Below are 55,462 nucleotides of genomic sequence, written 5' to 3' on the forward strand. Positions count from 1 at the left end.
CAGGTGCGCGCCTTCCTCGACCGGATCGAGACCGACGAGATCCTGCCGATCGTGCCGCCGGTGCCGGGCACCGACCTGAACGACTACAAGGCGCTGATCATCGACCGGTTCTCCAACCCCGAAGTGGCGGACACGGTGCGCCGGCTCTGCCTCGACGGGTCGAACCGGCAGCCGAAATTCATCATCCCCTCGATCCGCGACTGCCTCGCGGCGGGGCGCGATGCGACGGGGCTGATCCTGCTGTCCGCGCTGTGGTGCCGCTACTGCTACGGCACCTCGGAGACCGGCGCGGTGATCGAGCCGAACGATCCCAGCTGGGACGCGCTCGTCGCGCGGTCGAAGGCCGCGAAGGACGATCCGGCGCAGTGGCTGGCGATGCGCGAGGTCTATGGCGATCTCGGCGACGACCCGGCGGTCGCGGCGCGCTTCGCCGCGATCCTGCGCGCGGTCTGGGCCGAGGGCAGCGTCGCGGTCATCGACCGTTATCTTTCCGGTAAGCTCTGAGGCCACGGCCGGGCGCATCGCGTTCAATCGCGATGCTGGCCCGGCCGCCGCCGTCTTCCTGCCCCGCTCTGCCCGTCGCCCGCTGCGAGGACTGTGTCCGTGCAGCGCCGGGGGGCAGGGATGGCACGGATCACCTATCGCGGGCAGATCGGCGGCGGCGTCTACGCGGCCGGGATCACCCAGATCGAGACCTTCGTGACCGCCACGGGCGTCACGCTTCTGACCGACAACGGCGAAAACGGCGGCTTTGACAGCTATCGGCTGGCGAGCGGCGCCAAGGCGTCGGCGCTCGATTCGCAAAAGCTGCCCTCCACCGGCAACACGCTCGTCCCCTCGGTGTTCGGCGTCGCCCGGATCGGCGACGAGGCCCGCCTGATCAGCCCCGGCGGCGACGGGTTCGACCTGCAGAACCTTGCCGCCGACGGCACGATCCGGCGCTGGGGCGAGGCGGCGGGACCGGGCCGGGCCACGGCCTTCGCCTCGGACTGCGAGATCGGCGGGCGCACGGTCTTCGTGGCCGAGGGCGACACGATCCGCAGCCTGCGCGTCAACGCCGACTTCACCTTCACCCAGGTCGGCGCGGCGGTCCGCGCCCCGCAATACGACGGGCAGACCACGGCGATGACCGTGGCCGCGGTCGGCGGCCAGAGGTTCCTGATCAGTGCCTCGGGCTTTGGCGACGGCCTCACCGCCTGGCGCATCGACCCGGTGACCGGCGCGCTGTCGGCCAAGGGCGCGGTCGGCATCGACGAGGGACTGGGGATCGATGCGCCCGCCGCGCTCGAGGCGGTGACGGTCGGCGGGCGCAGCTATGTCGTCGTGGCGGCGACGGGCAGCGGCTCGCTCAGCGTGCTCGCGCTCGGCTCGGATGGCAGCCTGACGCCGGTCGACCACGTGATCGACACGCTGGACACCCGGTTCGGCCAGGTGGTGGCGATGGATGTCGTCTCGGTCGCCGGGCGCGCCTTCGTTCTGGCCGGGGGCGGCGACAGCGGGCTCACGCTGCTCGAGCTGCTGCCGGACGGCCAGCTGGTCTGGCGCGAGACGATCGTCGACACCGCCGGCATGACGCTCGACCATGTCTCGGCGATCCGCGCGATCGCGGTCGGGTCCGAGCTGCAGATCTTCGTGGCCTCGTCGACCGAGCCGGGGCTGGCGCAGTTCGGCCTGTCGCTGACCGGGCTTGGCGGCACGATCCAGGCGACCGCGCTTGGCGGCGCCCTCGCCGGTGCCGGTCTCGACGACCTGCTGATCGGCGGCGCCGGGGCCGACCAGATCCTGGGCAACGGCGGCGACGACATCCTGGTCGACGGCGCGGGCAGCGACACGATGCGCGGCGGCTCCGGGGCCGATCTCTTCGTGCTGTCGGCCGACGGCAGCCGCGACGTGATCCTGGATTTCGAGGTCGGGACCGACCGGCTCGACCTGTCGCACTGGTCGATGCTGCGCTCGGCGGCGGCGCTCGGGGTCCAGTCGACCGCGTGGGGGGCGATCGTCACCTGGCGCGACGAGCGGCTTGACGTCTACAGCGCCGACGGCCGGAGCCTTTCGGCGGCGCAGCTGTTCCCGGCCGGGCTCGAGCAGCCGGACCGCCCGCTGCTGGTCATCGGCCTGCCCGACATCCCGCGCGCCACGCAAGGGGCCGACAGGATCGTGCTCAGCTCGCCGGGCCTGTGGCTGGACGGCCTTGGCGGCAACGACACGCTGACCGGCAGCGTCGGGTCCGACACGATCCTCGGCGGCGCCGGGCACGACCTGATCGACGGCGGCGACTGGGCCGACTGGCTCGAGGGCGGCACCGGCAACGACACGATCCGCGGCGGCGCCGGCAACGACCGCGTCTGGGGCGACCTCGGGCGCGACCGGGTGATGCTGGGGCTTGGCAACGACCGCTACGAGGATCGCGACGGCACCGACGTCACCAGCGCCGACATCGTCTGGGGCTTCGCCGGCAACGACACCATCCTGTGCGCCGCCGGCAACGACACGATCTATGGCGAGGACGGCGAGGACAGCCTCGAGGGCGGCATCGGCAACGACCAGATCTGGGGTGGCAACGGCTTCGACACGATCCTGGGCGGCGACGGCAACGACACCGTCGGCGGCGGCAACGGGCGCGACCTGATCTTCCTCGGGGCGGGCAACGACCTGTGCTACGACTCGCCCCAGGACGATCCGAAGGGCAACGACAGCATCTACGGCGGCGATGGCAACGACACGATCCTGGCGCGCGGCGGCGCCGACCGGATCTGGGGCGAGGCCGGCAACGACAGCCTCGAGGGCGGGGCGGGCGCGGACACGATCTGGGGCGGCGACGGCGACGACGTGATCCGGGCCGGCGACGGCGACGACATCGTCTACGGCGGCACGGGCCGCGACCGCGCCCTGCTTGGCGCCGGCAACGACTGGTACGAGGACGAGGCGGGCGAGGGCGCGACGGCGGCGGACATCGTCTGGGGCTTCGACGGCAACGACACGATCCGCACCGGCGGCGGCGCCGACACGCTGTACGGCGAGACCGGCAACGACCTGCTGGACGGCGGCACCGGCGACGACCTGCTCTACGGTGGCGCGGGCGCCGACCGGCTGATCGGCGGCACCGGCAACGACGTCATGGTCGGCGGCGTCGGCGGCGACAACTTCGTGTTCCATTTCGCCGACGGTGCCGACCGGATCCTCGATTTCGATTCCGCGGTCGACAAGCTGGTGTTCGAGGGCTTCGCGACCCCGCCGGCGATCCTGTTCACCACCGTCGGCGACGACCTGCGGCTGGACTACGGCAGCGGCACGATCCTGCTCGATGACGTCCGCTCGGGCGAGATGACCGGCGACGTCTTCGTCTTTGCCTGATCAGCCAAGCGACAGGCGGTCGCGCGCGCGGTTCAGCAGCAGCAGCCCCAGCAGCAGCGGGCCCGCGCCGCAGATCACCGGCCACAGCACCGCGTGGTCGCGCGCGTGGTAGAACGGGTACAGGCCCAGCCGCAGCTCGGCCACCGGCTGCACCACCGGGTTCAGCCGGATCCAGTCGTCCCAGGGGCGGGGCACGTGCTCTGGCAGGAACAGGATCGTCGAGACCAGGAACAGCGGCCGGGTCGCGATGCCCCAGATCCGTTCCCAGACCGGCACCAGGTGGAACAGCGCGCAGTTCATCGCCCCGAAGCCAAGCCCGAGGAAGGCGGTCAGCGCATAGGCGAGCGCGAGGTGGCGCAGCCCGGGGTCGGCCGCCGCCCGCACCGTCAGGCCCAGCCCGCCCAGCACCAGCACCGCGACCACCAGGTGGGTGAGCGCGGCCAGCAGGAACCGCGCCGCCAGCAGGTCGATCGGGCGCACTGCGGGAAAGGCCATCAGCGGGCGCGAAAATCTGAGCGACTGCGCGCAACGCCCCGATATGTCGAGAAAGATCGAGAACGGCAGGTAGCCCGACGCGTAGAACAGCGCAAAGCTCGAGCCCAGCGGCGGCGCGTGCAGCGCCAGCGAGAAGCACAGCGCCAGCAGCAGGATCGCCCCCAGCGGCTCGGCCAGCGCCCAGAGATAGCCGCCGGGCGAACGCCCGAAGGTCGACCCGATCTCGCGCAGCATCAGTGCCGGGATCGCCCGGCGCCGGCGGCCCGACGGGGCGCTGGCGGTGGCCATGGGGGCCTTATGCATTCGTTCACCATTCTGGCGGCTAGCTGGTCGCATCACCGGCAGTCTCCTGCCGCGACCTTTCCGAAGCGCTAACGGCGCCCTGCCGCGAGGAGGCGACGCTGACCACCCCGCCAGACCACCCCACCACCGCCCCCGCCGCCGAGGTCGACCCCGATCCGGCGGTGATGCGCTCGCTGCTGCGCCGGCTGACCGATGGCCCGGGCCAGCCGCCCCCACCGAGCCCCCAACCGAGCCCCCAACCGGGCCCCGCGCTCAGCCCCGCACCAAGCCCCGCACCAAGCCCCGCACCAAGCGCGGCGCCGGTGCCCAAACCGCCCGCCGTTCCGGTCGCGCAGGCCGGGCCGCCAGCACGGCTGCCGGCACAGGGCGACGGCGCGCGCAAGCTGCGTCGCGGGCCGGGGCAGGGCAGTGGCCAGGGCGGCGGTCACGACGGCGGTCAGGGCGGTCGTCCGGGTGGGGGACCGGGGCAGGGTCCCGGACCGAACCGCGGCCCCGGGAAGTCCGGGCAGGGCCGCCCCAAGGCGCCGATGCTGCCGCGCCGCGCGCCCGGGATCGATGTGTCGCCGCTGCCGCCGCCGCTGGAACCCGGCTCGGCCGCGCGCCGGCGTGGCCGGTTGCGGGGGGCGCTCGGCTTCTGCGCGGTCGTGCTGCTGCCGCTCGCGGTGATCGCCGCCTACCTGTGGCTGGTGGTCGCCGACCAATATGCCTCGACCGCCTCGTTCTCGGTCCAGCGCGAGGAACCGGCGCCGGCGATGGGGATGCTCGCGGGGCTGGCGGGGCTGACGCAGGGCAGCTCATCGGACACCGACATCCTCTACGACTTCCTGGAGAGCCAGGAGCTGGCCGCCCGGATCGATCGCCGGTTCGACCTCGCCGCGATCTATCCGCGGGCACCGGCGCCCGCCTGGCCGGACCCGGTGTTCACCCTTGCCCCCGACGCCCGGATCGAGGAGCGCCACGCGCTCTGGCTGCGGATGCTGAGCATCGATTACGACCAGCAGGAGGGGGTGATCGCGCTGACACTGCGGGCCGGGGACCCGGCGACGGCGCAGCGCCTGGCCCAGGCGGTGATCGAGGAATGCACAAGCATGATCAACGCCTTGTCCGGCACGGCGCGCGCGGACGCCATGGCGAGCGCGCGCAGCGAGCTGGCCCTGGCCGAGGCGCGGCTGCGCAAGGCGCGCCAGGATCTGACCGGCTTCCGCCTGCGCCACCAGATCGTCGATCCCTCGGACGACGTCTCGAGCCAGATGGGCGTGATCGACACCCTGAACGAGGAGCTTGCCGCCCTGCAGGTCGAGATCGAGATGCTGCGCCGGACCACCCGGCCCGATGATCCGCGCATCGCCATGCGGCAAGAGAAACTGTCCGTGCTGCAGGAGCGGATCGCGTCCGAGCGCACCCGTCTGGGCGTCGGCGCGGACGGCTATCCGGCGGTCGTCGCCGCCTACGAGGGCCTGGAGGTCGATCGCGAATTCGCCGAGCAGGGCTGGCTGGCGGCGCGCAGCGCGCTGGACGCCGCCCGGCTCGCCGCCGATCGCCAGAGCCGATACCTCGCGACCCACGTGCCGCCAAGCCTCGCCGAGACCGCGCAGTACCCGCAGCGCTGGCGCATCCTCGCGGTCGCGGGCTTCCTGCTGGCCCTGGGCTGGTCGGTGGCGCGGCTCGTGTCCTGGTCGGTGCGCGAGGGCGCGGGGTGATCACGCTCGAGGGGGTCAGCCGCAGCCTGCGGCGCGGTGGCAGCACGCTGGTGGTGGCCGACCGGATCTGGGCCGCCTTCCCGCCCGGCCGGTCGGTCGCGCTGCTGGGGCGCAACGGCGCCGGCAAGTCGACGCTGCTGCGCATGATCGCCGGGCTCACCCCGCCCGATGCCGGCCGCGTGCGCCGGCGCGGCAGCGTGTCCTGGCCCGTCGGATTCGCGGGCGGGTTCCACCCGGACCTGACCGGCGCCGCGAACCTGGCGCTGGTGGCGCGGCTCTACGGCGTCGATCCCGCGCAGCTTGTCGATTTCGTCACCCGGCAGGCCGACCTCGGCCCCGCGCTGTCGCAGCCCTTCCGGCTCTATTCCTCCGGGATGCGCGCGCGGCTCGCCTTCTCGGCCTCGATGGCGATCCGCTTCGACACCTATCTCGTGGACGAGATCACGGCCGTCGGCGACCAGGCGTTCCGGGCCCGCAGCGAGGCGTTGCTGGCCGACCGGCTGGGCCGGTCGGGGGCGATCGTCGTGTCGCACTCGCTGCCGCTGCTGCGCCGGGTCTGCGACTGCGGCGCCGTGCTCGAGGCCGGGCGGCTGACGCTGCACGACGATCTCGAGGCCGCGATCGCGCACCATCTCGCCGATCTGCGGGAACCGTCGCCGAATCCGGCCGACGGTAGGGGCACGTTAACCGCGTCGCCGCGATGATCGCGACACGACGGCGGCGACCGGCCGCCGAGAAGGAGGATACATGCTGCGCGACCCCATTCTCGTGGTCGGGGCGGGCCTGTCGGGCGCCGTCATCGCCCGCGAGCTTGCCCTGGCCGGCCACCCCGTCACCGTGTTCGAGGCGCGCGACCACGTCGCCGGCAACTGCCACACCCGCCGCGATCCCGACACCGGCGTGATGGTCCATGTCCATGGGCCGCACATCTTCCACACCGACGACAGCGCGGTCTGGGACTATGTGACCGGCTTCGCGCGGTTCCGCCCGTTCCGCAACCAGGTGAAGACCACCGTGCGCGGGCAGGTCTACTCGATGCCGATCAACCTGCACACGATCAACCAGTTCTTCGGCCTCGCCCTGCGCCCGGACGAGGCGCGCGCCTTCGTCGCGGCGCAGGCGATCCGCGGCCCGGGCGTGCCCGAAAGCTTCCGCGACCAGGCGCTGGCCCTGGTCGGACCCGCGCTCTACGAGGCTTTCCTCGAGGGCTATACCCTCAAGCAGTGGGGCCGCTCGCCGGCAGAGCTTCCCGCCTCGGTGCTCAAGCGCCTGCCGCTGCGGTTCTCCTATGATGACAACTACTTCTTCCACCGCCACCAGGGCATGCCGGAAGCGGGCTACACCGCCATGGTCGAGGCGATCCTCGACCATCCCAACATCGCGGTGCACCTGCGCCGGCCCTATCAGCGCGGGGACGAGGCGGACTTCGCGCATTGCTTCCATTCGGGCCCGCTCGACCTGTTCTTCGGCGCCGACCTCGGCCGGCTGCCCTATCGCACGCTCGATTTCGAACATCAGGTCGTCGAGGGCGACTGGCAGGGCTGCGCGGTGATGAACTATGCCGATGCGGACGTGCCCTGGACCCGGATCACCCAGCACGGCCATTTCGCGCCGTGGGAAAGCCGGGCGCGCGGCATCATCTCGCGCGAGTACAGCCGCGCGGCGGGCGAGGGCGACACGCTCTACTACCCGGTGCGCCTGGTGGCCGAGACCGCGCTGCTGGCCGCCTATCAGGCCCGGGCGGCGCAGCTCGACCGGATGACCTTCGTCGGCCGGCTGGGCACCTACCGCTATCTCGACATGGACGTGACGATCCGCGAGGCGCTGGACACGGCCCGCGGCTTCCTCGCCAGCGGCGCGGCCGCCGAGCCGCTGCGGGCGGCCGGATGATGCAGCTGCATGCCGTTGTCGTGACCCACAACCGCCGCGAGCAGCTGCAAAGCACGCTGACGGCGCTGCTGCAGGAACCGGTCGACGTGGTCCATGTCGTCGACAACGGTTCCTGCGACGGCACGGCCGAGATGCTGGCGCAGATCCCCGATGCCCGGCTGCGGCGCCATGGCCAGGCGGAGAATCTCGGCGGTGCCGGCGGCTTTGCCTGCGGCATGGCCGCGGCGGTCGCCGCGGGGGCGGACTGGCTGGTGCTGATGGACGACGACGGCCGGCCCGAGCCGGGGGCGATCGCCCGGTTCCGCGCGCTGGCACCGGCGGGGCCGGACGCGGTGGCGGCGGCGGTCAGGCTGCCCGACGGCCGGATCTGCGAGATGAACCGCCCCGGGCTCAACCCCTTTGCCCGGCCCGGCCTGTTCCTGCTGATGGCCCTGGGCGGGCTCGGGCGGTTCCGGCTGCCAGATCCCGCCTATGACGCCCCGGCGCCGCGGCCTGCCGATGCCGCGTCCTTCGTCGGGCTGTTCCTGAGTGCCGCGGCGGTGCGCCGGGTCGGGCTGCCCGATGCCGGGCTCTTCATCTACGGCGACGACGTCCTCTATTGCCTGCGGCTGCGGGCGCAGGGGCTGACGCTGTGGTTCGACCCGCGGCTGCGCTTCATCCACGATTGCCGGACGCTCGAGGGGCGGCACCGCATCTTCCGCCCGGTCTGGAAGACCTATTACCACCACCGCAACCTGATCCTGGTGCTGCGGGCGGCGGCCGGTGCGCCGCTGGCGGCACTGGTGGTCCCGCTCGCGCTTCTGGTCTGGACGGCGCGGGTGCGCTTCTATCCGCGCCCCGAACGGCGCCGGTATCTCGGGCTGCTGTGGCGCGCGGCGCTCGACGGGATCCGGCTGCGCACCGACCGGACCCTGGCCGAGGTGCAGCGTCAGGCCGGCCCGTTCCCGGCGGAGGGCGCCGCGGCCGCCGCCCCGGCCGGGCGCGCGGATGGCGCGCCGGAACGGCGGGCGGCATGAGGGTCTGCCTGTTCATCGGCCACCACAAGGTGGGCTCGACCGCGCTGCAGGCCTTCCTGTCGCGCAACGCGGGCGCGCTGGCGCGGGCCGGCATCCTCTACCCTCCGGTCGAGAGCGAGGGGATGGCGATCCTGCTGCGCCAGCTCGCGGATCCCGAGGCGCCCGCCCAGACCAGCTTCAACGCGCGCGAGCCGCACAACGCGCTGGTCTTCCGCATGAAGCACGAGGCGCTCGGCGCCGGGGTGCCGCCCTGGCACCCCGGCCTGCCCTCGGTGCACCAGATGCTGCTGTCAATCGCGAACCAAGTCCGGTTCCTGCAGCCGCGGGCCATCATCCTGTGCGCCGAAAGCTTCTCGACGCTCGCGGACCGCCCGGCACTGATCGACCGTCTCGCGCAGCTGTTCGCAAGCGCCGATGTCAGCCTGCACTGCACCCTGCGCCGGCCAGACCGGCATCTCGCCTCGTGGCACGCGCAGCGGCTGCGCTTCGGCGAGGCACCGGAGCCCCTGAGCGGCGCCGGGCTCGACGATTATCTCGACACGATCCACGTCGACTACGCCCGGGTGATCGAGGCGTGGCGCGCGGCCTTCCCGCGCGCACGGCTGTCGCTGCGCCGCTATGACGAGGTGCTGGCGGCCGGCGGCTCGATCGAGGATTTCCGGCTGGAAAGCGGGCTGGACTTCCCCGACGGGCTCGAGGCCCCCGAGCGGTTGAACCCCTCGCTGCACCCGGCGCTGATCGCGATCGGCCGGCGGATCACGCTGCAGTCGGCGCCCGGGCAGGCGATCCCGGTGATCGAGGCCCTGATCGAGGCGTCCTCGGGCCTGGGCGATCCGGCGCCGCGCGAGGTCGAGCTACTGGGGCCTGCGAACCGCGCCCGGCTCGCGGCCCGGTTCGCGCCGATCGCCGCCCGGCTCGATGCCGTCGCGGGGCGCCGGCTGTTCCCCGATCTCGACGGGCTGGCGCAGCTGCGGCCGGTCGACGAGGCGCAGGCCCAGGAGGCGCTGCTGCCGCGGGTGCTGGCGCGCCTGCCCAGGGATGTCGCGCGCCTCGTCCGCCGCGCGACCACCGAGGATCAACCCGCATGACCATGCCTCCGTCACCGCCGCCCGAAATCCTGCAAAACGTCATCCTGCCCGAGCCCGGGCTCTGCACCGAGCCCGAGCTTTACTATCATGCCGAGGGCGTGGTCTCGCTGGATCTCGAGCGGGGCGAGCTGCGGCTGGAGCGGGGCGCCCAGCTGCGGTTCGACAGCTATTTCAACATGCTGTCGATCGCGAAATGGCACTGGAACGGCCCGGTCGAGGCGCTGGCGCTGCGGCTGCGGGCGCAGGGCCATTTCGAGCTGCGGGTGCTGCAGGCCAGCCCGGGACAATCCTGGATGCTGCTTGCCTCGCAGGTGCTGCGCCTGGCGCGCGAGGGCGAGGTTACGGTGGCGCTGGCGCCCGACACGACCGTTCCGGGCAGCGTCCTGTGGTTCGAGCTGCGCGCGCTGGGCCCCAGCCGGCTTGCCGGCGCGGCCTATCAAGCCGCGGCCGTGCCGGGGCCGCGGCCGCGGCTGGCGATCTGCATCACCACCTACCGGCGCGAGGCCGCGGCGCGGGCGACCGCCGCGCGGCTCGAGGCGCACCTCGCCGCCAGCGGCGCCGGCGGGCGGATGCGGGTCTTCGTGATCGACAATGGCGGCACGCTGACGCTGCCGCCGTTGCAGCATGTCGAGCGGCTTGCCAACCCCAACCTCGGCGGGGCCGGCGGCTTCGCGCGCGGTCTGGCCGAGGCGCGGGCGCGGGGCTTCAGCCATTGCCTGTTCATGGATGACGATGCCGCCATCCCGCTCGAGGCGCTGCACCGGGCCGAGGGGCTGCTGGCGCGGGCGCGGGACCCGCGCCGGGCGGTTGCGGCCGCGATGATCTCGACGCGGCATCGCTGGGCGCTGTGGGAGGCGGGGGCGCGGTTCGACCTGCGCTGTCGCCCCGAGCAGGGCGGGCGCGACCTGCGCCGCCGCGACGAGGTCCTCGCGCTCGAGCTTGCGACCTCGGGCCCGGTCCCGCCGGACTTCTACGCGGGGTTCTGGTTCTTCGCCTTCCCGATCGCCGGGCTTCGGGCCGAGCCGTTCCCGTTCTTCGTGCGCGGCGACGATGTCAGCTTCTCGCTGGCCAACGATTTCGCGCCGGTGCGGATGAATGGCATCGTCGCCTTCCAGGACGATTTCGTCGAGAAGGAAAGCCCGACGACCCGCTACCTCGACCTGCGCAGCCATCTGGTGCATCACCTCTCGCTGCCCGGGCTGGCGCGGGGGCGGCTGGCGCTGGCGATGATGCCGCTGGGCTTCGTCATGGCCTCGATCGCGCGCTTCCACTACGACAGCGCCGCGGCCGAGCTGACGGCCTGGGCCGACGTGCTCGAGGGGCCGCGGATCTTCGCGGACGCGCCCGGGGCCGAGGCGCGGCGGCGCGCGCTTGCTGCCGACACGATCGACGAGCGGCGCGGGCTGCCGCCGCCGGTGGCGCCGCGCCGGCTGTTGCTGCGCTTCCGGCTGTTCCGGGCGCTGTTGCGGCTGACGCTGAACGGCCACGGGCTGCCGTTGCGGCGGCTTTGGGCCGGGCGGGCGGCGATCCACGCGGAAGAGCGGGCAAGCCGCGACCGGGTGCTGGGCTGCGACCGCTACAGCGTCACCTTCCGCGCGGATGGCAGCCGCTATGTCGTGCAACGCAGCGACCGGCGGGCGGCGTCGCTGCTGTGGCGGGCCTGCGCGCTCGCGCTGCGGCAGCTGCGCGGGCATGACGCGCTGACCCAGAGCTATCGCGCCGCCTATCCCCAGCTGACGCGCCCCGAATTCTGGGCGCGCCATTTCGATCCGGCGGTGGCCGACCCGCCCGCCGAGCCCGGATCAGGTCCGGGCGCGCGGGCGGATGCGGCCTGAGCCGCGCCCGCGGGGCTAGACCACCGGGCGCATCGGATCCGGGCGCATCAGATCGCGCCCAACAGCACAAGGACCAGCAGCACGACCACCACGAGCCCGACGCCGCCCGAGGGACCGTAGCCCCAGCTGCGGGAATGGCCCCACGTCGGCAGGACGCCGATCAGGATCAGGATCAGGATGATAAGCAGTATGGTGCCAAGCGTCATGGCGTCCTCCCATTGCCGCGACGCCCCGGGCCGGGGCGTCGCCTGTCGGGAGCAAGCCGCGAGCCCGGCCGGCGGTTCCCTGACCCCGACACGCCGGTCGCCGCAGGGCAAAGCCCCCGGCGCGCGGCGACAGCCGCGACAGGGGGGTGCGACCGGGGGCCGCGGGCGGGCGTGGTCAGGTCGGCAGTGGTCAGTGGTCGGCCATACCATGGTCAGCCGGGCGGTGATCGACCGGGGGGCAGTCGATCGGGGCGCAGTCAGTCAGGGCACGGTCGATCAGGCCGTCGTCAGCCTCGCGGTGAGCGTACTGGCGACGGCCGGGCCGGCGGTAGTCAGCCCTGCGGGCGCTCGGCCCAGCCCGCGAAGATCTTCTCGAGCGCGACGACCGCGTAGTAGAGCACGATGCCCAGGAAGGCGAGCGCGATCAGGACCGCGAACATCAGGGGATAGTCGCCGTTGGTCTCGCCCGACTTGAACAGCGCGCCCAGGCCGCGACCGTGGGGCGAGACGATCTCGACCAGGTTGGTGCCGATGAAGGCGAGCGTGACCGAGACCTTCAGCGCCCCGAAGAACTCGGGCAGTGTCTTGGGCAGCGCGATCTTGCGGAAGATCGTGAAGCGCGACGCGCCGAGCGAGCGCAGGATGTCGCGGTATTCCGGTTCGAGCGTCGAGAGCCCGATGCCGACCGAGACCGCGATCGGGAAGAACGAGATCAGGAAGGCCATCAGCACGGTGTTGAAGTCGTGCCGGCCGATGAACAGCAGCGACAGCACCGGCACCAGCGTGGCCTTGGGTACCGCGTTGAACCCCACCAGCAGCGGATAGAGCGCGTCGCGCATCAGCTTGGAAAAGCCCATGATCATGCCCAGGAACAGCCCGAACACCACCGCGAGCGCCAGCCCCGCCACCGTGCGCCACAGCGTCTGCCAGCCCATGACCAGAAACAGGTTCCAGAACCGCGCATAGGCCGCCGGCAGGTCCGAGGGCGAGGCCATGACATAGTTCGGCCAGCCGTTCGCCCAGACCAGCAGTTCCCAAAGCGCGAGGAAGATGACGATGGCGGCCAGCGGCACGCCGACCTTCTGCAGACGGTCCATCAATGCGCCCCCCCGTCGCGGCCCTGCGCGATCCGGATCTGGTCGCGCAGGATGTGCAGCATCTCGGCCACCTCGGGCGTGTAGAGGATGTCGAGCGTGCGATCGGCCGGCAGATCGACCTTCATCACGTATTGCGTCGTCGCCGGCCGGCCCGACAGCACGATCACCTGGTCGCCCAGGAACACGCTTTCGCGCAGGTCGTGGGTGATCAGCACGCAGGTGAAGGGCTCCTTGGCGCGCAGCTCGCGCATGGTCTGCCACAGGTCCTCGCGGGTGAAGTTGTCGAGTGCGCCGAAGGGTTCGTCCATGATCAGCACGTCGGGCTTGTGCACGATCGCGCGGCACAGCGAGGCGCGCTGGCGCATGCCGCCCGAAAGCTCCGACGGGCGCTTGCCCTCGAACCCCGCAAGGCCCACCATCGCCAGAAGCTCGCGCGCGCGGGCCTCCTTCTGCGCCTTCGGCATCGAGGGCGCGACGATCTCCAGCGGCAGGATCACGTTTTCCAGGATCGTGCGCCATTCCAGCATGACCGGGTTCTGGAACGCCATGCCCACGGTCTTGCGCGGGCTTCTGACCAGCTCGCCGTGCAGCCAGACCTCGCCGCGGTCGGGCTTCATCAGCCCCGCGACCAGCTTCGTCAGCGTCGACTTCCCGCAGCCCGAGGGGCCGACGACGGCGCAGAATTCGCCCTCGGGCACCGCGACATTGAGGTCGTTCAACACCGGCAGCGGGCCGGCCTTGGTCTTGTAGGCGTGGGTCACGCCCTTGATGTCGATGAGATTTGTCACGCCGTCCCCGCGCGGTTGATCCCCCGGGGGCCATCGGTCCCCGGGGTGCAGCCCTCACTGTGCAGTCGTCACGCTGCGGCCGTCATTCCAGCATCATGCCGTCGGTGGGCAGGTAGTCGGCGGTGAAATAGGTCGCCGCCTCGGGCGTGGTCTTGAACGCGTAGACCGTGCCCGTCTGCGCGATCGCCTTGTCCATGCGCGCCGCGTCGATGCCGCCCATGCCGTGCTCCTTCACCCAAGGGGTCAGCACGTTGTCGTCGATCGCCATCTGCAGCCGCTCGGTCTCGAGCGCCTTGTCCGCGGCAGGGTTGCGCTTGAGCAGCGCGTCGACTGCGGTGCCCGGATCGGCGACGGCATCCTTCCAGCCCATCGCCACCGCCTTGAGGAAGCCGGTGATCTCCTCGGGATGCGCGGCGGCGTAGTCGGCATTGGCGATGATCGCATTGCCATAGAGCGCGACGCCGTGGTCGGCCATCAGGATGGTCGAGATGTCGTCGGCCGGGACCTGAAGCCGCTTGAGGTTCAGCACCGACGAGAACGAGAAGCCGGTGATCGCGTCGACATTGCCCTGCGCCAGCATCGGCTCGCGCACCGGGAAGCCGACGGGGTCGACGGTGATCGACGCCATGTCGAGCCCGTTTTCCGCCGCGAAGATCGGGAACTGCGCCCAGGCGCCGTCGGGCGGCGGCGCGCCCAGCTTCTTGCCGGCGAGGTCGGCGGGTTCCGACACGCCCAGCGACTTGCGCCCGACGACCGCGAAGGGCGGCTTGTCATAGACCATCATCACCGCGATCACCGGCGCGCCGGGGTTCTGGTCGAGGAATTTCATCAGGCTGTTGATGTCGGCAAAGCCCACCGGGAAGGCGCCGGTGGCGACCTTCGGGATCGCGTCGAGCGAGCCCGCGCCCTCGGAGATCTCGACCGCGAGGCCCGCTTCGGTGAAATAGCCCTTGTCGAGCGCGAGGAAGTAGGGGGCGGCGGGGCCCTCGAACTTCCAGTCCAGCGCGAAGGGCATGGCGGTCTGGGCGGCGCCGGGGCCGGCGAAGGCGGCAAGGCTCGCGGCGGCGGCGAAGGCGGCGGCCGTCAGGCGATGGAACACGGGTCTCTCTCCCTTGGTCTGGTTGTGGTGCCAGACTGCGCCGCGGCCGGGCGCCGCGCGAGGGGTGCCGGGGCGGCACGCGGCCGCGGCGGGGCCGGGCGCCCGCAAAAGAAGCGACGCGCCGGCGACTGCCGAAATCATGGGCGCGCGCGCGGAGGGGGATGCATCGGCAGGCGCAGGCGCAGGAAGCCGGCCGGGGTCGTGCCCAGCACCTCGGCCCCAAGGCTGGCCAGCATCCGGTCGTCCTGTGCCGCCTCGGGCGCGGTGTCGACAAGTGCCGTCGCGCCGGGCACGGGCGCGAACTGCCAGGCCCGCTCGGGTTCCGCATCAAGCCGGCCGGTGCGGGCGAATTCCTCGACCAGGATGTCGCGGGCGGGCGCGCGCGAGACATAGATCGGCTCGCCCGGCGCGGTGGTGGCGCGGTGGCTGTTGGTCGCGATCACGAAGGGCTGGTCGGGTTCGACCGGGATGCCGGCATGGCACAGGTCGAGGATCCGGCCGCCGGCGCCGCAGGCCGCTTGCGACAGGTCGATGCGATAGCTGAGGCCGAAGAGCGTGTCGAAGGTCCAGGGCGGGACATCGGCATTGATCAGCGGCTGGTCGGCGACGCCGGGGCGCAGGCGGCGGAAGATCCGCGCGGCCTGTTCCAGCCAGCTGCGCAGGTCGCGGCCGGTGACACGCAGCGCGACCAGCCGGTTGCCGAACGGGTACAGGTCGGCGACGTGGCGATAGCTCACCGTGCCGCGCGGGATCAGCGCGTAATGGCCCGGCCCGTAGCGCCCGCCCGACCGGAACGGCGCCACGGCCGAGACCAGCGGCAGCCGCGCCTCGGGCCGGCCGTCGAGCGCGCGGGCGACATGGCCGGCTTGGGCGCGGGCGACGATCTGCAGCGCGGACGAGCTGGCGACCAGCGCGAAATGGGTCGAGACCGGGCGATCGAGCCGCGCGACCGGCCGGCGGGCCAGGGCGACGGCGGCGCGGTGGGCCGGCGTCTCGGGCGGCAGCGGCGCCTTGGTCCCGCGCAGAAGCTCCGCCTGGCGGCCGGTGACCTGCCAGGCCTGGCCCTGCCACTCCAGCGCCAGCCGCGCGACACCCAGTTGCAGCCCCTGCGGGCCCGGCAGCACGATGGCGCGGTCGCGGGTGGTGGCGACATGCGGCAGGTGGCTGTGGCCAAGCGCCAGCAGGTCGATGCCCGGCAGCGCGGCCAGCGCGTGGCCCGCGTTCTCCATCCCCGGCTCGGCAAGCTGCGGGCCGAAGCCCGTGTGCGCGAGCGCGATCACCACGTCGCAGCGCGCGCGCAGCGCGGGCAGCCGTTCGCGCGCCGCGGCCATGATGTCGCCGATCTCGGCCCGGTCGTGCAGGTGGTGGCGGTTCCACAGCGCCGTCTGCGGCGGCAGCAGGCCCAGCACCCCGATCCGCAGCGGCCGGCGCGCCCCGTCGTCGCACAGCACCCGCCGCTCGAGCACGATGTCCCTGGGCAGCGCCCCGGCGCCGCTGCGGCGCAGGTTGGCGCAGGTCACCGGGTGCGCCGCCGCGGCCAGCGCCCGGTCGAGCCGGTCGAGGCCATAGTCGAAATCGTGGTTCCCCAGACCCGCCGCGTCGTAGCCCAGCGCGTTCAGCGCCGCGATCGCGGGGTGGGGGGCGTTCCAGGCCTCTCCCGCAAGCCGCGCCGCCTCGTCCGCAAGGAGATTGCCCTGCAGCAGGTCGCCATTGTCCAGAAGCAGCGTGTTCGGCTCGGCCGCGCGCAGCCGGGCGATGACCGGCGCCAGCCTGTGCAGACCGCCGCTGCGCGACGGCCGGTCGCGCAGGTAGTCCCATCCGCTGACCTCGCAGTGCAGGTCCGACGTGACCATCACGGTCAGTCGCGCCGTCGCCACGGCCGGTCTCGATACAGCTGCCGTCACTTGTCACCCCCGTACGGCCGGGCAGGCGGCCTGATACCGTCCCCATCTGGCGCGGTCGGGGGGCTGTGTGTCAACCTTTACGCGAATGCTCGCCGCTTCGGGCCGTGGGGGCTTTCTCTCGGCCCCCCGCCATGGCACCAAGCCGGTGCCGGCACGACCGGCACGGGACCGGCGGACAACGAGGCGGCGATGATGATCACCGGGGGCGGACGCGACACGGAACTGGCGGATCTGGCCTTCGCCGGCGGCGGGCTCGACCGGGCAGCCTGGCTGCGGGCCGACCCGGCAGAGCTTGCGCAGCGCCAGGCCGACGCGCGGGTGCTGCCGCTGTGGCGGGGCAAGGTGCTGCTGTCGGCGCCGGCGGACCCGGGCGCGCGCGCGCTCGGCCTCGTCGCGCCCGACGACGCGATGCTGGCCGGCCACGCGCTGATGTTCCTCGGCCTCGCGCCGGACGGGCGGGCGATGTTCTGCGCCGACATCTCGGACTGGGAACCCGGGCCGGAACAGCCGGCGATGCCCGGCAGCTTCTTCGACCCGACCGAGCAATGGCATCCCGAGGCGCCCGAGGGCTGCCGCTTCGGCGAGCTGCGCGGCACGATGACCGAGCTTGCGGCGTTCGATGCCGAACTGGCCGCGACCGCGCGGGCGCTGGTGACATGGCACGGCGGGCACGGCTTCTGCTCGGCCTGCGGCGCCGCCTCCGAGATCGCGCAGGCGGGCTGGACGCGGATCTGCCCGGCCTGCGGGCGCCACCACTTTCCGCGCACCGACCCGGTGGTGATCATGCTCGTGACCCGCGGCAACAGCCTGCTGCTGGGGCGCAGCCCGGCCTGGCCCGAGGGCATGTATTCCTGCCTTGCCGGCTTCATGGAGCCGGGCGAGACCTTCGAGGCCGCGGTCCGCCGCGAGGTGGCCGAGGAGACGGGCGTCGTGGTCGGCGCGGTCGCCTATGTCGCAAGCCAGCCCTGGCCGTTCCCGGCCTCGCTGATGCTGGGCGCGCGGGCCGAGGCGCTGAGCGAGGCGATCACCATCGACCCGGTCGAGATCGAGGACGCCCGCTGGGCCACGCGCGAGGAACTGGCCGAGGTCTTCGCCGGCCGCCATCCCGTGATCCGCGCGCCACGGCGCGGCGCGATCGCGGGGTACCTGATGCGGCAATGGCTTGCGGACCGGCTCGAATGACGGCACATCGGGTGCGGGGGCCGTTTAGGCGCAGGACGGCATGAAGTTTTCGACCAAGGAAGACATCGAGGCACCGGCAGAGTTCGTCTTCGCCGAGCTTTCCGATTTTGACGGGTTCGAGCGGCTCGCACGCTCGCGCGGGGCGCAGGTGCGCCGGCTTGACCGCCTGCCCGCGCCGGGCAAGGGCATGTCGTGGGAACTGTCGTTCCGCTGGCGGGGCCGCGAGCGCAGCCTTGTTGCCGACCTGACCACCTATGACCGCCCGCGCGACATCCGCTTCGACGCGACCTCGACCGGGTTCGACCTGACGCTGGCGATCGGCCTGCAGGCGCTGTCGCCGCGCCGCACCCGCATCGCCGTCGCGCTCGAGCTGACGCCGAAGACGCTCGCCTCGCGGATCCTCATGCAGTCGGTCAAGCTCGGCAAGTCGCGGCTCGAGCGCAAGTTCGAGACCCGGGTGCGGATGATGGCCGAAGAGATCGAGTTCCGCCGCGAGAGCCGGGCCGGCTGACACCGCGCCTCGCGCCTCACACCTCACGCATCGGCCCGCGTGCCGGGACCGGGGCCCCGCGCACGGGCGGCCTGGTCCAGGCTCCCCGGGCCGCCGCCGCCCGGATGCCGGCCCGCCTCAGCGCCGGCGCGGATCGGCGGGGTAGGTTCCCAGAAGCGTCAGCTGCGTGGTGAAATAGCGCAGCTCGTCCAGCGCCAGCTGCACGTTGCGGTCGTCGGGATGGCCCTCGATGTCGGCGTAGAACTGCGTCGCGGTGAACTGGCCGTCGACCATGTAGCTTTCCAGCTTGGTCATGTTGACGCCGTTGGTGGCGAAGCCGCCCATCGCCTTGTAGAGCGCGGCCGGGATGTTGCGGACGCGGAACATGAACGAGGTCATCATCTGGCCCTGGCCGCGCCGCTTGAGGTCGGGCTCGCGCGACATCACCAGGAAGCGGGTGGTGTTGTTCGACTTGTCCTCGATGTGGCGCGCGAGGATGTCGAGCCCGTAGATCTCGCCCGCCAGCTCCGAGGCCAGCGCCGCGATCTTGGGATTGCCCCAGTCGGCGATCTGGCGCGCGGATCCGGCGGTGTCGGCACCGGTGCGCGGGGTCAGGTTGTGCTGGCGCAGGAAGCTGCGGCACTGGCCCAGCAGCACCGTGTGGCTCATCGCCTGGTCGATGTCCTCGATCTTGGTGCCGGGCAGGGCGAGAAGGTTGATGTGCACCCGCACGAAGGTCTCGTCGATGATGTGCAGCCCGCTTTCCGGCAGCAGGTGGTGCATGTCGGCGACCCGGCCGTAGGTCGAGTTCTCGATCGGCAGCATGGCAAGGTCGGCCTCGCCCTTGCGCACCATCTCGATCGCGTCCTCGAAGGTGGCGCAGGGCACCGCCTCCATGCCGGGGCGCGCCTGGCGGCAGGCCTGGTGCGAATAGGCTCCGGGTTCCCCCTGGAACGAAATGCGGCCCTCGGTCTGCGACATCGTCTCTACCCCGTCTCGTCTGCCGTGCGGTCACGTCGCCGGTGCGTGCCCGCGACATTCGGGCGCGACAAGTAAACCTTGAATTGCTTCAAGGGAAGCGGGTACATAGCCTTCGAGGAGTGAGGACGCCAGCGGGAGGGCAAGGCATGTTCGACACGATGACCGTCACCAAGGTGGGCGGTGCGCTTTGCGGCTCGTTGCTGATCCTTCTGTTGGGCAATTTCGCGGCCGAGGCGCTGTACCACACCGGTGCCGGGGAACATGCCGGCGGCGAGGGTGAGGAACTGCACCAGGCCTACGTGATCGACACCGGCGCCGCCGAGGGCGGGTCGGACAGCGCCGAGGCCGGCCCCGATTTCGCGACCGTCTTCGCCTCGGCCGATGCCGCCGCGGGCGAGAAGGTGTTCGGCAAGTGCCGCGCCTGCCACAAGATCGACGGCAGCAACGCCACCGGGCCGCATCTCGACGGCGTGGTCGGCCGCCCCGTCGCCTCGGTCGACGGCTTCAGCTATTCGGGCGGGATGCAGGCGCATGGCGGCGACTGGACGCCCGAGGCGCTCGAGGCCTTCCTGACCAACCCCAAGGGCGTCGTCTCGGGCACCAAGATGGCCTTCGCCGGCCTGCCCAAGATCGAGGACCGCGCCAACATCATCAAATATCTGGAATCGCTCGGCGGCTAGGCCGGGCCTGTCCAGACAGGGGTTCGGGGCCGCCCAGGGGCGGCCCTTGCCGTTCACGGCGGCGCGTTTCACGCATTCGCAACTTGAAGCCCGCCTTTCCCGCGCTTTAGCTTGTCACGACGAACGACATGCCGCCCCGCCCGGGGGCGCCAAGGGAGAAGCGGATGACCCATCGACCGACACCGGAGCGCGATCTGGACCACGGCGCGGCGGCCACCGGGCGGCGGGGACGGGTGCGGCTGGCCGGCACGGCGGCGCTGATCGCGCTTCTTGCCGCGGCGCCGCTCGCCGCGCAGACCCAGGCCAGCCCCGATCCGGCCGCCGTCGCGGCCGAGCCCGACGCGGTGCCCGCCGATGCCGAGCGCCCCGATGGCGAGATCATCCATTCGCACGGCATCTCGACCTTCGGCGACCTGAAATACCCGGCCGATTTCGCGCATTTCGACTACGTGAACCCCGATGCGCCGCAGGGCGGCACGATGACCTTCCGCGGCACCGGCGCCTCGGCCACGTTCGACAGCCTCAACCCGTTCATCCTCAAGGGCGAACCGGCGCAGGGGCTGGGGCTGACCTATGACAGCCTGCTCACCGGCTCGCCCGACGAACCCGACGCCGCCTACGGGCTGGTCGCCGAAAGCGTGGACTATCCCAAGGACCGCTCCTGGGTGATCTTCCACATGCGCCCCGAGGCGACCTTCGCCGACGGCGAGCCGATCACCGCCTCGGACGTGGTGTTCAGCTGGAAGGTGCTGCTGGAGAAGGGATCGCCCAGCTACAAGATCAGCCTTCGCGACATCCAGGATGTCGAGGCGCTCGACGATCACACGGTGAAGTTCACCTTCACCCCGACCTCGGTCAAGCGCGACCTGCCGCTGCTGGCGGGCGGGCTGTCGATCATCCCCGAGCATTATTGGGCCGACAAGGATTTTTCGGAATCGACGATGACCCCGCCGGTCGGCTCGGGCCAGTTCGTGGTCAAGGACGCCCAGCCGGGCCGCCAGATCACCTACTGCAAGAATCCCGACTACTGGGCCAAGGACCTGCCGGTGAACGTCGGCGGCGCGAATTTCGACTGCTACACCTATCAGTATTTCGCCGACAACAACGCCGCCTTCGAGGCGTTCAAGGTCGGCGAATACCTGTTCCACCAGGAATTCTTCTCGCTGATCTGGGCGACGGGCTACAACTTCCCCGCGCTCGACAAGGGCTTCGTCAAGCGCGAGGAGCTGGCCGACAACACGCCCTCGGGCACGCAGGGCTTCTGGTTCAACCTGCGACGCGACAAGTTCAAGGATCCGAAGGTGCGCCAGGCGATCGGGCTTGCGTTCAACTTCGAATGGACGAACTCGACGCTGTTCTACGGCCTCTACCAGCGCACCGACAGCTTCTTCGAGAATTCGCCGATGCAGGCCGAGGGCCTGCCGCAGGGCGAAGAGCTTGCCGTGCTCGAGAAGTTCAAGGACCAGCTGCCGCCCGAGATCTTCACCGAGCCCGCGTTCGAGCCGCCGGTGAGCGGCGACCAGCAGCTTGACCGCAAGAACCTGCGCCAGGCCTCGAAGCTTCTGGACGAGGCCGGCTGGAGCGTCGGCGACGACGGCCTGCGCCGCAACGCCGAGGGGCAGGTGCTGACGCTCGAATTCATCGACGACGGCGGCAGCTTCGCGCGGATCATCAATCCCTACGTGCAGAACCTGCGCCAGATCGGGATCGACGCCAAGTTCACCCAGATCGACAGCGCCCAGATGCAGGAGCGGCAGAAGAACTTCGACTACGACATCCTGACCGGCCGCTTCACGATGTCCTTCTCGCCCTCGCTCGAGCTGCGCCAGCTGTTCTCGTCGGATGCCGCGACCACGCCCGACAGCGCCAACCTCTCGGGCATCGCCGATCCGGTGGTGGACGCGCTGATCGAGGAGGTCATCGCCTCGACCTCGCGCGAGGAACTCGACGCCCGCGCCAAGGCGCTGGACCGGGTGCTGCGCTACAAGCAGATCTGGGTGCCGAACTGGTATTCCGGCAAGTACCTGATCGCCTATTGGGACGTCTTCGGCCGCCCGCCCGAGCAGCCGCCCTATTCGCGCGGCGACGGCCTGTGGTGGTCGGATGCCGACAAGCTGAACGCGCTGAAGTCGCAGGGGGCGCTGCGCTAAGATGGCCGCCTACATCCTGCGGCGGATCCTTCTGATGATCCCGACCCTGTTCGGGATCATGCTGATCAACTTCGCCCTCACGCAATTCGTCCCCGGCGGCCCGATCGAGCAGATCATCGCGCAGGTCAACGGCGCGGGCGGGCTCGACGTGCTGTCGGGCGGCACCGGCGATGCCGGGGCGGGGGGCGGCACCAACCTCGGGGCCGGCAACGACAGCGGCTATTCCGGGGCGCGCGGCCTGCCGCCCGATTTCATCGCCGATCTCGAGAAGCAGTTCGGCTTCGACCGCCCGCCATGGGAGCGGTTCGTGACGATGATGGGCGATTACCTGCGCTTCGACTTCGGCGAGAGCTATTTCCGCTCGATCTCGGTGGTCGAGCTGGTGAAGGAGAAGATGCCGGTCTCGATCACGCTCGGGCTGTGGTCGACGCTGCTGGCCTACATCATCTCGATCCCGCTGGGCATCCGCAAGGCGGTGCGCGACGGCACCGCCTTCGACACCTGGACCTCGGGCATCATCATCGTGGGCTACGCGATCCCGGCCTTCCTGTTCGCGGTGCTGCTGATCGTGCTGTTCGCGGGCGGCAGCTACTGGCGGGTGTTCCCGCTGCGCGGCCTGACCTCGGACGATTTCGCGACGCTCTCGCTGTGGGGCAAGGCGCTGGATTACCTGTGGCACATCACCCTGCCGGTCGTGGCCACCACGATCTCGAGCTTCGCGACGCTGACGCTGCTGACCAAGAACAGCTTCCTTGACGAGATCAACAAGCAGTACGTGATGACCGCCCGCGCCAAGGGGCTGACGGAATCGCGCGTGCTGTACGGCCACGTGTTCCGCAACGCGATGCTGATCGTGATCGCGGGCTTCCCGGGGCTGTTCTTGGGCGTGTTCTTCGGCTCGTCGCTGCTGATCGAGACGATCTTCTCGCTCGATGGCCTCGGGCGGCTGGGCTACGAGGCGGCGGTGCAGCGCGACTATCCGGTCGTGTTCGGCACGCTCTATGTCTTCGGGCTGGTGGGGCTGCTGGTCGGCATCCTGTCCGACCTGATGTACGTGTTCGTCGATCCCCGCATCGACTTCGAGAAGAGGGCGGGCTGAGATGGGCGTGCTGACGATGGGACCGCTGGCCAAGCGCCGCTGGCGCAACTTCCGCGCCAATGGCCGCGCCTTCTGGTCGCTGTGGATCTTCCTGCTGCTGTTCGGGGCGTCGCTGTTCGCCGAGTTCATCGCCAACGACAAGCCGTTCATGATCAGCTACCGCGGCGAGTGGTATTTCCCGATCTACCGCTACTATCCCGAAACCACCTTCGGCGGCGATTTCCAGACCGAGGCGGTCTATTCCGATCCCGGCGTGCAGTGCCTGATCAAGACCGGCGGGCGCGAGGAGTGCTGGGACGACCCGGTCGCGGTGCAGAACCAGGCCTATGCCACCGGCATGGTCGACGGCGAGAGGGTCGAGACCGGCTGGATGCTCTGGCCGATCATCCCCTACAGCTACGACACCGTGAACAACGTCGGCGCCGCGCCCTCGGCGCCGGACGCCAAGCACTGGCTTGGCACCGACGACACCGCGCGCGACGTGCTGGCGCGGATCATCTACGGCTTCCGGCTGGCGGTGGTGTTCACGCTGATCGTCTCGGGCGTGTCCACCGTGATCGGCATCGCCGCCGGCGCGGTGCAGGGCTATTTCGGCGGCTGGGTCGACCTGATCTTCCAGCGGGTGCTGGAGATCTGGGCCTCGACGCCCTCGCTCTACATCATCATCATCCTCTCGGCGATCCTGGGGCGCAGCTTCTGGCTGCTGGTCGGCATCTCGATCATGTTCGGCTGGACGGCGCTGGTGGGCGTGGTGCGGGCCGAATTCCTGCGCGCGCGCAACTTCGAATATGTCCGCGCCGCCCGGGCGCTGGGCGTGTCCGACGCCAAGATCATGTTCCGCCACATCCTGCCCAACGCCATGGTGGCGACGCTGACGATGCTGCCCTTCCTGATCACCGGCACGATCGGCAGCCTGGCCGCGCTCGACTACCTCGGCTACGGCCTGCCCTCGGCCGCGCCGTCGCTGGGCGAGCTGAGCCTTCAGGCCAAGAACAACCTGACCGCCACCTGGCTCGGCTTCTCGGCCTTCTTCACCTATGCGATCATGCTGGCGCTGCTCGTGTTCATCTTCGAAGGGGTGCGTGACGCCTTCGATCCCCGCAAGACCTTCGCATGACCCCGATCCTTTCCGTCAAAGACCTCAAGATCTCGTTCCGGCAGGACGGCCGGCTGATCCCGGCGGTGAAGGGCGTCAGCTTCGACGTCGCCAAGGGCGAGACCGTCGCCCTGGTGGGCGAGAGCGGCTCGGGCAAGTCGGTCACGGCGCTGTCGACCGTGGCGCTTCTGGGCCGCAATGCCGAGATGGCCGGCTCGGTCCGCTATGCCGGGCAGGAGATGGTCGGTGCGCCCGAGGCGCGGCTGCGCAAGGTGCGCGGCAATGACATCAGCTTCATCTTCCAGGAGCCGATGACCTCGCTCAACCCGCTGCACACGCTGGAAAAGCAGCTGGGTGAAAGCCTCGCGCTGCACCAGGGGCTGCAGGGGAAGGCCGCGCGCGACCGCATCGTCGAGTTGCTGACCAAGGTCGGCATCAACGATCCCGAAAGCCGGCTGGCCGACTATCCGCACCAGCTGTCGGGGGGACAGCGGCAGCGGGTGATGATCGCGATGGCGCTGGCGAACGGCCCGGAACTGCTGATCGCGGACGAACCGACGACCGCGCTCGACGTCACGATCCAGGCGCAGATCCTGGACCTGCTGGCCGGGCTGAAGGCGGCCGAGGGGATGAGCCTGCTGTTCATCAGCCACGACCTCGGCATCGTGCGCCGGATCGCCGACCGGGTCTGCGTGATGCAGGGCGGCGAGATCGTCGAGCAGGGACCGGCCGAGCAGATCTTCGCCAATCCGCAACACCCCTACACCCGCAAGCTGCTGGGCGCCGAGCCCACCGGCCGCCCCGACCCGATCCCCGAGGACGCGCCCGAGATCCTGCGCACCGAGCATCTGAAGATCTGGTTCCCGATCCAGCGCGGGCTGATGCGCAAGACCGTGGGCCACGTGAAGGCCGTCAACGACGCCTCGCTGTCGGTCCGGCAGGGCGAGACGCTGGGCATCGTCGGCGAAAGCGGCTCGGGCAAGACGACGCTCGCGCTCGCGATCATGAAGCTGATCGGGTCCGAGGGGCCGATCCTCTATGCCGGCCAGAACATCGCCGGCTGGCAGAAGGGCCAGCTGCGCAAGTTGCGCCGTGACATGCAGATCGTGTTCCAGGACCCGTTCGGCAGCCTCTCGCCGCGGATGACGGCCGAGCAGATCATCGCCGAGGGGCTGGGCGTGCACGGGGTCGAGCCGGGCCGCGACCGCCGCGAGATGGTGGCCGAGATCATGCGCGAGGTCGGGTTGGACCCGGCCGCGATGGAGCGTTACCCGCACGAGTTCTCGGGCGGGCAGCGCCAGCGCATCGCGGTCGCGCGGGCGATGATCCTGCGGCCCAGGGTCGTCGTGCTGGACGAGCCGACCTCGGCGCTGGACATGACGGTGCAGGTGCAGATCGTCGAGCTGCTGCGCAGCCTGCAGCAGCGCCACGGCCTGACCTACCTGTTCATCAGCCACGACCTGCGGGTGGTGCGGGCGCTGTCGCACCGGGTGATGGTGATGAAGCGCGGCGACGTGGTCGAGGCGGGCGCGGCCGACGCGGTCTTCGCCGCGCCGTCGCATCCCTACACGCGCGAGCTGTTCGCCGCCGCCTTCGGCCATGCCGCGCCCGGTCCCTCGCACGGGGCCGCCGCCGCCGGCGCAGCCCTGCCGCCCGCCGACGAGGTGCTGACCCCCGACCGCATGGCCTCGCCGACGGCGCCACCGCCCCCACCACGCGAGCACGAATGAAGATCCTGCTGGTCCACCAGAATTTCCCGGGCCAGTTCCTGCACCTCGCCCCGGCGCTGAAGGCGCGCGGGCACGAGGTCCTCGCGCTCACGGCCGAAACCAACGGCCGCGCGCCGGACACCACGATCGCGCGCTACCGCTGGAGCGAGGCGGAAGAGGACAAGATCACCGGCCCCGGTGCCGGCTTCGCACGCGCGGCCTTCCGCGGCGGCCGGGCCGCGCGCGCGGCGGCACAGCTGCGCGACCGCCACGGCTTCGTGCCCGACGTGATCTTCGGCCATTCCGGCTGGGGCGAAACCCTGTTTCTCAACGAGGTCTGGCCGCAGGCGCGGATGCTGGCCTATGCCGAGCTGATGTACCGCACCACCGGGCTCGACACCGATTTCGATGCCGAGTTCCAGACCCCCGACCTCGACAGCCGGATCACCACCTCGGGGCGGCGGGCGCACATGCTGCAGGCGATGATCGATGCCGATGCGGCGGTGGCGCCGACCGCCTTTCAGGCCGGGACCTTCCCGGCCGAGCTGCTGGCGAAGATCCGCGTGATCCACGACGGCGTCGATACCGCCCGGGTGCGGCCCGACCCGCAGGCGCGGCTCACGCTGCCGAACGGCCGGGTGCTGGCCCCCGGCGACGAGGTGCTGAGCTTCGTCAACCGCCGGCTCGATCCCTATCGCGGCTTCCACGTCCTGATGCGCGCGCTGCCCGAGGTGATGGCGGCGCGGCCAGAGGCGCAGGTGGTGCTGGTGGGCGACGACGGGCGCGGCTATGGCGGGCTGCCGCGCGACGCGGCCAGCTGGCGCGAGAAGATGCTGGCCGAGGTCGGCGATCGCCTCGACCTGTCGCGGGTGCATTTCCTTGGACGCGTGCCCTATCCGACCTACCTGTCGCTGCTGCAGGTCAGCCGGGTCCATGCCTACCTGACCTATCCCTTCGTCCTCGGCTGGTCGATGGTCGAGGCGATGGCGGCGGGCTGCGCCCTCGTCGCTTCGCGCACCGCGCCGGTGCAGGAGGCGGTGACCGACGGGGTCGAGGCGCGCCTGGTCGATTTCTTCGACATCCCCGGCTGGTCGCAGGCCCTGACCGCGGCGCTGGCCGACCCGGCGTCGATGCAGCCCCTGCGCCTGGCGGCGCGGGCGCGGGCCCTGCGCGACTACGACCTGCGCAGCCGCTGCCTGCCGGCGATGATCGATTTCGTCGAGGGAAGGGTGCGGTCTCAGACCCTGTGATAGGGCGATCCGGCCAGGATCGAGGCCGCGCGGTACAGCTGTTCGGCCACCATCACCCGCACCAGCATGTGCGGCCAGACCATCGCGCCGAAGCTGATCGCGAAATCCGCCCGCTGCCGCAGCGCCGGCGCCAGCCCGTCGGCGCCGCCGATGACCATCGCCACGTCCTGCCGGCCGCCGTCGCGCCAGCGCGCCAGCTGCTCGGCGAAGTCGGGTGAGGACATCACCCGCCCGCGTTCGTCCAGGATGCAGATCAGGGCGCCGGCGGGAATCGCGCGCGACAGCAGCTCGGCCTCGGCCTCCATGCCGCCGCCCTTGCGGTCCTCGACTTCGTGCTCGGTCGCGGGGCCAAGCGCCAGCGCGCGCCCCGTGCGGTCGAACCGGGTCAGGTAATCGTCGACGAGCGTGCGCTCGGGGCCGGATCGCATCCGGCCCACCGCGCAGAGATGCACCCTCATGTCGCGGTCAGGACTGGCGCGGTGCCGCGATCCCGGCCGACGAGGGCATCCACATCTTCTCGAGCTGGTAGAACTCGCGCACTTCCGGGCGGAACACGTGCACCAGCACGTCGCCGGCGTCGATCAGAACCCAGTCGCCGGCGTCCTTGCCCTCGATCTTGGCGGAACGGCCGAGTTCGGTCTTCAGGCGCTCGACGAGCTTTTCGGCGATGGCGCCGACCTGGCGCGACGACCGGCCCGAGCAGATCACCATGTGATCGGCAACGGACGAGCGGCCGCGCAGGTCGATCGTGATCACGTCCTCGGCCTTGTCGTCGTCAAGCGAGGTCAGGATCCGGTCGAGCAGCTGATCGCTCTCGGCATCGGGGGACAGCGCGCTCATCTGCGCGGCTCCTGCGGTCGAAGCTTCGGCCGCGTGGAAGGGGATAGACAGGACATCGTCCTCCAGGGTTCAGCGCCGCCGCCTCCCGGGCGCGTAGGAATGAGGCCAATTTAACACCCGCCGCCGGGATTCTCAAGGAAGGCGGCCCCTTCGTCGTCAGGACCCCGTCGTCAGCCGGAACCGGGCGCCTTCCTCGGCGACCTCGGCCTGGCAGCGGCAGGTCAGGATGTGGTCGTTGACGAGCCCCGTCGCCTGCATGAAGGCATAGGTGATCGTCGGCCCGCAGAAGCGGAAGCCCGCCGTCTTCAGCGCCTTCGACATCGCCTCGGCCACCGGGGTGGTCACCGGCACCTCGGCCATGGTGGCGGGCCGGGTCTGCACCGGGCTGCCATCGACGAAGTCCCACAGGAAGGCCGCGAAGCCGCCACGCGCCTCGATCTCGGCCCAGGCGCGGGCGTTGCCGATCGTCGCCTCGATCTTGCCGCGGTGGCGCACGATGCCCGGATCGGCCAGCAGCCGCGCCACGTCGGGCTCGCCCCAGCGGGCGATCTCGACGGGGTCGAAGCCCGCGAAGGCCGCCCGGAACGCCGGGCGCTTGCGCAGGATCGTGATCCAGGACAGCCCCGCCTGGAAGCCGTCGAGCACCAGCTTTTCCCACAGCGCGCGGCCGTCCGGCTCGGGCCGGCCCCACTCGGTGTCGTGATAGGCGGTGTAGAGCGGATCGCTGCCGCACCAGCTGCATCTGTCCATCGCAGGGCCCCTGTCTCGGTTTCACCGCTCCTTAAACCTTCGCGGCTTTGATCGGAAAGGTGATGGAGGGTCCGATGGGTAGTATCAACGAGCCGCGGGTGGAAATCTTCGACAGCCCGCTGGATCAGGCGGTGCAGCAGCGCGACAACGACGTGCTTGTCATGGTGGCCGATGCCTTGCGCAGCGGGCGGCTGGTGCTGGCCTACCAACCCGTGGTGCAGGCGCAGCGCCCCGACCGAATCGCCTTCCACGAGGCGCTGGTGCGGGTGCTCGACCCCACGGGGCGGGTGATCCCGGCGCGCGAATTCATCGGCGCGGTCGAGGCGACGGACCTGGGCCGCCGGCTCGACTGCCTGTCGCTGTCCAAGGGGCTCGACGCGCTGGAACAGACGCCGGGGCTGCGGCTGGCGGTGAACATGTCCGCCCGCTCGATCGGTTACGCGCCCTGGCTGAAGGTGCTGGAACGCGGGCTGGCGCGCGACCCCTCGATCGGCGAGCGGCTGATCCTCGAGATCACGGAAAGCTCGGCGATGCTGGTGCCGGAACTGGTCACCGACTTCATGCGCCGCCAGCAGGAAAAGGGGCTGTGCTTCGCGCTGGACGACTTCGGGGCGGGGGCGACCTCGTTCCGCTACCTGCGCGACTTCTATTTCGACCTGGTCAAGATCGACGCGGGCTTCGTCCGTGGCGTCGCGCGCAGTGCCGACAATCAGGTGCTGTGCCAGGTGCTGCAGTCGATCGCCAAGCATTTCGACATGTTCACCGTCGCCGAAGCCGTGGAATCGCAAGAGGATGCCGAGTGGCTGGCCGCCGCCGGGATCGATTGCCTGCAGGGCTATCTCTACGGCGCGCCGTCGATCTCGCCGCCCTGGCAGGCGGAGGCCGCGCGCAAGCGCCCGCACTAGCCATCCCCGGGCGCGCGCACCGGTCCTTGCATCCGCCGTCGCCCGGCGCGGCTGGCGGCCCCGCGCGGCCGGGGCGGGGAATGCCGCGTTCCTGTGCGCGGCCAAGTGCCTGACAAAGCTGACCCTGCGATGCAGCATTGTTCCGCCCGGACAGGACCTTCCGGGCATTGCCTTCCCTCGTCGCTCCCCTTACGTCAGGAGATGAAGTGTTGCCGGAACGGGCACGATCCGCCCCGACGGCGCCACGTAGCAGGGGAGTGAGCAGCATGACCAACGTCGTGATCGTTTCCGCCGCGCGCACCGCGGTGGGCAGTTTCAACGGCAGCTTCGCCAACACGCCGGCGCACGAGCTGGGCGCCACGGTTCTGTCGGCGCTTGTCGAGCGCGCGGGGATCGAGAAGGGCGAGGTCTCCGAGACGATCCTCGGCCAGGTGCTGACCGCCGGCCAGGGCCAGAACCCGGCCCGCCAGGCCCATATCAACGCCGGCCTTCCGAAGGAGAGCGCCGCCTGGAGCCTCAACCAGGTCTGCGGCTCGGGCCTGCGCGCGGTGGCGCTGGGCGCCCAGCACGTGATCCTCGGCGATGCCGCGATCGTCGCGGCCGGCGGGCAAGAGAACATGTCGATGTCGCCGCACTGCCAGAACCTGCGCGGCGGCCACAAGATGGGCGATCTGTCCTTCATCGACACGATGATCAAGGACGGCCTGTGGGACGCGTTCAACGGCTATCACATGGGCCAGACCGCCGAGAACGTCGCCAACCAGTGGCAGATCGGCCGCGAGCAGCAGGATGACTTCGCGCTCGCCAGCCAGAACAAGGCCGAGGCCGCCCAGGCCGCCGGCAAGTTCAAGGACGAGATCGTCCCGGTGATCCTGAAGACCCGCAAGGGCGAGACCACCGTCGATGCCGACGAATACATCCGCCACGGCGCCACGATCGAGGCGCTGCAGAAGCTGCGCCCCGCCTTCGTCAAGGACGGCTCGGTCACCGCGGGCAATGCCAGCGGCATCAACGACGGCGCCGCCGGCGTGCTGCTGATGTCCGAGGAAGAGGCCGCCCGCCGCGGCCTGAAGCCGCTCGCGCGGATCGCCTCGTATGCGACCACCGGCCTCGACCCGTCGATCATGGGCGTGGGTCCGATCTACGCCAGCCGCAAGGCGCTGGAGAAGGCCGGCTGGAAGGCCGCCGATCTCGACCTCGTCGAGGCGAACGAGGCCTTCGCCGCCCAGGCCTGCGCGGTGAACAAGGACATGGGCTGGGATCCGGCCAAGGTGAACGTGAACGGCGGCGCGATCGCCATCGGTCACCCGATCGGCGCCTCGGGGGCGCGGATCCTCAACACCCTTCTGTTCGAGATGAACCGCTCGGGCGCCAAGAAGGGCCTGGCGACGCTGTGCATCGGCGGCGGCATGGGCGTGGCCATGTGCCTCGAAGGTCTCTGAGACCAAGGTCCGACATCGCCCTGCGCAATATTCTTGCGCATGGTGACTGACTTCTTTAATCAAATAACGGACGAGTGATCGTTCTGAGGGGGGACTACATGTCTAAAGTTGCTTTGGTGACCGGTGGGTCGCGGGGCATCGGTGCGTCGATTTCGCTCGCGCTGCAGGCGGCGGGCTACAAGGTCGCCGCGAACTATGCAGGCAATGACGAGGCGGCGACCAAGTTCACCGCCGAAACCGGGATCCCGACCTTCAAGTGGTCGGTCGCCGATTACGACGCCTGCGCGCTGGGCATCGCCAAGGTCGAGGATGCGCTGGGGCCGGTCGACGTGCTGGTGAACAATGCCGGCATCACCCGGGATTCGATGTTCCACAAGATGACCCGCCAGCAGTGGCAGGAGGTCATGGACACGAACCTGTCGGGCCTGTTCAACATGACCCACCCGCTCTGGCCCGGGATGCGCGAGCGCAAGTTCGGCCGCGTGATCAACATCTCTTCGATCAACGGCCAGAAGGGGCAGGCGGGGCAGGCGAACTATTCCGCGGCCAAGGCCGGCGACATCGGTTTCACCAAGGCGCTGGCGCAGGAGGGCGCGCGCGCCGGCATCACCGTCAACGCGATCTGCCCCGGCTACATCGCGACCGAGATGGTGATGGCGGTGCCCGAGAAGGTGCGCGAATCGATTATCGCCCAGATCCCGGTCGGCCGGCTTGGCAATCCCGAGGAGATCGCGCGCTGCGTGGTGTTCCTGGCCAGCGACGACGCGGGCTTCATCACCGGCGCGACGATCACCGCCAACGGCGGCCAGTACTTCGCCTGACCGCTGGAGGGCAGACTTGGGGGCCGTGCCATCGGGCGCGGCCCTTTTTGCTGTCTGCCGCTTGCATCCGCCGGGCGCCGCGTCAGGAATGGCGGCGCGATCACCGGGGGCAGGGCATGGGCAAGGGCAGGGCGACGATCATCGGCTTCGGGGCGATCCTGCTCTGGGCGCTTCTGGCGCTGTTCACCGTGGGCTCGGCCCCGGTGCCGCCGCTGCAGCTCAACGCGGTCTGCTTCGCGATCGGCGGCCTGATCGGGCTGGTCTGGATCCTGGCGGGCGAGGGGCCGAAGGCGCTGCGTGGCATCCCGCTGCGGGTCTACGCCTTCGGCACTGCCGGTCTGTTTGGCTATCATTTCCTGTATTTCACCGCCCTTCGGCTGGCACCCGCGGCCGAGGCCGGGCTGATCGCCTATCTCTGGCCGCTGCTGATTGTCCTGTTCTCGGGCCTTCTGCCGGGCGAGCGGCTGAACCGGCTGCACGTGGCGGGGGCGGTCCTGGCCTTCGCGGGGGCGGCGCTGCTGGTCGGCGGCCGGCTGTTCGGCACCGGCATCACCATCACCGCCGGCGCGGTCGCGGGCTATGCGCTGGCCTTTCTCTGCGCGCTGACCTGGTCGGGATATTCGGTGCTGTCGCGCCGGCTGGGCGCGGTGCCGACGGCCTCGGTCGCGGTGTTCTGCCTGGCGACGGCGGTGCTGTCGGCGCTCGCGCATCTCGCGGTCGAGGACACGGTCTGGCCCGCCACCGGCCTTGGCTGGGCGGCGATGCTGGCGCTGGGCACCGGCCCGGTGGGCCTGGCCTTCTATGTCTGGGACGTGGGGGTCAAGCGCGGCGACATCCAGCTTCTGGGGACCGCGTCCTATGCCGCGCCGCTTCTGTCGACGCTGGCGCTGGTGATGACGGGGCTGGCGGTGCCGGACTGGCGGCTGGGGCTGGCGGCCGTGATGATCACGGGAGGGGCCGCGCTGGCTGCCCGTGCCAGCGCGACCCGGAAACACACTGGACTCAGGTCTGGGCGAGGCGCGCGATCTCTTCCTTGAGACGAAGCTTCTGCTTCTTCATCTGCGCGACACGCGTCATGTCACATCCGGGGGCGCGTTGTTCACGCTCGACAGCATCAGACAGCGACTGATGCTTGCGGCGCAGCTCCGACAGGTGCGAATTGAGCGACATCCAAGTCTCCTCTTCCTGGTGGACCGTGAGCGAATTGCAGCACGAGTTCCGAGTCGTGTCACCCGCTACGTGACCGCGTGGTGACCAGAACCAGAATACACCGCGGGAAACCGCCGAGGTAGAAGATTCCGCAAAGCGGGACATTACCGATATTTTAGAAATCCAGCGCTGCGCCGTCGCGCAACAAACTCTCGGCCGTGGCGGTGAAGTCGTTGCGGTCGCCGGCGTGGCGCGCGCCGTCGTGCAGGATCAGCGGCGCAAGCAGCGCGAAGGCGCCGCGCCCGCCCTTGCGCGCGCGCAGGATCACCCGCCCCGGCGCGGCGCCCGCGCGCCCCGCCAGCGGCAGGCAGCGGATCGATCCCGCCCGCGCCGGCGGCAGCGCCGCAAGCAGGTCTGGCAGGCGCTGCGCCTCGTGGATCACCGTCAGCCACCCGCCGGGGGCGAGCCTGCGCAGCGCCGCGTCCATCCAGTCCGCCAGCGGCGTCTGCTCGCGCAGCGCGGTCTCGCGCCCGGCGTCACGCGCGGCGGTGCCGTTGGCGCGGGCGTAATAGGGCGGGTTGGCGATGACATGGTCGAAGGTCTCGGCCCGCAGCGCGGCCGGCATCCGCGCAAGGTCGCCCTCGTGCACCTGCAGCGCGATGCCGTTGGCGGCGGCGTTGCGCCGCGCAAGCGCGGCATAGGCCGGCTGCAGCTCGATCCCGGCCTGCGACAGCCCCGCGACACGATGCCCGAGGCACAGCGACGCGACCCCCGCGCCGCAGCCCAGTTCCAGCACCCGCTCGCCCGGTCGCGCCGGGCAGGCGGCGGCCAGAAGCACCGGGTCGGTCGCGGCGCGGTAACCGTCGCGGGGTTGCAAAACCGTCAGCCTGCCGCCCAGGAAGCCGTCGGATGACAGCTGAATGTCGGAAAATGTCATGCCTCGCCCGCGTGCCAGCCATCGTCGGCGATCCCGAGATCGCGCAGTACCCGCAGCGCCCGGTCCGCGTCGCGGTCCGCCACCATCAGGCGGCGCGGCAGCAGCCCGACCGAGCCTTCGAGGATGCTCATATGGACGTCCATCTGAAACACGTCTATATCCTCGCCCTGAAGCATGACCAGGGCATAGGCGATCTTCGTGGGGTCGGTGGTGCGCAGGACTTCCTTCATGGTCCCGGACTAAGGCCAGCGCCCGGTCTTTGTCGAGCGTCTAGAGGTGGCTGATGAGCCTGGATGAAACCGCCCGCAAACCGCATGACCGGCTGGCCGCCGTGCTTGCCGACGACATGGCGGCGGTCAACGCCCTGATCCGCGATCGCATGGCCTCGAAACATGCGCCGCGCATCCCCGAGGTGACCGCGCATCTGGTCGAGGCCGGCGGCAAGCGGCTGCGGCCGATGCTGACCCTGGCCGCGGCGCGGCTCTGCGGCTATGGCGGCGCGCATCACGTGCATCTGGCGGCCACGGTCGAATTCATCCACACCGCGACGCTGCTGCATGACGATGTCGTCGACGAAAGCACCCAGCGCCGGGGCCGTCCCTCGGCCAACCTGCTGTGGGACAACAAGTCCTCGGTCCTCGTCGGCGACTACCTCTTCGCCCGCAGCTTCCAGCTGATGACCGAATGCGGCTCGATGCGGGTGATGGAGATCCTGTCCAACGCCTCGGCCGTGATCGCCGAGGGCGAGGTGCTGCAGCTGACCGCGGCGCAGGATCTGGCCACCACCGAAGAGATCTATCTCAACGTCGTGCGCGGCAAGACCGCGGCGCTGTTCGCGGCGGCGACCGAGGTCGGCGGCGTGATCGCCGGCGCGCCCGAGGCGCAGGTGCGCGCGCTGCACACCTATGGTGACGCGCTGGGCATCGCCTTCCAGATGGTCGACGACCTGCTGGATTACGGCGGCACCACCGCGGTGATCGGCAAGAACGTCGGCGACGACTTCCGCGAGCGCAAGCTGACGCTGCCGGTGATCAAGGCCGTCGCCGCCGCCGATGCCGAGGATCGCGCCTTCTGGACCAGGGTTATCGCCCGCGGTCAGCAGGACGAGGGCGATCTCGAGCAGGCGATCGCGCTGATGGGCCGGCACGGTACGCTCGAGGCGACGCGGGTCGAGGCGCTGGCCTGGGCCGCGCGCGCGGTCGAGGCGCTGCAGGTGCTTCCCGAGGGCGAGCTGCGCGATCTTCTGGCCGAGATCGCCGACTACGTGGTCGCCCGCGTCAACTGAGCAGCGGCGCCGCGGCGACCCACCAGCCGGGCTCGGCCGCCGACAGGCTGGCCGCGGCCGCATCGGCCGTCGCGGTGGTGGCGAACAGGCCAAAGCAGGTCGCACCCGATCCCGACATCCGTGACAGCAGACAGCCGGGCTGCGCCGCCAGCGCGCCGCAGGCGGTGCTCACCTGCGGTGCCAGCGCCTCGGCCGCGGGCTGAAGGTCGTTGCGCAGGCCGCGCAGCCACCCGGCCAGCGCCGCCGCGTCGGCGCAGCGCGGCACCGCGCCGAGGCCGGGGTTGTCGGGGCTGGCAAGCCTGCGGAAGATCTCGGGTGTCGCGACCGGCACCCCGGGATTGACCAGCACCGTCCAGACCGGGGGCAGGGCGGGCAACGGGGCGAGCCGCTCGCCGATCCCGCGCATCCGCTGCGGCACCGGGTCGAGGCAGACCGGCACGTCGGCGCCCAGCGCGGCCGTGTCGGCCGCGGCCGGCAGCGCCAGCCCCCAGAGATCCGACAGGAGCCGCAGCGCCGCCGCGGCATCCGACGAGCCGCCGCCGATCCCCGCCATCGCCGGCAGCCGCTTGTCGAGCGTCAGCGCCGCCCCGCGTGCCGGGTCCAGCAGCCGCGCCGCGCGCAGCACGAGGTTCTCGGGCCCGGTGGGCACGCCTTCGGCCCGCGGGCCGCTCACCCGCAGCGACAGCCTGTCCGCCGGCGCGGCAGACAGCCGGTCGCCGACGCCCGCGAAGACCACGAGGCTGTCGAGAAGGTGATATCCGTCGCCGCGCCGCCCGGTCACGTGCAGCGCGAGGTTGATCTTCGCGGGCGCGAAGCCCGGATCGGCGCGGGTCACGGGGCGGCGCTCACTCGGACTTGGTGCCGGGGGCGGGGGCATGGGCGTTTTGCGAGACGTGCAGGGGCTTTGCGCCCTCGTCCGCAAGCACCGCGTCAAGCCCCTTGGCAAGCTTGGCGCGGATGCGGTCGGCCTCGGCCTCGGTCTCGGGCTCGAACGACAGGGCGCGGCGCCACTGGAATTCGGCCTCGCGCTTGCGGCCGACGGCCCAGTAGACGTCGCCGAGGTGGTCGTTGACGACCGAATCCGCCGCCATCAGCTCCACCGCCTGTTCCATCGTCGGCACCGCCTCGTCGAAGCGGCCGAGGCGATAGAGCGCCCAGCCGAGGCTGTCGACGATGTAGCCGTCCTGCGGCCGCGCATCGACGGCCTTCTCGATCATGCCGAGCGCCTCGTCGAGGTCGCGCTGCTGTTCCAGCAGCGAATAGCCGAGGTAGTTCAGCACCTGCGGCTGCTCGGGCGACAGCTTCAGCGCCGTGCGCATGTCCGCCTCCGAGGCCGCGAAGTCCTTCACCCGCTCCTGGCAGATGCCGCGCGCGTAATAGACCGGCCACTGGCCGCGGTTCTGCTCGCCAAACAGCGCGACCGCCTTGTCATAGGCCGCGATCGCCGGCTGCCAGCGCTCGTCCCGGCGCAGCGTGTCGCCGAGCGTCGCCCAGATCACCGCCTGGTCGGCATTGTCCTTGGCCAGCTGTTCGAGCGCGTCGATCGCGGCATCGGTGCGCCCCGAGGCGACCAGCGTGTCGGCCCGGCCCAGCTCGGCGATCGGATAGGACGGGTCCTCGCGCGGGATGCGGTTGTAGGCCGCGGCGGCAAGTTCGTATTCGCCCTGCGTCTCCAGCAGGTTGGCGACCAGCAGGATCACGTCGGTATCGTCGGGGCGCAGCGCGTCGGCCAGGCGGGCATAGAGAAGGGTGAAGCTGTCCTGCGCCTCGCCGCTCAGCGCGCCGGCGACGGAATAGAACACCTCGGCGATGCCGTCGCTGGCCGAGGTCACCGCGGTATAGGGGATCTGCTCGCCCGCGGCGAGCTTGTCGCGCAGCGACTGCAGCGTCGGGTCGGGTTCGCCCCCGAAGGTGGTGTTGAGCAGCGCCAGCGCCGCGTCGGGCCGGTCAAGCTGGCTCAGGACCTCGGCATGGGTGATCAGCCCGCGCCGCGTCAGGCGCAGCGCATCGGCCCCCTCGCCCGACAGGATCGCGTTCGCCCCTTCGAAATCGCCGACCGAGGCCAGCGCCAGCGCCTTGTGGTACAGGCCGAACGGCGCCATCCCCTGCAGCTTGGCCACGGTGTCGAAGCTGGCCAGCGCGCCGTCGGCATCGCCCGCCCCCAGTTTCGACCAGGCCTCGAGCAGGCCGTTGACCAGCGGCCCGGCGCCCGGCTCGACCTTCAGCTGCGCCAGCGCGGCCGGAAAGTCGCCACGGCTCACGTCGGCCGCGATCTGGACCAGGTTCGACACCTGGCTGGACGACCCGCCCGCCTGCAGCGCCTGCGCCAGCGGCTCGGCCGCGGCGAGGTCACCGGTGCCGACCTCGGCCACCAGCGCGTTCTCGAGCAGCATCTGGTTCTGCGGATCCTGCCCCAGCGCCCGGCCGAAATACTCTGCCGCGGCACGGTAGTCGTTGACGATGCTGGCCGACCGCGCCGCGAGATAGGGCCCGGCGATGCCGCGCGCATCCTGCGCCTGCGCGGCGGAGGCGCCCAGCAGGCCCGCCAGGGCGGCGGCAAGGGCAAGGCGGCTCACTTGGGTCATGCGGAATGCGGGCACGGGCGGCGGCTCCTTCCTCTTGGGTCCGCCCGAGCCTACAGGGGGGAGGCGCGCCTTTGCAATCGCGGGTGCAGCACCGGTTCCGCCGCACCCGCTCAAACTCTCGCGAGCGCTTACATGTTGGGATAGTTCGGGCCGTCGCCGCCCTGCGGCGTGGACCAGTCGATGTTCTGGCTGGGATCCTTGATGTCGCAGGTCTTGCAGTGGACGCAGTTCTGGAAGTTGATCTGGAACCGCGGCCCGTTCTCGTCCTCGAGCACCTCGTAGACCCCGGCCGGGCAGTAGCGCTGCGCGGGCTCGGCGTATTTCGGCAGGTTGACCCCGATCGGCACGCTCGGGTCCTTCAGCCGCAGGTGGCAGGGCTGGCTTTCCTCGTGGTTGGTGGCCGAGAAGCTGACGTTGGTCAGCCGGTCGAAGGACAGCTTGCCATCGGGCTTGGGGTAGTCGATCGGCTTGAACTTCGCCGCCTCGCCGGTCGCCGCGGCATCGGTCTTGCCATGCTTGACCGAGCCCAGCAGCGGCTTGCCGAAGAGCGAGGCCCACCACATGTCGAGGCCCCCGAGCGCGAGCGAGGCCTTGAGCCCGTATTTCGACCACAGCGGCTTCACGTTCTGGACCTTGATCAGGTCCTTGGCGATCGGGCCCGAGCGCAGGTCCTTTTCATACTCGACCAGCTCGTCGCCGGCGCGGCCGGCCTGCAGCGCGGCGAAGGCGGCCTCGGCCGCGGCCTTGCCCGAGAGCATCGCATTGTGGTTGCCCTTGATCCGCGGCACGTTCACGAGGCCCGCCGAGCAGCCCATCAGCACGCCGCCCGGGAAGGTGACCTTCGGCACCGACTGCCAGCCGCCTTCCGAGATCGCGCGGGCGCCGTAGGCCACGCGCTTGCCGCCCTCCAGCAGCTCGGCGACCATCGGGTGGTGCTTGAAGCGCTGGAATTCCATGTAGGGATACAGGTACGGGTTCTCGTAGTTCAGGTGCACCACGAAGCCGACGTAGACCTGATTGTTGTCGAGGTGGTAGATGAACGACCCGCCGCCGGCATTGCTGCCCAGCGGCCAGCCCATCGTGTGGGTGACCGTGCCCTCGCGGTGCTTGGCGGGGTCGATCTCCCAGATCTCCTTCATGCCAAGGCCGAACTTCTGCGGCTCGTGGCCCTGCGACAGGCCGAACTTGGCCATGATCTCCTTGGCCAGCGACCCGCGCACGCCCTCGCCGATGAAGACGTACTTGCCCAGAAGCTCCATCCCCGGCTCGTAGCCGTCGCCGATCGTGCCGTCGGGGTTCTTGCCGAACTCGCCCGCGACCACGCCGGCGACGCGGCCGTCCTCGCCCCAGACGATCTGGCTGGCGGCCATGCCCGGGAAGATCTCGACGCCCAGCTCCTCGGCCTGTTCGGCCATCCAACGGCAGACATTGCCCATCGAGACGATGTAGTTGCCGTGGTTGTTCATCAACGGCGGCATCGGCCAGTTCGGGATCCGCATCTGGCCGGCTTCGCCGAGGATGTAGAAATTGTCCTCTTTCACCGGGACGGTGACCGGGGCGCCCTTCGCCTTCCAGTCGGGAATCAGCGCGTCGAGCCCGCAGGGATCGAGCACCGCGCCCGACAGGATATGCGCGCCGACTTCCGATCCCTTCTCGAGCACGACCACAGAGATCTCGGGGTCCAGCTGCTTGAGGCGGATCGCCGCCGACAGGCCCGAGGGGCCCGCGCCGACGATGACGACGTCATATTCCATCGACTCGCGTTCGATCTCGGTCATGTGGCTTCCCTTCGCTCGCATCCCGGCTGGCAATTTTATTGCTTGCGCACCGTTAAACCAGCACGGATCACCATGCAATCACACGGACGCGGCGTAGCAACGCCATATGCGACAGGATTTCCGCCAGTGAGCGGGGCGGGGGGCCGGGCGGCGGGCGGTGCCGTGCCCGCCAGTTGCGCAAGCCGCCGCGGCGCGGCTATAGGTGGTGCAACGCCTGTGCCAGCCTGCGGTCCCCTCGGTCCGCGGGCCTGCACGGTTTCCCGCGTGTGCGCACGCCCCGCAGTCAAAGACGGTGAGATGGAAAAGATACCGATGACCCGCGCAGGCTACACCCTGCTCGACGACGAACTCCGCCAGCTCAAATCGGTCGAGCGCCCCGAGGTGATCCGCGCGATCGCCGAGGCGCGCGAGCATGGCGACCTGTCGGAGAACGCCGAATACCACGCCGCCCGCGAAAAGCAGAGCTTCATCGAGGGCCGGATCAAGGAACTGGAATCGATCATCGGCCGGTCCGAGATCATCGATCCGACCCGGCTGTCGGGCTCGGTCAAGTTCGGCGCGACCGTCACGCTGATCGATGAGGATAGCGAGGAGGAGCGGACCTATCAGATCGTCGGCGAGGCCGAGGCGGATCTGGAGCGCGGGCTTTTGAACATCAAGTCGCCGCTCGCCCGTGCCCTGATCGGCAAGGACGAGGGGGATTCGGTCGAGGTCCGCACCCCGGGCGGCGAAAAGAGCTACGAAGTGCTCAGCATCAAGTTCGTCTGAGGCGGGCCGCGATGGCGCAGAAGGGACAGGAGTCCGCGTCTTCCGCAGCTGCCGTGGCGGCTGCCGACCCGTTCACCGAGCGGAGCGCGCGGCTGCCGATGATCTCGGCCACCGAGATCATGGCGATCGTGCTGACCGTGGTCTGGCTGGGCGTGGTCGCGGGCTATGTGCTGCTGTCGGGCACGCCCGCGGCGCCGCAGGACGGCGGCAGCCGGATCGGGATCGGCCTTGGCCTGATCGCGGTGGTGCTGCCGATCGCGATGATCTGGGTCGCGGCCGTGACCGCCCGCACCGCGCGCGAGATGCGCGGCGAGGCGCGGCGGCTCGAGGGCGCGGTCGAGGCGATGCGCCTTGCGTGGCTGGGGCAGGTGCAGGCCTCGGCGGCGCGTCCGGCCGTGGATGCCCGCATCGACGAGATCGCGGTGGCGCAAAAGCGCGCCGAGGTGCAGCTTGCGACCTTCTCGACCACCCGGCGCGACGGGCCCGCCGCCCCGGCGGTGCCGCCGGCGCCGGTCGCCCCGCCGCGCGCCGCCCCGCCCGAGGACCAGCCGCGCCTCGCGCTCGGCACCCCGGCCGAGGAGCTTCAGCCGCCGGTCTCGACCGCCGATTTCGTCACCGCGCTGAACTTCCCCGACAGCCCCGACGATACCGAGGGCTTCCGCGCGCTGCGCCGGGCGCTGGCCGACCGCTCGATGGCCAAGCTGATCCGCGCCGCGCAGGACGTGCTGACGCTCTTGTCGCAGGACGGGATCTACATGGACGACCTGACGCCCGACCGGGCCCGCCCCGAGGTCTGGCGCCGGTTCGCGCAAGGCGAGCGCGGCCGCGGCATCGCGGGCCTCGGCGGCATCCGCGACCGCTCGTGCCTCGCGCTCAGCGCGGGGCGGATGCGCAGCGACACGATCTTCCGCGACGCCTCGCACCACTTCCTGCGCCAGTTCGACCGCAGCTTCCAGGAGTTCGAGAAGGCGGCCTCGGACCAGGAAGTGTCCGAGCTGGCCGAGACCCGCACCGCCCGCGCCTTCATGCTGCTGGGCCGCGTCGCGGGGACCTTCGACTAGACCGGCCGGGTCATCGTCATGACCCGGTCGAAGCCGAACAGCAGCGCCGAGACCCGGCTGCGCGAGGCGCCGGCGGCGACGAAGCCCTCGCGTTCGTAAAGCGCGCGGGCGCGGATGTTCTCGCCCACCACGTCCAGCCGCACCTCGGCATAGCCGCGCGCCCGCGCCTCGGCGCACAGCGCCGCGATCAGGGCCCGCCCGATGCCGCCGCCGCGCTGGTCGCTGCGCACGCAGAAGCCGTCGACGAGAAAGCGCTGGTTGTCGGTGTCGCGCGTCATCATCGCCAGCGCCGCCGCGCGCAGGCTGCCGCCGATCCGGCCGTAGCTGGCCCGAAGATCCGCCGCCCCGCCCTCGACGAAGCTGCCCGCCGGGCTGCGGAACCCCACGAGGCCCAGCAGCTCGCCCCGCGCCCCGCGCGCCGCGATCGCGTGGTCGGGCCGCATCACCCGCGCGACATAGTCGAGCGCGCGGGCCTCGGGCGCCATCACCCGGCCCAGCTTGCCGCCGAAGGCCTGCCAGTACAGCGCCGCGGCCTCGGCGCGGCGCGCCTCCTCGAAGCCGAGGGCGATGCGCCAGCTCATGCGCGGGCGGCGACGGCCAGCCGCGCCTCGGCCCGGGCGAGATCCTCGGGCGTGTTGAGATTGTCGAAGCCGGCGGCGTCGGGGAAGTCGACGGGCAGGGCGCCCGCGGCCTCGGCCCAGCGCGCGACGCGCCGCTCGCCCGCCGCCAGCGCCCGCGCAAGCGGCGCGGCAAGCGCCACCGGCCAGAGCGCGACGGCCGGGTGCAGCCGCCCGCCGGCGCGGGCAAGGCGCGGCACCGGACCGGGGGGAAGGTCATCCGCGGGCCCATCTTCGGGGCGGGCGCCGGTGGCCGCGGCCAGCCGCGCCAGCGTGTCCGCGGGCAGGAACGGCGTGTCGACGGGCAGGGTCAGCAGCCAGTCGCGCCCGGTCCCCGCCGCCCAGCCCAATCCCGCGAGCACCCCGGCCAGCGGCCCCGGGTGATCGGGCAGCGGGTCGGCAAGCAGCGGCGGCAGCGGCGCGAGATCCGGCGCCGGCCCGTTCCACGACAGCGCCAGGAGCGCCCCCGGCGCGATCCGCGCGGCACCGGCCAGCGCGTGATCCAGCAGCCTGCCGCCCCCGAGCCGCACCTGCGCCTTGTCGCGGCCCATCCGGCGCGAGCGGCCCCCGGCCAGCACCACCACCGCGGTGCGGGCGAGGATCGCCTGCGCGTCTGACGCCACGACTGCCTCCATCCCCACGCTTCATCCTTGCAGCTGCCGATCGTCAATGCGTAAGTCGGGGCCGCCCGTCCGTCCAGACCCCGCGTCCCAGAGAGACCATGACCGATCCCACCGACCGCTCCGCCTTCTGGCAAGGTTTCCGCGAGGGGCTGCCCTTCGTGCTGACCATCGTGCCCTTCGCGCTGCTGTTCGGCGTGGTGGCGACCGAGGCCGGGCTCGACATCGTGCAGGCGCTGGTGATGTCGGTGCTGGTCGTCGCGGGCGCCTCGCAATTCGCCGCGGCGCAGATGATCGCCGACAATGCCCCGGTGCTGGTGGTCATCGTCACCGCGCTGGCGGTGAACCTGCGCATGGCGATGTATTCCGCCGCGCTGACCCCGCACCTGGGGCGCGCCACGCTGGGGCAGCGGGCGCTGATCTCGTACCTGATGGTCGACCAGTGCTATGCGTTGGCCGCGCAGGAATACGATCGCCGCCCCGACCGGCCGGTGCCGCAGAAGGTGGGCTACATCCTCGGCTCGGCGCTGGCGGTCTGCCCGGCCTGGGTGGCGATGACGCTGGTGGGGGCGGTCTTCGGCGGCGCGATCCCGCCGGCCTTCGCGCTGGATTTCGCGGTGCCGGTCACCTTCCTCGCGATGATCGCACCGATGCTGCGCTCGCTGCCGCATCTGGTGGCGGCCTTCACCGCGATCGTGGTGGCGCTGCTCTGCGCGGGCCTGCCGCATGGCACCGGCCTGTTCCCGGCGGCGATCGCGGGCATGCTGGCGGGGGCCGAGACCGAGCGTCGCCTGGCCCCGCGCCGCGCCCGGCTGCAGGAGGGCAAGGCATGAGCACGCTCGCCGTCTGGACGATCATCATCGCGCTGGGGATCGGCACTTTCCTGATCCGGTTCTCGTTCCTGGGGCTGGTCGGCGGCCGGGTGCTGCCGGGCTGGGCGCTGCGCCACCTGCGCTATACCGCCGTCGCGGTGCTGCCGGCGCTGGTCACGCCGCTGGTCGTCTGGCCCGCGGCCACCGGTGGCGCGCCGGACCCGGCGCGGCTTCTGGCCGCCGCGGGCACGATCGCGCTCGGGATCCTCAACCGGCGCAACCCGGTCTGGACGATCCTTGGCGGGATGGCGGTGCTGTACCTGGGGCTCTGGCTGATCGGCTGACGAAAAAAGGCCCCGCGTCGCGGGGCCCTGGGGTGTCGTCCGCTCAGCGCAGCGGGTCGGGGTATCCGGGCGGTGCCGGCGGCATCGTGCCGTCGCGCGTGACCGAGGTCGCGACGACGTTGCTGCCATCCTGCGCCGTCAGCACGTTGGAATTGTCGTCGCTGTCGTTGTCGAAATAGCGCCGGGTCTGCACGCCGGGCAGGCGGGCGTATTTCTTCATCAGCCGCGCCGGGAACCATGTGTGGGTGACGCTTTCGAAGCCGGGCAGCCCGTGCAGGATCGCGCTGGTCGAACTTGAGCACATCGCCTTGTTCACCGCGCCGTTGGCCTTCACCCGCGCCAGCGCCGTCTCGGCCACCTGCGGCGACACGAGGATCTTCTGCTCGACCACGTGGTAGGTCTCGCGCGCGTGATAGTCGATGTAATAGCTCAGCATGGTCGGGTTCATGCCGTGGATCACGTCGTGGCGCTCGGGCGCGGCGCGGTTCCACCAGGTGCCGGCCGGGTCCCACATCACCTGTTCCGACCCGTTGATCAGCAGCGCGGAATGCCCGCCCTCGCCCGAGCGGTTGTTGATCGCGGTATAGAGCGTGATCGAGGGCGGCTCGGGGGAGCGGTAGGCAAAGCGCGCCACATCGGCATCGCTTGCCCACTTGTTGTCGGCCCCGCAGGCCGCGAGCAGCAGCGGCAGGGCCGCCGCCAGCAGAAACTTGCGCATTTGGAGAGGATCCGTTCGCCTTCGTGTTGCCCGACCGGCCGGGGAAAGCCGGGCCGGGGTGTCAGCCGTTGACCAGGGCGAGGAACACGAGAAGGACGATCACGAAGCCGGCGACCCAGGTGGTCGCGCGGATGAAGCCGGCAAAGGTCTTTTCCTGGACGGTGATGTCCATCTTTCCGGGCTGGTGGTCGGCCATCTCGGGTCTCCTCGTGTCTCTTCCCTGCCTGATCGATAGCCGATTCAGGCCGCGCTGTCATCGTCTTGCGGCACCTGTGCCGCCACGGGCCGGCGCATCCGCCACAGCCAGCGCCCGTCGGCCGAGGTCTCGCGCGCGACCTCGCCGCGATGCATCAGCCAGTTCAGGTGCGCGACCGCCTCGACCAGCGCCATCCGGTAGACCGGCCCGGTGATCTCGCGCTTGAAGATCGGCACCATGCACTCGCCCGCCATCCGCGGCGTCGCCAGGTGCGGACGCAGCCGCGCCAGCGCGCCCTCGTGGTTCTCGACCATCTGGCGCAGCCGCAGCGGCAGGCCGGTGAAGGGCATCTTGTGACCGGGCAGCACCAGGTGGCGCGCCTCGGCCAGGGTCATGAACCGCGTGCACGAGGCCAGCCATTCGGCCAGCGGGTCGGCCGCCGGCTCGGTCGGATAGACGCCGATATTGGCCGAGATCGAGGGCAGAAGCTGGTCGCCGCCCAGCACCAGGTCGTCGTCGCGGCTCCAGAAGGTGGCGTGTTCGGGCGCGTGGCCGTCGCCGCAGCGGATGTCCCAGACGCGCCCGCCCATCGTGATCCGGTCGCCCTCGCGGATCCGGGTATAGCCCAGCGGCAGCGCGCTCACCCGGTCGGCGAAGTTGAAGGGACGGTCGCGGGCGAATTCGTCGAGCATCTCGGGGGGCATGCCGGCGGCGCGCCAGTAGGCGAGGCTTTCGGGCGGCAGCCGGTCCTGGACGTCAAGCACCAGCATCCGCGCGAAGATCCAGCTGGTGCGCGTGGTCACCAGCTCGGCCCCGCGCGCGACGAACCAGCCGGCAAGGCCGATGTGGTCGGGGTGGTAATGCGTCACCACCAGCCGCCGCACCGGGCGCCCGGCCAGCGGCCCGGCCAGCAGCCGCTCCCACACCGCCCGCGCCTCGGGCGTGTCGAAGCCGGTGTCGACAAGCGTCCAGCCGTCGCCCTCGTCGAGCGCGTAGCAGTTGACGTGGTCAAGCTGCATCGGCAGCGGCAGGCGCATCCACAGCAGGCCCGGGGCGACCTCGGTCGCGGTGCCGGGGGCGGGCGGCTCGGCCCAGGGGTAGCGGATCGCGGCGAGGCTCACGCCATCAGGTCCTCTGCGGTGATCTGCTCGAGCGCGGCCGGATCGGCCAGCGCCTCGGCCAGCGACCCGGCAAGGCCCGGCAGCAGCCGCGTGATGTAGTGCCGCGCGAGCCGGGTGCGGGGGCCCTGCGCGCCCTCGGCCAGCGCGGCGCGCAGGTGGTACTGCGCGCCAAGCGCCCGGGCGAAGCCGCGCAGATAGGCATCGGCGCCGCCGAACCGCTGCGCCGGCGCCCGCGCCAGCAATGCCTCGGTCGCCTCCGACAGCGCCGCGGCGGCGGCCGCCACCGGCGGGGCGAGCGGATGGTCGACCGCCGCCGTCGCGGCGATCTCGGCGATCAGCGCACGCACCGCGGTGCCGCCATCGGCCAGCTTGCGGCCCACCAGATCCATCGCCTGGATGCCGTTGGTGCCCTCGTAGATCGCGGTGACGCGGACGTCGCGGAAGAACTGCGCGGCGCCGGTCTCCTCGATGAAGCCCATGCCGCCGTGCACCTGCACGCCCATGTCCGACACCGCGATCCCGACCGCCGTGCCCCAGCTTTTCGCGATCGGCGTCAGCGCCGCCCCCCGCGCCGCCGCCTCGGCCGAGCCGGTGGCGCGCGCCATGTCCAGCGCCGTCGCGCAGTCGAGCGCGATGCAGCGCGCGGCGAAGACCTCGGCCCGCATCGTCGCCAGCATCCGGCGCACGTCGGCATGCTGGATGATCGCGCCCATCTGGCTGCGCTCGGCCGCGTATTCGGTGGCCTTCTGGCACGCGGCCTCGGCCACGCCGATGCCCTGCACCCCGACCGCGAGCCGGGCGTTGTTCATCATCGTGAACATCGCCGCCATCCCCTTGTGCGGCGCGCCCACCAGCCAGCCGGTCGCGCCCTCGAAGGCCATGACGCAGGTCGGCGAGCCGTGCAGGCCCATCTTGTGTTCAAGGCTGACGACGCGCAGGTCGTTCGCGGCGCCCGGGTTGCCCTCGGCATCGGGCAGGTATTTGGGCACCATGAACAGGCTGATGCCCCGCGTGCCCTCGGCCGCGTCGGGCAGCCGCGCCAGCACCAGGTGGCAGACGTTCGACACCAGATCGCTGTCGCCCCAGCTGATGTAGATCTTCTGCCCGGTCACGGCATAGCTGCCGTCGCCGTTCGGCTCGGCCTTGGCGCGCAGCGCGCCCACGTCCGATCCCGCCTGCGGCTCGGTCAGGTTCATCGTCCCCGACCACTCGCCCGAGATCAGCCGGGGCAGGTACAGCGCCTGCATCGCGGGGTCGGCGTGATGCTCGAGCGCCTCGATCTGCCCCTGGGTCAGCAGCGGCTTGAGCTGCAGCGACAGGCAGGCGCCCGACATCATGTCGTTGACCGCCATGTTCACGGCCTGCGGCAGCCCCATGCCGCCCTGCGCCGGGTCGGCGGTCAGCCCGATCCAGCCGCCGCCCGCGATCGCGCCATAGCCCTTGTCATACCCCGGAGAGCTGCGCAGCACGCCGTTTTCCAGCCGCGCCGGCACCTGGTCGCCGGCGCGCTGCAGCGGCGCCAGCACCTCGTCGCTCATCCGCCCGGCCTCGGCGAGGATGCCCGCCACGGTCTCGGCATCGGCCTCGGCATAGCGCCCGGTCGCGGCCAGTGGCGCCAGCGGGACGACATGTTCGAAGATGAAGCCGAAGTCGGCGACGGGAGAGCGATAGGGCAAGGTAAACCTCCGGAAGGCGGCGCAAAGCGGTCTTGGCAAGCCGGGACGGCGAGGCTATCCCCATGACCCATGCGAGCGGTTGCCGGCCGGAGCCTGAGCGCCTGCCCGCGCCTGCTCAACCCTAACGCCGCGTCAGAGCCATGCCCGCAGAAACCCGCCGTCTCGATCCGACGCCCGAGGGCCTGGCCGAGGCCGCGCGCCTGCTGGCGGCGGGGCAGCTTGTCGCCTTCCCCTCCGAGACGGTCTACGGGCTGGGCGGCGATGCGCGCTCGGACACGGCCTGCGCCGCGATCTACGCCGCCAAGGGGCGGCCCCGGTTCAACCCGCTGATCGTGCACCTGGGCGCGGTCGACGAGGTCGCGCGCCACGCGGTCATGGACGACCGCGCGCGGGCGCTGGCGGCGGCGTTCTGGCCCGGGCCGCTGACGCTGGTGCTGCCGCGCCGCGACGACACGGACCTGTCGCCGCTGGTCTCGGCCGGGATGGCGACGGTGGCGGTGCGCGTGCCGTCGCACCCGGTCATGCGCGCGCTGCTGACGGCGTTCGGCGGGCCGCTGGCGGGCCCCTCGGCCAATCCCTCCGGCCGGGTCAGCCCGACCCGGGCCGACCACGTGCTCGACGGTCTCGCGGGGCGGATCGCGGCGGTGCTGGACGGCGGGCCCTGCGCGGTCGGGGTCGAAAGCACCATCGTCGGGCTCGCCGGCCCCGAGCCGCAGTTGCTGCGCCCCGGCGGCGTCGCGCGCGAGGCGATCGAGGCTGTGCTGGGCCGGCCGCTGGTCGCGGGCGGCAGCGCCGAGGCGCCGACCGCGCCGGGGCAGCTGTCATCGCACTATGCGCCCGCGGCGCCGGTGCGGCTGGGGGTGACGGTGCCCGAGCCGGGCGAGATTTGGGTGGGCTTCGGCCCCGGCTGCCCCGGCGCGGCGCTCAGCCTGTCCGAGACCGGCAGCGACACCGAGGCGGCGGCGCGGCTGTTCCACGCGCTGCGCGAGGCGGACCGGATCGCGGGGGCGGGGGGGCGCATCGCCTTCGCGCCGGTGCCCGACGCGGGTCTCGGGCTTGCGATCAACGACCGGCTGCGGCGCGCCGCGGCGCCGCGCGACTGATCAGCCGCGATAGACCTCGGCATGCAGCGGCTGCAGGCGGGTCTCGTCGATCTCGCCAAGCGCGGCGCGGGCATTGTCGCGCCGCCGCTCGACGATCATCACCGCGATCCGGTTCATCGCGATCCCGCGCATCATCAGCGTGACCGGCAGCGAGGCCCAGATCGTCATCGTCCAGATCAGCGTGTGCGGCGAGGCCAGCGTCACCGGCTCGAAGATGATCGAGGCCGAGCGCACGAGCGCGGGGATCACGAAGGGCAGCAGGAACCCCAGCGCGACGTTGGCGACCGCGTCGCGGTTCAGCCGGTCGACGACATCGCTGCCCGAGGTCGGGTCGAAGGTCGGCAGGTTGACCCAGACGTTGAACGAGCCGCGCCGCGTCGGCCAGCCGTACCAGCGCAGCAGCACCACGAAGACCAGAAGCGTGGCGAGCGCGATGAAATAGGCCAGCCCGGCGGTGGTGCGGATCATCTGCAGGTGCTGGGGATCGGTGTCGGTGGGCATCATCAGCAGCACCAGCCGCACCGGGCTGAACGGGAAGTCGAGCGCCTGCGCCACCTCGTGCCCGACAAAGCCCACCAGCCGCGCGAGGATCGCGGGATCGGGCTGGTCCATGCAGACCACCGACAGCAGGAACACCATCACGAACAGCGACAGGAACCGGATGCGGTTGAAGGGCTGCGCGTCGCGGAACTCGATCAGGCTGGGATAGGAGGCGGCGTATTCGATCAGGATCAGCAGCGCGGCGAACAGCCCGACCAGCGCCACGACCTCTGCGGTCTCGGGCGTGACGGACTGGGTCACCACCGATGGCGTGGCGACCAGCACGAGAATCAATATGGCGCGCACGACCGCGCCCGTCAGACGGGATATCACTGCCCATTTCCCTCTGCCCGGGCGGGACCGATACGTTGCCGGTCCCTTGTTCCCGAGGAGTTTCCCCACGATTGTGGCGACTTGCCTCATTTGTGCCCCAATCCTGTCAAATTTCCCGAAGGCTGGCAATCGACGGTTAACTTTGCATCAGGACCTGGGGCGATTTGTGGGACCGGGTGGTGCGGGATTGCATCATTTCGAAGGCAAAAATGAGGCCACCCAGACGGGTGGCCTGCATCCTGTTGTAAACTTTAGGTTGATCTGCCGGCGGGCCGGCCCGGCCGTCAGACCCAGGGGCGGGCCTGTCCGGCGGTCGCCTCGAAGCTGTCGATGGCCGCGGCCTTCTCCAGCGTCAGGCCGATGTCGTCGAGGCCGTTCAGCAGGCAGTGCTTGCGGAAGGCGTCGACCTCGAAGGCGAAGGACTGGCCGTCCGAGGTGGTGACGGTCTGGCTTTCGAGATCGACGGTCATGCGGGCGTTGGCGCCCTTCTTGGCGTCCTCCATCAGCGCGTCGACCGCTTCCTGCGGCAGGACCACGGGAAGGATGCCGTTCTTGAAGCAGTTGTTGAAGAAGATGTCGGCGAAGCTGGTCGAGATCACGCAGCGGATGCCGAAGTCCAGCAGCGCCCAGGGCGCGTGTTCGCGCGACGAGCCGCAGCCGAAGTTGTCGCCCGCGACGATGACCTCGGCGTTGCGGTAGGCGGGCTGGTTCAGCACGAAATCGGGGATCTCGTTGCCCTGCTGGTCATAGCGCATCTCGTCGAACAGGTTCTTGCCGAGACCCGAGCGCTGGATCGTCTTCAGGAACTGCTTGGGGATGATCATGTCGGTGTCGATGTTGACCAGCGGCATCGGGGCCGCGACGCCGGTCAGGGTGGTGAACTTGTCCATATCTGCTGTCCTTGCTCGCTCAGGCGATGACTGACATTTCAAGGCCCCGCGCATCGCGCTGCGGCTGCGCGGGGAAGGTGGTGTGTTGCTCGCGCCGGAAGCGCATCGCGCTCCACAAAAGCGCGGTGGCGTCGAGCATGTCGTCGACCGCGCAGCCATTGGCGTTGGCCTGACCTGCGAGCGCCTCGGCGTCGAAGCCTTGGGCCGCAAGTAGCGCGATGCGGTCGGCCCTTCCGTCGGGCTGGCGCTTGCGGCTCAGTACCGGAAGGCGACCGTTCATCTCGGCGAAGGACACCTCAGGGTGGCCTTCGCGCAGGCGGGTTTGGCAGTCCCTCTCGGCGAACCTGTCGACCTCAAGCATCTTCGGGAACAGCATGAAACTCTGCTTGCTCAGGCCGATCCCGAGTTTCTCGCGGTTGACGTAGCTCGCGTCGAAATAGACCTCCTCAATGAGTGCGGCGCGGCACGGCGTGTTGAAGACCGAGGACGCCTTTCCCTTCAGAAAAGCGCGCATGGCGGCTTCGGTATCGCGGGGCTCCGGCCCGTCGACGAACCCGATGGGAATGTCGACGAGCGCGAAGGCGACGTCCGTCACGGCGAAAAGATCGGCGACCCGTGCCACAGGGCGGGGCGCGGCCGTTTCCGGCCGGCCTTCCTCCGCGACGACGGCGATCCAGCCCGCCTTGCAGCCGTCGATGCCCGCGATCCGCATCCGATCAGGCCCCGGCGGTCTCGGCCATGACCTCGCGCACGTCCACGAGGTGGCCGGCGACGGCGGCGGCGGCGGCCATCGCGGGGCTCATCAGGTGGGTGCGCCCGCCGCGGCCCTGACGGCCCTCGAAGTTGCGGTTCGAGGTCGCGGCGCAGCGCTCGCCGGGCGAGAGCTGGTCGGGGTTCATCGCCAGGCACATCGAGCAGCCCGCGAGGCGCCATTCCATGCCGGCGTCGATGAAGACCTGCGCGAGACCTTCCTCTTCCGCCTGCGCCCGCACGAGGCCCGAGCCGGGCACGACCATCGCGCGCACGCCCGGCGCGATCTTCTTGCCCTTCAGGATCTCGGCCGCGGCGCGCAGATCCTCGATCCGGCCGTTGGTGCACGAGCCGATGAACACCGCGTCGATCTTGATGTCGGTGAGCTTGGTGCCCGCCGCCAGCCCCATGTAGTCGAGCGAGCGCTTCGCCGCCTCGACCTTGCCGCCGGTGAAGCTTTCGGGCGCGGGAACCTCGCCGGTGATCGGCAGCACGTCCTCGGGCGAGGTGCCCCAAGTGACGACCGGGGCGATGTCCTCGCCCTTGAGCGTCACGACCTTGTCCCAATGCGCGCCGTCATCCGAGAACAGCGTCTTCCACCAGGTCAGCGCCGCTTCCCACGCCGCGCCCTTCGGCGCGTGCGGACGGCCCATCACATAGGCGAAGGTCTTCTCGTCCGGCGCGATCAGGCCCGCGCGGGCGCCGCCCTCGATCGCCATGTTGCAGACCGTCATGCGGCCTTCCATCGACAGATCGCGGATCGCCTCGCCGCAGTATTCGATGACATAGCCGGTGCCGCCGGCGGTGCCGGTCGCGCCGATCACCGACAGCGTGATGTCCTTGGCCGTGACGCCGGGGCGCAGCTTGCCCGTGATCTCGACCTTCATGTTCTTCGACTTCTTCTGGATCAGCGTCTGGGTGGCCAGGACGTGTTCGACTTCCGAGGTGCCGATCCCGTGCGCGAGCGCCCCGAAGGCGCCGTGGGTCGCGGTGTGGCTGTCGCCGCACACGACCGTCATGCCCGGCAGCGTCCAGCCCTGCTCGGGCCCGACGATGTGCACGATGCCCTGGCGGATGTCGGTCACCGGGTAGTAGTTCACGCCGAAGTCGCGGGCGTTCTTGTCCAGCGCCTCGACCTGGATGCGGCTTTCCTCGTTGTCGATCTTCACGTCGCGCCCTTCGGTGGTGGGCACGTTGTGGTCGGGAACCGCGATGGTCTTCTCAGGCGCGCGGACCTTGCGGCCGGCCATGCGCAGCCCCTCGAAGGCCTGCGGGCTGGTCACTTCGTGCACGAGGTGGCGGTCGATGTAGAGCAGGCAGGTGCCGTCGGGCTGCTGGTCGACGACATGCGCGTCCCAGATCTTGTCGTAGAGCGTTTTACCGGTCATCTCCGGGGTCTCCTCACGGGATTGCTGAACGTCAGAACCCGGTCGGAACAGGGGTCTGCGCGGCTGTCTGGAAAGGTCGGATGGCGCGTTGGACCGGGCGCGGGACGGCGCCGGTCCGCGCGATCAAAGTCGCGCGAGGATCGCATGGGCCACGCCGAAGAACCGGCTGGGAAGCCGGGCGCGGTCGTGGATGTCGAAGTAGACGAAGCCTCTCATGGGGCCGGGTTCTACGCCCCCGGCGCGAGTCTGGCAAGGGTGGCAAACGCCGCGAAATCGGGGCGGATCCGCCTGCGCCTGGCGCAGATCCCCCGGAGCCCCCCCGGAGCCCCCCCCCGGAGACCTCCCGGACACCTTCCTGCGGTCGGGCTGTTCGGGGGAGCGGCAGGGAAGGGGGCTCTGCCCCCGTCGCGGCCCGGGGCCGCGACTCCCCCGGGATATTTGGGCCAATGCGAAAGCTGGCCCGGGACGAGGGGGCGCTGCCCCCGCGGGCCTTGCCCGCTCCCCCGGGATATTTGGACAAAGTCGAGGACCGGGACCGGGACCGGGACCGCGAACAGGGCCGGGGCCGCGGTCGGGCGTCAGGCGACGAGCGCCTCGGCGCGCTTGAGATCGACCGAGACCAGCTGGCTCACGCCCTGCTCCTGCATCGTCACCCCGAACAGGCGGTCCATCCGGCTCATGGTCACGGCGTGGTGGGTGATGATCAGGAAGCGGGTGTCGGTGCGGCGCGTCATCTCGTCGAGGAGGTCGCAGAACCGGGTGACGTTGGCATCGTCGAGCGGCGCGTCGACCTCGTCGAGGACGCAGATCGGCGCGGGGTTGGCGAGGAACACCGCGAAGATCAGCGCCAGCGCCGTCAGCGTCTGCTCGCCCCCCGACAGCAGCGACAGCGTCGCCAGCTTCTTGCCCGGCGGCTGGCACATGATCTCGAGCCCGGCCTCGAGCGGGTCGTCGCTTTCCACCAGCACGAGGTTCGCCTCGCCGCCACCGAAGAGATGGGTGAAGAGCGTGCGGAAGCTCGCGTTCACCTGCTCGAAGGCGGTGAGCAGCCGCTCGCGGCCCTCGCGGTTGAGGCCGGCGATGCCCGAGCGCAGCTTGCGGATCGCCTCTTCGAGATCGGCCTTCTCGGTCACGAGGCCGCCGTGTTCCTCGGCCACCGCCTTGGCATCCTCCTCGGCGCGCAGGTTGACCGCGCCCAGGCCGTCGCGGGCGCGGCGCAGGCGCGTGACCTCGGCGTCGAGCGCCTCGGCATCGGGCATGGTCTCGGGGTCGGTCCCCAGCGCGGCCAGCAGTTCCAGCGGCAAAAGCTCGGTCTCGTCGCGGATGCGTTCGGCGGCGGCGGCGACGGTCTCGCGCGCGGCCTCGGCGCGGGCCTCGGCCCGGGCGCGGGCCTCGCGGGCCTCGCCGCCCGCGCGCTCGGCGTCGCGCTCGGCGTCCTGGGCCGCGCGCAGCGCCGTCTCGGCGGCCTGCAGCGCGGTGGTGGCGGCGGCGCGGCGGGCCTCGGCGCCGGCGATCTCCTCGGCCAGGTCCTCGCGCCGGATCGCGATCTCCTCGGGCGCGGCGCGGGCTTCGTCGAGCGCCTCGGCGGTCTCGTCGCGGCGCTCGGACAGCTCCTGCGCGCGCTTCCCCGCGGTCTCGAGCCGCTGGCGCCAGCCCGAGATCTCCTTGCCGATGTCCTGCCGGCGGCGGGCGCGGGCCTCGCCCTCGCGGCGGATCTCGTCGGCCTGGGCGCGGCGAGACATCATCGCGATCCGCGCGCCCTCGACCTGCTGGCGCAGCGCCTCGAGCGCCTGGCGCGTCGCGTCCAGATCGGGCAGCTCCTCGGTCGCGGCGGCGGCCTCATCGAGCCGGGCCCGCGTTTCCTCGACCTCCTCCTCGGCCCGGGCGCGGGCGATGCGGGCGCTTTCCTGCCGGCCGCCGGCGACCGACCGGTCGGCCTCGGCCCGGCTTTGCGCCCGGCTCGCCTCGGCGACGCGGCGGTCGGCCTCGCGCCGGGCGTCGCGGGCGGCGGCATCGGCGCGGGTCGCCTCGGCCAGCGCGCGGGTCAGGTGTTCGTGCGCCTGTCCGGCGCCGGCGGCGCGGGCCGCGGCGTCTTCGAGATCGCGCTTCAGCTCGACCAGGCGGTTGAGCTGGCGCAGGCGCAGCGCGGCCGCCGAGGGCGCATCCTCGGCCGCCGCGCGCAGGCCGTCCCAGCGCCAGAGGTCGCCCTCGAGGCTGACCAGCCGCTGGCCGGGTTTCAGATCGGCCTGCCGGGCGGCGCCCTCGGCCCGGGTGACGATGCCGATCTGGCCGATCCGGCGCCCGAGGGCGAGCGGCACGTCGACATGGTTCGACAGCGGCTCGACCCCGTCGGGCAGGCGCTGCGGCACGCTGTAGGCCGCCAGCGCGACCCAGCCCGAGGGCTGGTCGCCGCCGACCACCGGCGCGCGCAGGTCGTCGGCAAGCGCGGCGCCCAGCGCGGCCTCGAAGCCGGTCTCGACACGCACCTTGTCCAGCAGCTGCGTGCCGGCCTTGGCCTCGCGCTCCACCAGTCGGGCCAGTGCCGTGACCTCGGCGCGCAGCGCGTTCGCCTCGCCCTCGGCGCCCGACCGCTGGGCGCGGGCCCCGGCCTCGCGCGACTG

The 55,462-nt window shown here is 71.0% G+C and carries 53 protein-coding genes (2 of these 53 cut by a window edge); 26 read left to right on the top strand and 27 right to left on the bottom strand.

Translation table 11 applies throughout. From position 1 onward, the window contains the following. Positions 1-504, top strand: partial view of a mannitol dehydrogenase family protein gene (locus V8J39_RS17395; protein ID WP_336462217.1) — the 3' portion only. The gene continues 969 nt to the left of window position 1, outside the view; 504 of the gene's 1,473 nt are visible here — the last part of the coding sequence; its start codon lies beyond the left edge, outside the window; it ends in the stop codon at positions 502-504. 120 nt (positions 505-624) lie between these two features. Beyond that, on the top strand, positions 625-3,354 hold the full coding sequence (locus V8J39_RS17400; RefSeq protein WP_336462218.1) for a M10 family metallopeptidase C-terminal domain-containing protein: 2,730 nt from the start codon (positions 625-627) through the stop codon (positions 3,352-3,354). On the opposite strand, the gene V8J39_RS17405 is transcribed toward V8J39_RS17400, so the two are convergent. Further along, positions 3,355-4,152 carry an ABC transporter permease gene (locus V8J39_RS17405; protein ID WP_336462219.1) on the bottom strand — a complete coding sequence of 266 codons (798 nt, stop codon included), beginning with the start codon at positions 4,150-4,152 and terminating at the stop codon, positions 3,355-3,357. 527 nt (positions 4,153-4,679) lie between these two features. On the opposite strand from V8J39_RS17405, the gene V8J39_RS17410 reads away from it, so the two are divergent. The 6 genes from V8J39_RS17410 to V8J39_RS17435 are packed head-to-tail and all read left to right on the top strand — an operon-like array spanning position 4,680 to position 11,681. Beyond that, positions 4,680-5,852, top strand: a complete 1,173-nt coding sequence (locus V8J39_RS17410; RefSeq protein WP_336462220.1) for a sugar transporter — start codon at positions 4,680-4,682, stop codon at positions 5,850-5,852. Continuing rightward, positions 5,849-6,556: an ABC transporter ATP-binding protein gene (locus V8J39_RS17415; protein ID WP_336462221.1), complete on the top strand. Its 708-nt coding sequence runs from the start codon at positions 5,849-5,851 to the stop codon at positions 6,554-6,556. Before V8J39_RS17410 ends, V8J39_RS17415 begins: the two co-directional genes overlap by 4 nt. 43 nt (positions 6,557-6,599) lie before the next feature. Then, entirely contained in the window at positions 6,600-7,742 is a 1,143-nt protein-coding gene (locus V8J39_RS17420) for a UDP-galactopyranose/dTDP-fucopyranose mutase family protein (RefSeq protein ID WP_336462222.1), read from the top strand. After that, complete coding sequence (locus V8J39_RS17425) at positions 7,739-8,758, top strand: glycosyltransferase (protein ID WP_336462223.1); 1,020 nt, start codon at positions 7,739-7,741, stop codon at positions 8,756-8,758. The genes V8J39_RS17420 and V8J39_RS17425 overlap by 4 nt, the downstream gene beginning before the upstream one ends. Further along, positions 8,755-9,846, top strand: coding sequence for a hypothetical protein (locus tag V8J39_RS17430; RefSeq protein WP_336462224.1), 1,092 nt, complete (start codon positions 8,755-8,757; stop codon positions 9,844-9,846). Before V8J39_RS17425 ends, V8J39_RS17430 begins: the two co-directional genes overlap by 4 nt. Beyond that, positions 9,843-11,681, top strand: coding sequence for a glycosyl transferase (locus V8J39_RS17435; RefSeq protein WP_336462225.1), 1,839 nt, complete (start codon positions 9,843-9,845; stop codon positions 11,679-11,681). Before V8J39_RS17430 ends, V8J39_RS17435 begins: the two co-directional genes overlap by 4 nt. 47 nt (positions 11,682-11,728) lie before the next feature. On the opposite strand, the gene V8J39_RS17440 is transcribed toward V8J39_RS17435, so the two are convergent. From V8J39_RS17440 to V8J39_RS17460, 5 genes are all read right to left on the bottom strand, one after another. Further along, on the bottom strand, positions 11,729-11,887 hold the full coding sequence (locus tag V8J39_RS17440; protein ID WP_336462226.1) for a DUF3309 family protein: 159 nt from the start codon (positions 11,885-11,887) through the stop codon (positions 11,729-11,731). A gap of 332 nt (positions 11,888-12,219) precedes the next feature. After that, positions 12,220-12,984, bottom strand: a complete 765-nt coding sequence (locus V8J39_RS17445) for an ABC transporter permease (RefSeq protein WP_336462227.1) — start codon at positions 12,982-12,984, stop codon at positions 12,220-12,222. Beyond that, a complete protein-coding gene (locus V8J39_RS17450) occupies positions 12,984-13,772 on the bottom strand; it encodes an ABC transporter ATP-binding protein (RefSeq protein ID WP_336462228.1) in 789 nt (262 codons plus the stop codon). The genes V8J39_RS17445 and V8J39_RS17450 overlap by 1 nt, the downstream gene beginning before the upstream one ends. Before the next feature lie 82 nt (positions 13,773-13,854). Then, positions 13,855-14,871: an ABC transporter substrate-binding protein gene (locus V8J39_RS17455; RefSeq protein ID WP_336462229.1), complete on the bottom strand. Its 1,017-nt coding sequence runs from the start codon at positions 14,869-14,871 to the stop codon at positions 13,855-13,857. Positions 14,872-15,008: 137 nt separating this feature from the next. Continuing rightward, entirely contained in the window at positions 15,009-16,748 is a 1,740-nt protein-coding gene (locus V8J39_RS17460; protein ID WP_336462230.1) for a 5'-nucleotidase C-terminal domain-containing protein, read from the bottom strand. 216 nt (positions 16,749-16,964) lie between these two features. On the opposite strand from V8J39_RS17460, the gene nudC reads away from it, so the two are divergent. Together nudC and V8J39_RS17470 are read left to right on the top strand one after the other, a co-directional pair. Continuing rightward, the gene (nudC, locus tag V8J39_RS17465; RefSeq protein ID WP_336462231.1) at positions 16,965-17,957 is read left to right on the top strand and encodes an NAD(+) diphosphatase; all 993 of its coding nucleotides are present in this window, start codon (positions 16,965-16,967) and stop codon (positions 17,955-17,957) included. A 40-nt stretch (positions 17,958-17,997) separates the two neighbouring features. Beyond that, on the top strand, positions 17,998-18,468 hold the full coding sequence (locus tag V8J39_RS17470; protein ID WP_336462232.1) for an SRPBCC family protein: 471 nt from the start codon (positions 17,998-18,000) through the stop codon (positions 18,466-18,468). Positions 18,469-18,585: 117 nt separating this feature from the next. Here the strand turns inward: V8J39_RS17470 and V8J39_RS17475 are convergent, their stop codons facing one another. Further along, on the bottom strand, positions 18,586-19,428 hold the full coding sequence (locus V8J39_RS17475) for a prephenate dehydratase (RefSeq protein WP_336462233.1): 843 nt from the start codon (positions 19,426-19,428) through the stop codon (positions 18,586-18,588). A 146-nt stretch (positions 19,429-19,574) separates the two neighbouring features. Between V8J39_RS17475 and V8J39_RS17480 the strand changes: the two genes are divergently transcribed. The 6 genes from V8J39_RS17480 to V8J39_RS17505 all read left to right on the top strand — a co-directional run bounded on the left by V8J39_RS17480 (position 19,575) and on the right by V8J39_RS17505 (position 27,412). Beyond that, entirely contained in the window at positions 19,575-20,108 is a 534-nt protein-coding gene (locus V8J39_RS17480) for a c-type cytochrome (RefSeq protein ID WP_336462234.1), read from the top strand. Positions 20,109-20,272: 164 nt separating this feature from the next. Then, a complete protein-coding gene (locus tag V8J39_RS17485; protein WP_336462235.1) occupies positions 20,273-22,258 on the top strand; it encodes an extracellular solute-binding protein in 1,986 nt (661 codons plus the stop codon). A gap of 1 nt (position 22,259) precedes the next feature. Then, positions 22,260-23,357 carry a microcin C ABC transporter permease YejB gene (locus tag V8J39_RS17490; RefSeq protein WP_336462236.1) on the top strand — a complete coding sequence of 366 codons (1,098 nt, stop codon included), beginning with the start codon at positions 22,260-22,262 and terminating at the stop codon, positions 23,355-23,357. Between the two features lies 1 nt (position 23,358). Further along, positions 23,359-24,474 carry an ABC transporter permease gene (locus V8J39_RS17495; protein ID WP_442902608.1) on the top strand — a complete coding sequence of 372 codons (1,116 nt, stop codon included), beginning with the start codon at positions 23,359-23,361 and terminating at the stop codon, positions 24,472-24,474. After that, positions 24,471-26,183, top strand: a complete 1,713-nt coding sequence (locus V8J39_RS17500) for an ABC transporter ATP-binding protein (protein ID WP_336462237.1) — start codon at positions 24,471-24,473, stop codon at positions 26,181-26,183. Before V8J39_RS17495 ends, V8J39_RS17500 begins: the two co-directional genes overlap by 4 nt. Continuing rightward, positions 26,180-27,412, top strand: coding sequence for a glycosyltransferase (locus V8J39_RS17505; protein WP_336462238.1), 1,233 nt, complete (start codon positions 26,180-26,182; stop codon positions 27,410-27,412). Before V8J39_RS17500 ends, V8J39_RS17505 begins: the two co-directional genes overlap by 4 nt. Here the strand turns inward: V8J39_RS17505 and rlmH are convergent. The 3 genes from rlmH to V8J39_RS17520 all read right to left on the bottom strand — a co-directional run bounded on the left by rlmH (position 27,400) and on the right by V8J39_RS17520 (position 29,002). After that, entirely contained in the window at positions 27,400-27,870 is a 471-nt protein-coding gene (gene rlmH / locus V8J39_RS17510) for a 23S rRNA (pseudouridine(1915)-N(3))-methyltransferase RlmH (protein ID WP_336462239.1), read from the bottom strand. The genes V8J39_RS17505 and rlmH overlap by 13 nt on opposite strands. A 7-nt stretch (positions 27,871-27,877) precedes the next feature. Beyond that, entirely contained in the window at positions 27,878-28,252 is a 375-nt protein-coding gene (gene rsfS / locus V8J39_RS17515) for a ribosome silencing factor (protein WP_336462240.1), read from the bottom strand. Between the two features lie 156 nt (positions 28,253-28,408). Next, positions 28,409-29,002, bottom strand: a complete 594-nt coding sequence (locus V8J39_RS17520; protein ID WP_336462241.1) for a DNA-3-methyladenine glycosylase I — start codon at positions 29,000-29,002, stop codon at positions 28,409-28,411. 74 nt (positions 29,003-29,076) lie between these two features. Between V8J39_RS17520 and V8J39_RS17525 the strand changes: the two genes are divergently transcribed. The 4 genes from V8J39_RS17525 (at position 29,077) to yddG (ending at position 33,207) form a co-directional block, all read left to right on the top strand. After that, on the top strand, positions 29,077-29,907 hold the full coding sequence (locus V8J39_RS17525) for an EAL domain-containing protein (RefSeq protein WP_336462242.1): 831 nt from the start codon (positions 29,077-29,079) through the stop codon (positions 29,905-29,907). A 266-nt stretch (positions 29,908-30,173) separates the two neighbouring features. Then, positions 30,174-31,349, top strand: coding sequence for an acetyl-CoA C-acetyltransferase (locus V8J39_RS17530; protein WP_336462243.1), 1,176 nt, complete (start codon positions 30,174-30,176; stop codon positions 31,347-31,349). 98 nt (positions 31,350-31,447) lie between these two features. Next, on the top strand, positions 31,448-32,170 hold the full coding sequence (locus V8J39_RS17535) for a beta-ketoacyl-ACP reductase (RefSeq protein ID WP_336462244.1): 723 nt from the start codon (positions 31,448-31,450) through the stop codon (positions 32,168-32,170). A 116-nt stretch (positions 32,171-32,286) separates the two neighbouring features. After that, positions 32,287-33,207, top strand: a complete 921-nt coding sequence (gene yddG / locus V8J39_RS17540) for an aromatic amino acid exporter YddG (RefSeq protein WP_336462245.1) — start codon at positions 32,287-32,289, stop codon at positions 33,205-33,207. Here the strand turns inward: yddG and V8J39_RS17545 are convergent. The 3 genes from V8J39_RS17545 to V8J39_RS17555 form a co-directional block, all read right to left on the bottom strand. Continuing rightward, entirely contained in the window at positions 33,173-33,340 is a 168-nt protein-coding gene (locus V8J39_RS17545) for a YdcH family protein (protein ID WP_336462246.1), read from the bottom strand. The genes yddG and V8J39_RS17545 overlap by 35 nt on opposite strands. A 154-nt stretch (positions 33,341-33,494) precedes the next feature. Next, complete coding sequence (locus V8J39_RS17550) at positions 33,495-34,256, bottom strand: tRNA1(Val) (adenine(37)-N6)-methyltransferase (protein ID WP_336462247.1); 762 nt, start codon at positions 34,254-34,256, stop codon at positions 33,495-33,497. Next, the gene (locus V8J39_RS17555) at positions 34,253-34,486 is read right to left on the bottom strand and encodes a putative signal transducing protein (RefSeq protein WP_336462248.1); all 234 of its coding nucleotides are present in this window, start codon (positions 34,484-34,486) and stop codon (positions 34,253-34,255) included. Before V8J39_RS17555 ends, V8J39_RS17550 begins: the two co-directional genes overlap by 4 nt. 53 nt (positions 34,487-34,539) lie before the next feature. Here V8J39_RS17555 and V8J39_RS17560 point away from each other — a divergent pair, with 53 nt between their 5' ends. After that, positions 34,540-35,541: a polyprenyl synthetase family protein gene (locus V8J39_RS17560; RefSeq protein ID WP_336462249.1), complete on the top strand. Its 1,002-nt coding sequence runs from the start codon at positions 34,540-34,542 to the stop codon at positions 35,539-35,541. Here V8J39_RS17560 and V8J39_RS17565 read toward each other — a convergent pair. The 3 genes from V8J39_RS17565 to V8J39_RS17575 all read right to left on the bottom strand — a co-directional run bounded on the left by V8J39_RS17565 (position 35,534) and on the right by V8J39_RS17575 (position 39,904). Next, positions 35,534-36,418 carry a 4-(cytidine 5'-diphospho)-2-C-methyl-D-erythritol kinase gene (locus V8J39_RS17565; RefSeq protein WP_442902609.1) on the bottom strand — a complete coding sequence of 295 codons (885 nt, stop codon included), beginning with the start codon at positions 36,416-36,418 and terminating at the stop codon, positions 35,534-35,536. The two genes, V8J39_RS17560 and V8J39_RS17565, sit on opposite strands and share 8 nt — an antisense overlap. Then, positions 36,387-38,126 (bottom strand): tetratricopeptide repeat protein, encoded by a 1,740-nt coding sequence (locus tag V8J39_RS17570; RefSeq protein WP_442902612.1) that lies wholly within the window; start codon positions 38,124-38,126, stop codon positions 36,387-36,389. Before V8J39_RS17570 ends, V8J39_RS17565 begins: the two co-directional genes overlap by 32 nt. A 128-nt stretch (positions 38,127-38,254) precedes the next feature. After that, complete coding sequence (locus tag V8J39_RS17575; RefSeq protein ID WP_336462252.1) at positions 38,255-39,904, bottom strand: electron transfer flavoprotein-ubiquinone oxidoreductase; 1,650 nt, start codon at positions 39,902-39,904, stop codon at positions 38,255-38,257. A gap of 297 nt (positions 39,905-40,201) precedes the next feature. On the opposite strand from V8J39_RS17575, the gene greA reads away from it, so the two are divergent. Together greA and V8J39_RS17585 are read left to right on the top strand one after the other, a co-directional pair. Beyond that, positions 40,202-40,672, top strand: coding sequence for a transcription elongation factor GreA (gene greA / locus V8J39_RS17580; RefSeq protein WP_336462253.1), 471 nt, complete (start codon positions 40,202-40,204; stop codon positions 40,670-40,672). Positions 40,673-40,683: 11 nt separating this feature from the next. Further along, entirely contained in the window at positions 40,684-41,733 is a 1,050-nt protein-coding gene (locus tag V8J39_RS17585) for a hypothetical protein (protein WP_336462254.1), read from the top strand. Here the strand turns inward: V8J39_RS17585 and V8J39_RS17590 are convergent. Beyond that, on the bottom strand, positions 41,730-42,314 hold the full coding sequence (locus V8J39_RS17590; protein ID WP_336462255.1) for a GNAT family N-acetyltransferase: 585 nt from the start codon (positions 42,312-42,314) through the stop codon (positions 41,730-41,732). The genes V8J39_RS17585 and V8J39_RS17590 overlap by 4 nt on opposite strands. Continuing rightward, on the bottom strand, positions 42,311-42,985 hold the full coding sequence (gene mobA, locus V8J39_RS17595; RefSeq protein ID WP_336462256.1) for a molybdenum cofactor guanylyltransferase: 675 nt from the start codon (positions 42,983-42,985) through the stop codon (positions 42,311-42,313). The genes V8J39_RS17590 and mobA overlap by 4 nt, the downstream gene beginning before the upstream one ends. 86 nt (positions 42,986-43,071) lie before the next feature. On the opposite strand from mobA, the gene V8J39_RS17600 reads away from it, so the two are divergent. Continuing rightward, a complete protein-coding gene (locus V8J39_RS17600) occupies positions 43,072-43,803 on the top strand; it encodes an AzlC family ABC transporter permease (protein ID WP_336462257.1) in 732 nt (243 codons plus the stop codon). Beyond that, positions 43,800-44,126 (top strand): AzlD domain-containing protein, encoded by a 327-nt coding sequence (locus tag V8J39_RS17605; protein WP_336462258.1) that lies wholly within the window; start codon positions 43,800-43,802, stop codon positions 44,124-44,126. The genes V8J39_RS17600 and V8J39_RS17605 overlap by 4 nt, the downstream gene beginning before the upstream one ends. A 43-nt stretch (positions 44,127-44,169) precedes the next feature. Here V8J39_RS17605 and V8J39_RS17610 read toward each other — a convergent pair whose 3' ends face one another. From V8J39_RS17610 to V8J39_RS17625, 4 genes are all read right to left on the bottom strand, one after another. Further along, the gene (locus tag V8J39_RS17610) at positions 44,170-44,844 is read right to left on the bottom strand and encodes a hypothetical protein (RefSeq protein ID WP_336462259.1); all 675 of its coding nucleotides are present in this window, start codon (positions 44,842-44,844) and stop codon (positions 44,170-44,172) included. Positions 44,845-44,905: 61 nt separating this feature from the next. After that, positions 44,906-45,040 (bottom strand): aa3-type cytochrome c oxidase subunit IV, encoded by a 135-nt coding sequence (locus tag V8J39_RS17615; RefSeq protein ID WP_336462260.1) that lies wholly within the window; start codon positions 45,038-45,040, stop codon positions 44,906-44,908. Between the two features lie 44 nt (positions 45,041-45,084). Continuing rightward, on the bottom strand, positions 45,085-46,161 hold the full coding sequence (locus tag V8J39_RS17620; protein ID WP_336462261.1) for an MBL fold metallo-hydrolase: 1,077 nt from the start codon (positions 46,159-46,161) through the stop codon (positions 45,085-45,087). After that, the gene (locus tag V8J39_RS17625; RefSeq protein WP_336462262.1) at positions 46,158-47,837 is read right to left on the bottom strand and encodes an acyl-CoA dehydrogenase family protein; all 1,680 of its coding nucleotides are present in this window, start codon (positions 47,835-47,837) and stop codon (positions 46,158-46,160) included. Before V8J39_RS17625 ends, V8J39_RS17620 begins: the two co-directional genes overlap by 4 nt. Positions 47,838-47,977: 140 nt before the next feature. Here V8J39_RS17625 and V8J39_RS17630 point away from each other — a divergent pair, with 140 nt between their 5' ends. Next, positions 47,978-48,940, top strand: a complete 963-nt coding sequence (locus V8J39_RS17630; RefSeq protein WP_336462263.1) for an L-threonylcarbamoyladenylate synthase — start codon at positions 47,978-47,980, stop codon at positions 48,938-48,940. Here V8J39_RS17630 and V8J39_RS17635 read toward each other — a convergent pair whose 3' ends face one another. The 5 genes from V8J39_RS17635 to smc form a co-directional block, all read right to left on the bottom strand. Beyond that, on the bottom strand, positions 48,941-49,813 hold the full coding sequence (locus V8J39_RS17635) for a hypothetical protein (protein WP_336462264.1): 873 nt from the start codon (positions 49,811-49,813) through the stop codon (positions 48,941-48,943). It abuts the gene before it with no gap. A 284-nt stretch (positions 49,814-50,097) separates the two neighbouring features. Continuing rightward, entirely contained in the window at positions 50,098-50,703 is a 606-nt protein-coding gene (gene leuD / locus V8J39_RS17640; protein WP_336462265.1) for a 3-isopropylmalate dehydratase small subunit, read from the bottom strand. A 19-nt stretch (positions 50,704-50,722) separates the two neighbouring features. Beyond that, a complete protein-coding gene (locus V8J39_RS17645) occupies positions 50,723-51,415 on the bottom strand; it encodes a DUF429 domain-containing protein (protein WP_336462266.1) in 693 nt (230 codons plus the stop codon). Between the two features lie 4 nt (positions 51,416-51,419). Further along, the gene (gene leuC, locus V8J39_RS17650) at positions 51,420-52,841 is read right to left on the bottom strand and encodes a 3-isopropylmalate dehydratase large subunit (protein ID WP_336462267.1); all 1,422 of its coding nucleotides are present in this window, start codon (positions 52,839-52,841) and stop codon (positions 51,420-51,422) included. Positions 52,842-53,419: 578 nt separating this feature from the next. Further along, on the bottom strand, positions 53,420-55,462 hold the 3' portion of the coding sequence (gene smc, locus V8J39_RS17655) for a chromosome segregation protein SMC (RefSeq protein ID WP_336462268.1). The gene runs 1,413 nt beyond the window's last position; the window shows 2,043 of its 3,456 coding nt (coding positions 1,414-3,456); its start codon lies beyond the right edge, outside the window — the gene reads right to left on this strand; the stop codon is at positions 53,420-53,422.

It is taken from the genome of Frigidibacter sp. MR17.24 (assembly GCF_037095655.1).
Lineage (GTDB): Bacteria > Pseudomonadota > Alphaproteobacteria > Rhodobacterales > Rhodobacteraceae > Frigidibacter.

What these genes read in the sequence shown, in the direction of transcription:
- V8J39_RS17400 (WP_336462218.1), top strand. Translation starts at nt 625, where the DNA reads ATGGCACGGATCACCTATCGCGGGCAGATCGGCGGCGGCGTCTACGCG.
- V8J39_RS17405 (WP_336462219.1), bottom strand. Translation starts at nt 4,152, where the DNA reads ATGCATAAGGCCCCCATGGCCACCGCCAGCGCCCCGTCGGGCCGCCGG.
- V8J39_RS17410 (WP_336462220.1), top strand. Translation starts at nt 4,680, where the DNA reads ATGCTGCCGCGCCGCGCGCCCGGGATCGATGTGTCGCCGCTGCCGCCG.
- V8J39_RS17420 (WP_336462222.1), top strand. Translation starts at nt 6,600, where the DNA reads ATGCTGCGCGACCCCATTCTCGTGGTCGGGGCGGGCCTGTCGGGCGCC.
- V8J39_RS17425 (WP_336462223.1), top strand. Translation starts at nt 7,739, where the DNA reads ATGATGCAGCTGCATGCCGTTGTCGTGACCCACAACCGCCGCGAGCAG.
- V8J39_RS17430 (WP_336462224.1), top strand. Translation starts at nt 8,755, where the DNA reads ATGAGGGTCTGCCTGTTCATCGGCCACCACAAGGTGGGCTCGACCGCG.
- V8J39_RS17435 (WP_336462225.1), top strand. Translation starts at nt 9,843, where the DNA reads ATGACCATGCCTCCGTCACCGCCGCCCGAAATCCTGCAAAACGTCATC.
- V8J39_RS17440 (WP_336462226.1), bottom strand. Translation starts at nt 11,887, where the DNA reads ATGACGCTTGGCACCATACTGCTTATCATCCTGATCCTGATCCTGATC.
- V8J39_RS17445 (WP_336462227.1), bottom strand. Translation starts at nt 12,984, where the DNA reads ATGGACCGTCTGCAGAAGGTCGGCGTGCCGCTGGCCGCCATCGTCATC.
- nudC (WP_336462231.1), top strand. Translation starts at nt 16,965, where the DNA reads ATGATGATCACCGGGGGCGGACGCGACACGGAACTGGCGGATCTGGCC.
- V8J39_RS17470 (WP_336462232.1), top strand. Translation starts at nt 17,998, where the DNA reads ATGAAGTTTTCGACCAAGGAAGACATCGAGGCACCGGCAGAGTTCGTC.
- V8J39_RS17475 (WP_336462233.1), bottom strand. Translation starts at nt 19,428, where the DNA reads ATGTCGCAGACCGAGGGCCGCATTTCGTTCCAGGGGGAACCCGGAGCC.
- V8J39_RS17480 (WP_336462234.1), top strand. Translation starts at nt 19,575, where the DNA reads ATGTTCGACACGATGACCGTCACCAAGGTGGGCGGTGCGCTTTGCGGC.
- V8J39_RS17485 (WP_336462235.1), top strand. Translation starts at nt 20,273, where the DNA reads ATGACCCATCGACCGACACCGGAGCGCGATCTGGACCACGGCGCGGCG.
- V8J39_RS17490 (WP_336462236.1), top strand. Translation starts at nt 22,260, where the DNA reads ATGGCCGCCTACATCCTGCGGCGGATCCTTCTGATGATCCCGACCCTG.
- V8J39_RS17495 (WP_442902608.1), top strand. Translation starts at nt 23,359, where the DNA reads ATGGGCGTGCTGACGATGGGACCGCTGGCCAAGCGCCGCTGGCGCAAC.
- V8J39_RS17500 (WP_336462237.1), top strand. Translation starts at nt 24,471, where the DNA reads ATGACCCCGATCCTTTCCGTCAAAGACCTCAAGATCTCGTTCCGGCAG.
- V8J39_RS17505 (WP_336462238.1), top strand. Translation starts at nt 26,180, where the DNA reads ATGAAGATCCTGCTGGTCCACCAGAATTTCCCGGGCCAGTTCCTGCAC.
- rlmH (WP_336462239.1), bottom strand. Translation starts at nt 27,870, where the DNA reads ATGAGGGTGCATCTCTGCGCGGTGGGCCGGATGCGATCCGGCCCCGAG.
- rsfS (WP_336462240.1), bottom strand. Translation starts at nt 28,252, where the DNA reads ATGAGCGCGCTGTCCCCCGATGCCGAGAGCGATCAGCTGCTCGACCGG.
- V8J39_RS17520 (WP_336462241.1), bottom strand. Translation starts at nt 29,002, where the DNA reads ATGGACAGATGCAGCTGGTGCGGCAGCGATCCGCTCTACACCGCCTAT.
- V8J39_RS17525 (WP_336462242.1), top strand. Translation starts at nt 29,077, where the DNA reads ATGGGTAGTATCAACGAGCCGCGGGTGGAAATCTTCGACAGCCCGCTG.
- V8J39_RS17530 (WP_336462243.1), top strand. Translation starts at nt 30,174, where the DNA reads ATGACCAACGTCGTGATCGTTTCCGCCGCGCGCACCGCGGTGGGCAGT.
- V8J39_RS17535 (WP_336462244.1), top strand. Translation starts at nt 31,448, where the DNA reads ATGTCTAAAGTTGCTTTGGTGACCGGTGGGTCGCGGGGCATCGGTGCG.
- yddG (WP_336462245.1), top strand. Translation starts at nt 32,287, where the DNA reads ATGGGCAAGGGCAGGGCGACGATCATCGGCTTCGGGGCGATCCTGCTC.
- V8J39_RS17545 (WP_336462246.1), bottom strand. Translation starts at nt 33,340, where the DNA reads ATGTCGCTCAATTCGCACCTGTCGGAGCTGCGCCGCAAGCATCAGTCG.
- V8J39_RS17550 (WP_336462247.1), bottom strand. Translation starts at nt 34,256, where the DNA reads ATGACATTTTCCGACATTCAGCTGTCATCCGACGGCTTCCTGGGCGGC.
- V8J39_RS17555 (WP_336462248.1), bottom strand. Translation starts at nt 34,486, where the DNA reads ATGAAGGAAGTCCTGCGCACCACCGACCCCACGAAGATCGCCTATGCC.
- V8J39_RS17560 (WP_336462249.1), top strand. Translation starts at nt 34,540, where the DNA reads ATGAGCCTGGATGAAACCGCCCGCAAACCGCATGACCGGCTGGCCGCC.
- V8J39_RS17565 (WP_442902609.1), bottom strand. Translation starts at nt 36,418, where the DNA reads ATGCCCCCGCCCCCGGCACCAAGTCCGAGTGAGCGCCGCCCCGTGACC.
- V8J39_RS17570 (WP_442902612.1), bottom strand. Translation starts at nt 38,126, where the DNA reads ATGACCCAAGTGAGCCGCCTTGCCCTTGCCGCCGCCCTGGCGGGCCTG.
- V8J39_RS17575 (WP_336462252.1), bottom strand. Translation starts at nt 39,904, where the DNA reads ATGACCGAGATCGAACGCGAGTCGATGGAATATGACGTCGTCATCGTC.
- greA (WP_336462253.1), top strand. Translation starts at nt 40,202, where the DNA reads ATGGAAAAGATACCGATGACCCGCGCAGGCTACACCCTGCTCGACGAC.
- V8J39_RS17585 (WP_336462254.1), top strand. Translation starts at nt 40,684, where the DNA reads ATGGCGCAGAAGGGACAGGAGTCCGCGTCTTCCGCAGCTGCCGTGGCG.
- V8J39_RS17590 (WP_336462255.1), bottom strand. Translation starts at nt 42,314, where the DNA reads ATGAGCTGGCGCATCGCCCTCGGCTTCGAGGAGGCGCGCCGCGCCGAG.
- mobA (WP_336462256.1), bottom strand. Translation starts at nt 42,985, where the DNA reads ATGGAGGCAGTCGTGGCGTCAGACGCGCAGGCGATCCTCGCCCGCACC.
- V8J39_RS17600 (WP_336462257.1), top strand. Translation starts at nt 43,072, where the DNA reads ATGACCGATCCCACCGACCGCTCCGCCTTCTGGCAAGGTTTCCGCGAG.
- V8J39_RS17605 (WP_336462258.1), top strand. Translation starts at nt 43,800, where the DNA reads ATGAGCACGCTCGCCGTCTGGACGATCATCATCGCGCTGGGGATCGGC.
- V8J39_RS17610 (WP_336462259.1), bottom strand. Translation starts at nt 44,844, where the DNA reads ATGCGCAAGTTTCTGCTGGCGGCGGCCCTGCCGCTGCTGCTCGCGGCC.
- V8J39_RS17615 (WP_336462260.1), bottom strand. Translation starts at nt 45,040, where the DNA reads ATGGCCGACCACCAGCCCGGAAAGATGGACATCACCGTCCAGGAAAAG.
- V8J39_RS17630 (WP_336462263.1), top strand. Translation starts at nt 47,978, where the DNA reads ATGCCCGCAGAAACCCGCCGTCTCGATCCGACGCCCGAGGGCCTGGCC.
- leuD (WP_336462265.1), bottom strand. Translation starts at nt 50,703, where the DNA reads ATGGACAAGTTCACCACCCTGACCGGCGTCGCGGCCCCGATGCCGCTG.
- V8J39_RS17645 (WP_336462266.1), bottom strand. Translation starts at nt 51,415, where the DNA reads ATGCGGATCGCGGGCATCGACGGCTGCAAGGCGGGCTGGATCGCCGTC.
- leuC (WP_336462267.1), bottom strand. Translation starts at nt 52,841, where the DNA reads ATGACCGGTAAAACGCTCTACGACAAGATCTGGGACGCGCATGTCGTC.